The sequence below is a fragment of the Pseudomonas sp. 10C3 genome, from assembly GCF_036346185.1.
GTDB lineage: Bacteria > Pseudomonadota > Gammaproteobacteria > Pseudomonadales > Pseudomonadaceae > Aquipseudomonas.
This window is the reverse complement of record NZ_JASJVE010000002.1, coordinates 284,203-341,873: the sequence shown is the minus strand read 5'-3', so window position 1 is coordinate 341,873 and position 57,671 is coordinate 284,203. Positions and strand designations below refer to the sequence as shown.

Genomic DNA, 57,671 nt, shown 5'->3' with positions numbered 1-57,671 from the left:
CGCCTGTGATCAGCGCGTTGCGCAGTTTGGAGTAAACGTTGCTGCCCAGATAAGTGTGAGTGATAGCGTCGAAGGGGTAAGACATGAATCACCGAATGCATGGAGCTGTTTGGCCAAAGACTATACAACATGATGCATTAAGCCTTTTGCGGAAATTGGCGTAGCGATAACGGTGCGCAACTGGCTGGGTAACATCGACTCGATTTCGTCCTTGGTCACCCACGCGATCGATTCAGACCCACAGAACGCGAAGCCCCCTGAACCGTCCGAAAAGATACTGTGGGCTATTTCTTTTGGCGCGCGACGTCTCTGTAGGTTTTGGGCAACTCCCCGGTCCATTGCCGAAACGCTCGGGTGAACGCGGACGGCTCAGAAAAACCCAGCATTTGGGAGATGAGGCTGATCGACATCGACGTCTGGCTCAAGTAGTGGATCGCCATGTCGCGACGCACTCCGTCCTTGAGTCGTTGAAATTGGCTGCCTTCGGCTGCGAGTTTTCGCCTCAGCGTTCTCTCCGTGAGGTGCAACTCAAGGGCGGCACTCTGAGTGGTTGCCTCAGCCAGGTCTTCGGAACGCTCCAGATGATCCAACACCCGCCGTGTATAAACCGGGTAGTAGGCCGGGCGAGTGAACCAGTCGACCGGTGCCCGTTTCAAGTGATGGCCGAGGGTCTCGGGCGTTTGCACCAACGGTGCCGTGAGTATCGCGGCATCGAATACCAGGCAGGTCACGGCCTGGTCGAACATTGCCGGACAAGGAAACATCAAGCGGTATTCGGTCAGGTGTTTGGGCGCAGGATGGTCAAACGCGACATATTTCAGGGGAATCCGCTGGCCAACCAACCAGCTGGGAAACCGATGCCACAGCAGCAACAGGAAACCTCTCAACAAGTAATCCGGGTCTTTAGCCGGGTCCTTGAGCGCCATCGAAAAAATCGCCTCATCGCCGACGATGTCGAGCGACAGATGCAGGGAGTCATTGACCACGTTGTAGAAGTGGCTGAGCTTGTAATACACCGAATGCAGGTTGTGCGAATGAACGACCTGCTTGGCCATGATGGCAAAGACACCCTGTGGACAGCGTTGCGAGCCCATGCCAAGAAACTCGTCGTCGGCCAGGCGCCAGACGGCCCGCATCAGGCGGCTGAATTGGTCAGGCGTGATCCGCAGATGGGCATTTTCCAGCATGCGCCGGTTAAGGCCCGCCTCCTTGAGCAGCACCGCTTCGTCGAGGTGAAGACGGTGGCCGGCATTCATCAACATTCGGGCGAAATGGATAGAGATTGAATAGCGTTCGATGCCCATCGGAGGCAGATTCCTGCAGCATGTGCGGTCAGTTTATCGCCTAAGCGCTGTCCGTTAATGTCTATTTTTAGACTGGTTTCGTTATTGTCGCCAAGGGGCCTCCCGATAGAAGCTAGCCGCCACCTGCAGACGCTTGTCTGACCCGGCCAGAACGCTGTTATTGCCTGACTCTCCAAGGAAGCCCGTCCGTGCACGTGCAAGTAGCAGACGCGGTTACCGTCCACCAGAACGTGACGGCACCCGGAACAGGCGCATCCCGCCTGAAAAACCGCACGCTAAACGAATGGGCGCGCCACCGTTGTAGGGCGTACGTACGCCCGCACGACGCACAGCCTTCCCGATACGCGCCAACCGCCGCACCGGTTCCCGGGCAAGTCCGGCACCGATGAGCGCAATTGCACCTGCGACGCAGTGGTCATTGCCAGCGCCACCTAGTGCGTAACGGTTGAAGCAAGAGGTCCGCGAATATGGCCAATTTAGTCGATTACCGGGTGCTGTTAGCCAAGGCCTGACGTGACTCAGGCCGATACCGAACATCGCCCGTTATGCCCCCCTGTGGCTGACACAGGCGGCCTGCCTAACGCATCGTTTTAGAGAGGAAACATAATGAGTGATTACGCCCACCCCTACCGCGACACCACGTTCGTCCTCAAAGAACTGGTCGAATTTGAAGCCTTGTGCGCGTCGGCTCATCTGGACGATATCAACGATGAGCTGGTGTCCGCGATTCTGGCCGAAGCCGGTCGTCTGGGCTCCGGGGTATTGGCACCACTCAATCGGATTGGCGACACCCAAGGCGCGCGCCTGAATGAGCAAGGCGTGCAGGAAGCTCCAGGGTTCGCCGACGCCTACCGCCAATTCCAGGCTGGCGGCTGGCCTTCATTGACTGCAGCCGAAGCCTGGGGCGGCCAAAACCTCCCCAACGTGATAGGCACCGCCGTCAGTGAAATCTGGCACTCGGCCAATATGGCCTTCGCCCTCTGTCCGATGCTGACCCAAGGCTCGATTGAAGCGATCGCGCACCATGGCTCGCCCGCCCTACGCGAGGCTTACCTGTCCAAACTGGTCAGCGGCGAATGGACCGGCACCATGAACCTCACCGAACCCGATGCAGGTTCGGATTTGGCCGCCATCAAGAGCCGAGCCATCCCTCAGGGTGATCACTACCTCATCAGCGGGCAAAAAATCTTTATCACCTGGGGCGACCACCAGATGACGGACAACGTTGTCCATCTGGTACTGGCCCGGCTGCCGGATGCACCGGCCGGTGTCAAAGGGATTTCCCTGTTCGTGGTGCCTAAATTCCTGCTGGATGCTCAAGGCAAGCCCGGCGCACGCAACGATGCCCGCTGCATTTCCCTGGAACATAAACTGGGCATCCACGGCAGCCCGACCTGCGTCATGAGCTTTGGCGACAACGGCGGGGCCATCGGTTATCTGGTGGGCGAACCGCACCAAGGGCTGGCCTGCATGTTCACCATGATGAACCACGCCCGGCAAAGCGTTGGCCTGCAAGGGCTGGCCATCTCGGAACGGGCTTACCAGCAGGCGCGTCAGTACGCAAAAGATCGCCTGCAAGGGACGCGTAAGGACGGCAGCCGCTTCTCGATCATCCATTTTCCCGATGTCCGTCGCATGTTGCTTCAGATGAAATCGTCCATCGAGGCGATGCGGGCCCTGGCGTTGGTGGCCGCTGCCGAAGTGGACCGCACTGCCCACGCGCATGACGCCGACGCCGCGCAGGTTCATCAAGGTCGCGTCGACCTGCTCACACCCATCGTTAAGGGGTGGCTGACAGAAATGGCGCAAGAGGTGACCTCGCTCGGTGTGCAAATTCACGGCGGCATGGGGTTTATCGAAGAAACCGGCGCAGCCCAGCACTACCGTGACGCCCGTATCCTGACCATTTATGAAGGCACCACTGGCATCCAGGCACTGGACCTGGTTGGGCGCAAAACTCTGCTCAATCAGGGCGAACTGCTCACCCGTTTGCTGGACGAAATCGGTGAAACCGTCGCCCTGCTGCAAGGCTCGGCCACTCTGGCCCACCAGGCCGAGGCACTGGACGATGCCTTGTGCGCTGGCCGCGCCGCTCTGCGCGTGCTCCTCGACAATGCCAAAAACGACGCCCACCTGGCGGGCAGCATCAGCGTCAATTTCATGATGCTGTTCGGCTACCTATGCGGGGGCTGGTTGATGGCCCGCTCGGCACTCAGAGCCCAAGCCCTGCTGGACTCGGGCAACGGCGACCCGCAGTTCCTGGACGCCAAGCGGATCACTGCCGACTTCTATGCCGAGCAACTGCTGCCTCGCGTGCACGCCCTGCTGGCGGCGATTAGCAGTGGCAGCAAAAGCATCATGGCGCTGGACGATGAGCAGTTTTGAGCCTGCGCGGGCCTGATTGACCCACGTGATGGCCCGCACCATGAGCCGTGGCGACAACGTTTAAACGTCGTCGTCCGCCTTGATCGTCTCGGCCTCTGCTTGTGCCCAGACTAACGAACAATCCGACGAGCAGTGCTTCTCAGAGGCACTGCCCGGTATGGGCGCGAGTACCGGTTGAACGGCAGATGTCCGGTGCCCCGCCTGCTATTCCCTACATTCGAGGTTTTTTCCATGCACGCTGCGCGTATCCGGCTGGCTTCCTTGCACGACAAAATCATGAGTGCAACACAGGCCGCCCTGCTCATTAAAGACGGCATGACCATCGGCATCAGTGGTTTTGGCGGTGCCGGAGACGCCAAGGCAGTCCCCCTGGCCTTGATCGAGCAGGCCAGGCACGACCCGCTGAAAATCAACCTGATCACCGGCGCCAGCCTTGGCCGTGGTCTGGACGGGATGATGGCCGAAGCGGGTCTGTTGGCCCGACGCATGCCGTTTCAGGGCGACGCTGTGCTGCGCAAGGCCATCAACGAAGGCAAGGTGATGTTTATCGACCAGCACCTCTCGGAAGTGGTCGAGCAGTTGCGCGATGGCTACCTGCCGACCCCGGATATCGCAGTTATCGAGGCGGTGTGCATCACCGAACAGGGGCATATCGTGCCCACCTCGTCAGTGGGCAACTCGGCCACCCTGGCACTGGCCGCCAAACAGATCATCATCGAACTCAACCTGGCGAGCAGCCCTCATTTCGAAGGGCTGCATGATATCTACCAACCCCAGAATCGCCCTCACCGTGGCCCGATCCCCGTCCTCCAATCAAACAACCGCATTGGCAGCCATGCCATCGAGATCGACCCGTCACGCATCGCCGCCATCGTCATCTGCAACACACCCGAGGCGGCCGTTCCCATGTTGCCGCCTGACAACGACACACAGGCCATTGCCAATCATTTGGTGCGGTTTTTCGAGATCGAGGTGGAAATGGGGCGTCTGACGAGAAACCTGGCACCGCTGCAAGTGGGGGTGGGTTCCATCGCCAACGCGGTGATGTGCGGCTTGATCGACGCCCCGTTCAACGACCTGGTGCAGTACTCCGAGGTGTTGCAGGATTCCACCTTTGACCTGCTGGATGCCGGCAAGCTGAAATTCGCCTCGGGGTGCTCCATCACCCTCTCTGGCGCCTGTGGCGAGCGGGTCTTCAAGAACCTGGAAAAATACGCCGAGCGCCTGGTCTTGCGCCCACAGGAAATCACCAACCACCCGGAAGTAATCCGGCGCCTGGGGATCATTGCAATCAACACCGCGCTGGAGTTCGACCTGTATGGCAACGTCAACTCCACCCACGTCGGCGGTACACACATGATGAACGGTATTGGCGGCTCGGGGGATTTTGCCCGCAACGCCCACCTATCGATATTCGTGACTAAATCAATTGCCAAGGACGGGAACATCTCGCGCGTAGTGCCCATGGTCAGCCACGTCGACCACACAGAGCATGACATCGACATTCTTGTAACCGAACAAGGGCTAGCTGACTTACGGGGCCTTGCGCCTCGGGAGCGAGCGCGAATCATCATCGATCACTGTGTACACCCGGACTACCGCGAGGCACTCAATGATTACTTCACCGCCGCCTGTCGTCTAGGCGGGCATACCCCTCACGACCTCAATCAAGCATTGAGCTGGCATATCCGCTTGAACGAAACGGGCAGCATGCTGGCGGCCCACTAGCGAGCCGAAGTCTGCGTCTCGAACAACCACCCGTTCAAGGTCCTCGCCGGCCCCTGAGCGAGTGGTTTTTGAGCATGGTTTGGATCTGCTGAGCCGACTCCCAAGTGCGCATCGCCAGGTTGCGCACTTCGTCGGTCACCACGGAAAATTCATGTCCCTGCTCGCCGCGCACGTCTTCGGGTGGATAGGCATTGGCGACGTCCACGCAACACGAACCTGCCCTGGACACCAAATCTTTCAGGCACTCAAGCCTTCAGGCCGTGCATCTCGCAATACTCCGCCCACTCCATGCCCGCCATCTCGGCAACTTCCTTGTGCACCTCAATCCGTTGCGCCTCAAATTCCTCAGGGGACGCCGCCGTCAATTGCAGGGTCAGTTCCCAGGCAAAGAAGCCCAAGCGCTCAGCCTCGGCCTCAAACGCCTGGTGCAGTCGCTCATCGCGGTATTGTGCCAACGGCACGCCGGAGGCCTGGGCCTCGAGCGGATTCAGGTTGTCCAACTCTTCGCGGAGGGCAGGGTGCTCCGCAAGAAATTTATCCAGTGCTATTTGGTGCGGCTGTTCAGTTTGGATCATGCAAAGTCCTTAAACGGCTGTGGGTATCGTTGTGGTCGATCAACTCATCCTCTATGCCGCCCTGGTCTGGTCGGGCGGCATGTCTTGCGTTGCCGTGTTGGATGACATGAAGACCTTTAATCGTCCGATCTTCGTCCGAGCCTTCCGGTTTTTAAACTGTCCGTGTACCTGCGAAGCATGCATTCATCTTCTTGAAGCGACAGAATTACCTTCCCGATCAACTGAGAGGCTTGTTCATTGCCGCCTTCGATCAGTTGCTCCGAACAATCTGAAAGCTGACTCATCGTCTGCTTTAGATTGTCAGCTACATCACCAAGATCGCTTTCCATCGAGCTATTTTTTTGTAGTTTTCTCATAAAGCCGCCTTGGCAGAAAAGTGTGTTGTAACCATTGGCCATCGTCTGTATTGAAGTGCTCGGCCCCTTTTATTTTAGTCGCTGCTTTTCCTTGCCGTGGTTTTCCGTTATCAAATCAGTGCGCTAGCCGGCTGCATGAAGAGCGTAAGGGCCGCTGGCCATTTGTTCGAGAGCAGTGCCCGGATGGGGAGGAGTACTGGCAGGCCATGGTCGATGGTTGTTTGCGTACGCTGAACTTCAGGGGCCCGTCTTCCTGCGCGGATGCTGGTAGCACTGCAGTCGTGTCAGGCACTCGCGCGCATCGAGTCACCGTCGAAACAAGCGACTTGGTTGCGTCCACGCGCTTTTGCTTCGTACAGTGCCAAATCCGCTTGTTTGAACCATTCATTGAACAACATTGGATTGTCGAATGCGGTTAGACCGATGCTTAAGGTCGCAATGGCCGTCTGTTTTTGACCGAACACAGCGTCAGCGATCTCTACCCTCACCCTGTCAAGCACCTGAAAGGCGGTCGCCCTGTCGGTATCAGGCAGGAACACACAAAACTCATCCCCACCGAATCTCGCGACAATATCAGTTGAACGCAGGTTAGACCTGAGCGCGGAAGCTACGTGTCGCAGGACTTCATCCCCAACAAGGTGGCCATGCGTGTCGTTAATCTGCTTGAAATGATCCAGGTCTACGAGTGCTAGACAGCCATTCGAGACGCCATATCCGCAGCGTTTATATTCGTTTTCGAGCAGCGCGTTCCAGTAACGACGGTTATAGAGACCTGTCAGGCTGTCGGTCTCACTCAGCTCACGCAACACTTTACGGTTCTGCCCTAGCCGAAGCGCCAGCCGGTATAACGTCCAACCGATGACCAGTGGCTGGATGATGATCATCGGCATCGACGAATAGACGACTAAGGGACTGCTATAAAGTGAAAAACTTAAGCCGAACATTGCGACGGAGACGGCGATTCCCGCCATTTTGGCCAGCCAGCCGCGTAATACAAAGGCCATTCCGCCTGTAGCGACGTTGTTCATTGCCAGCATCGAGAGCATCACCACGCTGGGGAGCAAGTTGAACCCTATGGCGGCGACCCAAAACGCGGAAAAAGCTGAGTCAAGCAGGACACTGCGCCGTTCGATATCCGCGGGATGCTCGGCGGATCGTGCCAGTACGAAGGCTATCCACGGCCAAACGAAGCAAAAAGTGATGAGCAGTGCCCATATGAAAGGCGGACGACCTTGCTCCCAAAAGACCCCGGCGACGCAGAAAAAACCAGCGGCCAGCCCTATCGCACGAGGCATCAATGCGCGTTTTGCGAAGGCCTGGCTCCTGTTCCTTGCTCCGAATGAACTCGTCATTACTGTATCCATACATCGAGATTATGCAGCTACGACCTCGCTCAAGCGCTGGCCAAATCGAGCATGAAAATTTATGCACGTTCGATAACTTAACAGACTTGTCGAGTTGTATATCAAAATGCCATTGTTTGCGGCGGGAGTGCTTCTGGTGGCCCATAAGCAGTACGGATTACAGCCTACGGGTTGTAAACTCCAAAACAGGCCCGAAACAGCACCTCAAGCACTGACAGGTTGCCCTTGACGCTGCTGATCTTTGTCGGTACTTCGCCTTTTGGATAGCGCCTGACGGTCGGTAGCTCGACACAGCGATAACCCAGTTTCGGTGCGCGGTAGGAGAGGTAAGCGAGTAGTTCGTAGGTCATGAACACATCGCGGAATATCGCCACCTTCGGGTCCAACAGCAGTTTGCGGCTGTAGGCACGGAAACCCTGGGTGGTGTCTGTCCATTTAAAACCGGAAGACAGACTCAGCATTGGCGCATGGATAAAGCGGATCGCGAAGTCTCGCGATTTAGGGGTGTTCTCTGCGACGCCTCCCGAGACAAAACGGGACGCTTGGACGAAGTCCACGCCTTGCTTGAGCGCGTCGATGAAGCGAGGTATGGCTTCAGGATCGTCCTTGTCGTTACCGTCAATCGTGACGATGCCCTCATAGCCCTGATCGAGTGCAAAGGCGTAAGCGCAACGCAGTTGAGCGCTTAACTTTCCCGGAGCGGTTTTGAGCAGCAGCCCTCGCACCCCTACCTGCTGTAGCGCGTGCAGCTCAAGCGAGCCATCTGTGGTTCCGCCATCAACGATTATGATGTCGGCAGTGTCTTGAATGTTGAGGGCCGCCATCCTGGCCAACAGGCTCTTGATCCGTTCACCTTCATTGATGACCGGAATCACCACGCACCAAGGGTGCTGGCGGCCGAGCCATAGCGGGGTTTGAAAGGAGGGCACTTGCCAGGTCTTACGCCCGTCAGGCGTTATATCGGTTGGCATCATTGTGTTTACCATCAAGCAACGCGCGCTGTAATCAGCGCTACGCCAGCAATTACCAGTACGATCCCAGCCCCTGTCGTCCAGTGGAAGGGTTCACGAAAAATCAGCACCGAAGACAACGCCACGGTCGCTACTGCCCCAGCGGTCAGCACCGGGTGCGCCACATTTAAAGGGAGGCGCGCCAACGCTGCGGCATACAGTAAAAAGGCGCCGCCATACAGCCCGAGACCTAGCCAGAATGGCCAATTACTCAGCGCGCCCAGAGGGTCGCCGAGGGACGGAAACTTGCGCGGCGGCATCATGGCCATCTTCACCAGAACACTGGCGGAAGCATTGGAGAGAATCCCGACAAGCAGGATGAGCCACTTCATACGCTGCCCTCCACGCGATGTTTGCGGTAATGCTGGATCGCCACGTTCAGTGCTCGCTCAATCGACACAGCATGCGGTTCATCCTTGGTCGCAAGCATCTCGATGGTCACAACAGGGTTGGGCAGATAGCGCTCCAGGGCCCTCACCATCAGCCCATGATCAGTGCTGCCATCCCCCAGAGGTAGCAGATCGGGCTCGCTGGCATGCACATGCCCGATAAGAGATGCGCAGTTTTGCAGCACCAGACAAGGATCTTCGCCATTGATGGCCAGCGCGCCGGTGTCCAGTTGCATCTTGATGGCGGGATGATCGACCTGCGTCACCACCAAGGCCGTTTCAGCGCTGGTGGTCATGAAGTTGGCGCCATAACAGGTGGGATTGGGTTCAAGGCAGATTGTTACACCATGGGCCTGAGCGATGTCCCCCAGTTTTCTGAAGAACGGCACCGCCACATCCAGTGTTTCCTGGTCATCGAGCCCGGTGCGATCACGATTCTTTGGTGAGCCAAAAACCAGCCGTGTGGCGCCCAGACCCGAGCCGATGCGGCACACGGCGTCCAAGTGTTTCAACAGTGCGGACTGGCTTTGGGCTGACCCAAATACATTGAGCCCCGTAGTACCGAACAACAGCGCCTGCATCCCGGTGATGTCGATGCCACGCTCGGCCCACCAGCCTTTGACCTGAGTAATCTGCTCATCCGTAGCGTTGGCGGGAACAGGAAAATACTTGCCGGGTGCAACATCGATCGCATCAATAGCAAAGCGCTGAAGGAGCGTGGCGATGGCTTCATCTTCCGCGGCATCCCAAGCAATATTGGAAATAGCCAACCTCATATTTTCGCTCCCTCATCGACTTTTATAGTGAGCGGCTCGGACTGAGCGTAGGCCCTGACCGCCTGTACCGTTTCACGGGCGCTGTACTGATAGCGCCCGGCGGCTCCAAATACATGAGCGTGTTTGGTCTGCATGTCGTAGGTCGCTGCCGGGTTAGCCAGAGCGTTGGTGAACTGCCTGCCGAAACCCAGTTGCGAAACATCCGCTACGCTGATCGGCTCTGCAGTGAGGTGAACCAACTTCAAGCCGGCGTTCAGCGCGGTTTGGATGTCATACCAGAGATTGACCATTGGGTAAAACTGGAAGACACCGCGACTATCGATGGCTTGAAGATTGTTGTCATTCAAAAAATCGAAGATGACATTTTTGCGCAAGCCGGGTCCAACTAGCCCAGGCAGACGGACGATTAAATGATTGGGGAAGTGGCTTTCGACAAACGTCTCCAGCAGCCGGCGATGCAGGCCATAGGCGTGCAGGCCTGACTCATCGACAGGGGTATCCTCATCGACACCCATGACGGTACTGAAGACATCGACCGTGCTGATCAAAATGAAGGTGTTGCACTGAATGGTTTTCAGGTGGGCGATCAGCCCCTCGATTTTCTGCCGATCCGCTTCAGGTTCACGGTTGGCAATCCACTTTTGAGCGGGGGCGCCTGCGCAGACAACGGTATTAAACGAGTGGCCTTCAATGTGACCTATAGTGGTTGATCGATAAACTGACTCAAAGGCAGTCTGCTTTGCAATCGTAGACCCTACAAACCCACTAAACCCAATCAAACAATTATTCATGTTATTCATGATCCACCCGGCAATGCATACGGAGCAACTCGGCATTGTGAACATGCAGAACTGAGGTGTACTGACAGTCAGATTTTTTGATTTCAGTTTCAATCACTGCGGTAATTCCCTTGTCGTCGTCCTGGCGATCAAGGTGCGACAGTAATAAGTAAAACTCACCGGCGGGCCTGAGTTCAAATAACGTCCGGATCATTGAGAAGAACGTTGGCATTTCCATGGCCGGGTCTCGGGTCTGAGTCGTTTCATCCAGTACACGGGTATAGTGGTGTTTTTTTAGCCGGTCATCCAACTGTAAATAATATTCAAGAGACGGTTGAGCATCCGGGTAAACTAGAATATTGCTGGGCTCCATTTTCGCAAGGTACTCGTACAGGCTATTGTTGGCCGTGTATTCATAATTCTCCCCTGTGAGATTCTTGTAACACGCTTTGCCTGCCTGGAGTGCCAGGACAACGAACAGAATCCAACCCAATACTTTGAAAGTTTTGGCTTGGCTTGATGTGAACTCAAGAATCGCGCAGCTGGAAATAACCAGACTAAAGGGGACCAGCCAAATCACATGTCGGGGGTAGGTGGCGGGATAAAAACCAAAAACTCTGCCTGCCACGACAACACACACCAGCGCAAAAAAAAATAAATTCAACCTGAAAATAAACCCTCTGTTATTGAAGGCGAACAGTGCGATGCTCGACAGGCAGGACGTGATTAACAGGGCTTTTCCGTAGGCCCCCAGTATCGCGCCACCCAACGATTTCATTGACACTAAAAGAGATTTACCTCCCCCGTACTCAGCGTAGTTACTCAACTGATAGATGGTAAGGTGTTTCATGTAGAGGTATGAGAAAGCCACGCACGCGGCCGCGCACAAAAAGGCAACTATTGTTGCGCTGCGTCGGGGGAATTCTCTGTTCGCCAGGCACCAGAGAAACGCATAGCCTAGAAGTCCCCCTGAAACGATAAGCGTGGAAAACCCGATGAGGCTGATGATTGCCGCAATTAAGAGAGTCCAAAAAATATTTTTATTTTCTTCAGCCTCCCATATCGCAAAGATGGCCAGAAAACTCCCGCTGACTTCAAGGAAGTAATATTTTAGCTCTGTCACGTGAAAGCCGGAAGAAAACGTATTTCCGATGATCGCCACCAGGAAAACAAAAAGACCCCACTTATATTTCTTGAACAGGAGACAGACGGGCAAGATCATTAATACCGACGCGGCCAGTACCGACAGCCTGAGGGGTTTGATGTCATAGTGGAAAATTGCCATCGCCGCCTTAAAGAAAAATGAAGCCGGTACCGGTTCTGCTTGATCGTAATAGGGCAGTGGTCTAATAAAGCCACTCAGTGTATTGACCTCTATGATGTTTTTCAGAAGCATGGCTTCATCAATCCATACCGAGCGGGACGCTAACGATAAAAATATGCTCACCAAAAAAAGTAAGGCAATGCCCGTGCACAGTGTGGGTAGATCAAAATACTTCTTCATTCATCTTCTCCAGCACATCATAAATATTGTCAATCTTTCCCCCCAGCACGGAATAACAGCCGGGCAACGCGGCGTGCTTCTCAAAAAGAATGGGTCTCCCGTCATCGCCTTCATTTTTCACAAGCACCGTTTTGACTTCGAACAATGAGTCGACATGCTTAGCCTTGAGTACAGCCGGGACATACCGGCCCACGTCCCTGACCATACGATCCACACGAGTTGCACGTTCGTGGTGCTCGAGTTTTTTGTAGGGATCGATCCCTTGCTGATCGGTCCAGTGCAGGTGCGGGGTGAAGCGGACGTGGGAGAGCGTATGCAGCCCGCGGGCGGGAAATGGCATCATCGAAAAGAAAGGGCCGTCCATCACGGTAATCCCCAAACCATCGAGAGGTGCAGGCATCTGCATCAGGGCCATTTCGGTGATCTCTTGTTTCAGACCCGTTTGCACTCCTGGGAAATCACCCCTGAATTGATTGGTGCCGCTGTAGGTGCAATTGAATACATAACGGCAGGAGATTGAAGCTTGGGCGCTGTCCTCGGTTTCTGTGATGACTTGCAGTGTTGCATCTGGTCCTTTCGAAATCTCCGTTGCTCGGGTCTTGTAGCAGATCTGCACACCGCACTCTGCTAGCTCGCGTTCAGCCCAACGTGCCAGTTTGGTGGAGTTGAAAGCATACTCTTCGACCAGGAACACATTTTCAATGAGGCGTGGTTCAAACAAGGCTCGCAACGCAGGGGCTGCCGGCTGAACCTTGGCTCCAATGTCACGGCAAAATCGCTCAAACTGTTTTGCCGTGACCTTCGAGTTGTGGCGGGCAATGGCGTAGAGTTTGATGAAATCCTGTGTTACCGCTTCGGGCCAGTCGCGTACGAACTTGGGCAGGTTTATCCGGCTGCGATACGCTGTCGTGAAACAGCGAGGGTAGTGATAGCCATTGTGCACGCGGGCCTGATTGTTATACGAGGCGCGCATCATTAGCGCGGGCTCACGCTCTATCAGCATGATGCGCTTGAGGCCTCGCTGCTTCGCTAGGTAGACCGCGATGGCCGAGCCATAAAACCCACCGCCAATAATAACCGCATCGTAGTTAGGGTCGACACTTGGCATCAGGACATTTCCCCCCGGGCCAAGTTTGTCGTATTGGCGGGGGGGGACGACACCTCTTCGATATTCAGTTTGTCGAGTCGCGTCATGCGAGCGCTGGTGAACTCTTGGGCCACATGGTATAGCGGACCTTCATTCGAGAAGCTGGCCATGTTCAGGATGTATTCGCCGAGCACCAGAAGCACGAGTGATATCAGAAAGAACATGCCCGACTGTTGCAGCGAAAGGCTGATCCAGCCAGGCGCGACGTCGGTTTTAAAAAAACCGATGCCGACCACATAGCCGCAGTAAATAAGGTTGACGATAGCGCCAAACAAGGAGAGTGCTGTCACAAGGCGCATCGGCGCGCGCGTGGTCGACACCAGCAGGCGTATGCCACGGTCGATACTGTCTCCCAGACGTTTGCGGCGCTGGAATGTGGGTGACGCGCTATAGCTGTAGCTGAGGTGTGCGCGCGCAAACCCACCCGTAGCGGGCAGATGGCGATAGGTCATCGCTGGCTTGGGATGCTGAAGAATGAAGTTGATCACTCTTTTGCTAAGGATGCGGTACTGCGGCGCTTCTTTGGCGAGATGGATGCCATTGAACCAGTGGTAGAGCATGTGGAATACGGCAAAAGCAACCCGATAGGCAAGGCTTTGCACAGGCTTTTGCTCGTTACTGACAAAAACCACATCAGCGCCGCCAATGGCTTTTTTGAGCATTTCCGGTAAAAAATTGATGTCGTCTATCATCGGATCAATGACGGCTACAAAGTCACCCAGTGCATTCTCCAGCCCGACCCATGAAGCGGTGTCGACATCCACCTCCTTGGTCAGTGCATAGACCTGCAGATTGGCAAATCCATCTTCGCCCGTCAGGCGCTTCATGACGGAAATGCTGTCATCGTTCGACGCATTGTCAACAATGATCAACTCATAATCACTGACGATGGAGGCAATCACCGAGGTTGCCTCAAACAGAATGCTTTCAATGCGCTCAGACTCGTTGCGGACAACGAAAACCACCGACAAAAAACAGGGGAAAAATGCCATTTTAAATCCCCTTTAAAACGTCAAGAACCCTTGAGCGCTGCTTGAAACGACGTACGCAGCACTTAAACGGGATCGAATCAATGTCGTTGGGCGGGGCACTCTCTATGCCGGCACATTGGCCAGTCTTGAAAGTTAGAGTTACCGCAAGGGCTGACGGCAGACGAAGGTTATGCCAGATGTCTGGAATGAGTCGAAGCACAGCAGGAGATTGTCGAGATGAAGTGCTTAATATGAAGGGGGGCCGGAAGGTCAAAATAGTCATAAAAAAGTACCCCTGACTGCTTGCTAGATGTTGTCCAATCCAGAAAACAAAAAGGTACCAACGCGTGAGCGCTGCACTTTTTCATGGCGTTATGCTACTGAGGCAGGCTAGACCAGAGACCGGCACTTCGCTAGGCGAACGCTGAAAAAAGGCTTGAAATGTTGAAACCAGGCTCGCGTGGCGGTGGGTAGGCGGCAATGGCACAATTACCCTCTCGCTGAGCCGCGACTGACGGTTTTTTGTGTATACATTTTGCCAGTTTTACCTCCGGGCTCTCTGTCCGGGGCCGCAGCCAAACCCGCATAATGTCCCTTCAGTTTGGGCCCGACCTGCCGATAATCAGGTCAGTCCAGGATTCAGGAGCGGAAACCGTGAATTTGTATATCAACCAGCTTCAGAAGAAGAATGATTTCAGGAACGCGATCTATGCAGGCGATATTTTCCTGAATACTGATCTGAATGCTCCTAAGGACCTCTGCGCGTTTGCCCGGGAAAGTATCACTGCGGCGTTCGACGGCGAGACCCGTCACCAAGCGTTGCACACGATGATGCCGGTGCAAGAGTTCATCGGGTTGGTGACGAAGCTCAAGGGCCAGTTCACTAACTGTATTGAAGTTAAAGAAATGATCCGCAATTTCGTCCTGGAAATTGGTGCAAACCCTGGTGAGTTTCTTTTTGACGTTCCGCGAATTCGGGTCGTCCCTCACTATGACTATCTGCATGCTGGCGTCAGTTATGCCTACAAACCGCATCGTGATAAGTGGTATGGCAGTGTCGACTGTCAGATCAATACCTGGATGCCGGTTTACACGATTCAACCGGACCAGACGATGATGATCAATCCAGCCTATTTTTCAGTGCCGGTGAAAAACTCCTCTGCGGACTGGAGTCTGTCTGACTGGATCAACGTGCAGCGTCCTTTGGCTCAGAAAAACGTGATTGAAGAGTTACGCGTTCACCCCATTCCGCTTGAAGACATTTCAACGGCTTCGGAAATCCGGATTGCCGCCAATGCTGGCGAGATTCTGACTTTTTCGGGATCGCACCTGCACGGCACGGTGCCTAATTACACTGAACAGACCCGTTTCAGCATTGATTTTCGCCTGGTGCACATCGCTGATCTTCTTAGCCAGCGTGGTGCTGTCAACGTCGACAGCGGTGTCGCAGACACAGAAGCCGGGTATAAAGATTTTTTCCATGTCAGCGACTTTTCGCATTTCCAAGGAACCAACCAATGACCAAGCGTCGCCTTACCGCAGCTGAAACCGAGTACAACGAAAAACGCGCGGGCGTACTCAGCCGTGTTGACGCCAAATACGTCGCTGATGCGCCATTCGTGTTTGCAGATCGGATTACGGTCACGGCGGCGTTGTCACGCATCGAGTTGTTCAAAATGGTTCAGGATGTGCCCGGCGCCATTATCGAATGCGGTGTCTACAAGGGTAATTCCTTGATGCTGTACATGCAGTTGTCGATGATTCTCGAACCTTATGCGATCAACCGCTCGATCATCGGCTTCGATACGTTCTCTGGCTTCACCGGTATCGACGCTAAAGAAGATCCCACTGATATCAACGATGCTATGTTCTCGGATACTGACGAGACCCTGATTCAGGACATGATCGATGCCAACGATCTGGTGCGTCCGGTCAATCGGATTCCGCGTTGCGAGATTGTCAAAGGTGACATCCTTGACACCGTGCCAGCTTTCGTCAAAACACGCCCGGATCTGGTGGTGGCGATGCTGATTCTTGATACCGATCTCTATTCGTCGACCAAAGTCGCGCTGCAAACCTTTTTGCCTTACATGCCTAAAGGCGCGATCGTCGTTCTGGATGAAGTTGCTTACCGCAACTTCCCTGGCGAAACCAGCGCGTTGCGTGAGTGCGTGGACCTGAACAAAATTGAACTCAAGCGCTTGCCGTTCGATTCGACGGTAGGTTATTTCCGCGTCTGACCGGCGTCAACACTGCGAGTGAACTCGCGTCATCGGTGATTCTGTACGTTATAGGGGCATGATGAAGCTACGAACCATGGCGTTAGCCACCCAATACTGTGTAGGCACTGGCGTCGAGTTGGGGGCAGCATCACATAACCCTTTCGATCTGCCAGACTGCCTGAAGGTGGCTCCCTGCGATGGCAGGTTGTTTTTGTATCCTCAGGATATGGACGATTTCAATGCCTATCATCACGAGCAGATGCGTACATCCGGCGAAGTGGAGAGCGTTGATCTATTGGGCGATTTTCAGTCGATAGCCGCTGGTGATGGGACCTTTGACTACCTCATCAGTTCTCATGTCATTGAGCATGTTCCTAACGTCTTTGCGGCTTATATAGAGTCCTCGCGGGTTTTAAAGAACGGCGGTGTTTTTTTCTGCATTTTTCCTAAGCGTACGGCAACCCTTTACGACTCAACGAGGCCATTGATAACGGTCGAGCAGATGGTCGATGACTACGAGAAGGGGCTCGACATGGCGATCATGCCAAAGGAGAACTGGCGAGGGCATTACCAGGTTTTTTCCTTGCAGAGCATGATTCGGGCGATCAATTTCCTGAACAGGAATGAATTAGGAAGCTGGCTCATCGAATGTGTCGAGGAGACAGACTCGAAGGTCGGTAACGGGCACACGGTTGTGCTGAGAAAGTTCGACGGACTTATCGGTGCGGTGTGGCAAGACGGCGCAGCCTTCAGTGAGTCATTTAATCAGTTGGTGAATGAAGGCAAACTGGCCGATGCACTCCGCGCGATCAAGGTTTCGTTGTCCTTCAATTTTTTTGATTCGGAAAAGCTCTATCTGGCTTCGCTTCTAAGCTGCGAGTTGGGTTACACCCATGAGGGCATCGAGTTTTTGCGTCAGGCCCTGACGTTGGATCCGGAAAACGAGGGTTACAGGAAAGACTTCCTGTCGCTGACCAAAGCGCCGTACGTCAATACGGTGCTCTGATTGCGTCTGCACGCGCTGCGGTTTCTAACGATTTTGATGGGAAAAGGATTTTTGTCGTCGCGCTTGAAATTTTGAACGGGTGATGCGTATTTTGTACAGGTTGCCGGTGGACGGCTTGTACAGCAATAAAGGATTTAGAATCATGACAATTAATGACCACCGTTCCCTTGCGGAGCGATTGACGGGCATTGATGAGATTGAGTGCGTAACGCCGGATTTGAAAGGTGTGTCACGTGGCAGGGTGATGACCGCTGAGGGTTTCCTCGAAGGGCGGCGTTTGCAGCTTGCGCGTGGCGTGTTGTTGCAATGCATCATAGGCGGCTATCCGCCGGCGCGATTCTACGGTAGCGATGACGGCGATCTGGCGCTGATTGCCGATCCGACCCAGATTCACCGTTTGCCCTGGAGTGAGCACCCGCGTGCGCTGACAATTTGCGATGCGGATGAGCTGGCGGGGGAGGGTTTTCGTCTCTCGACGCGTGGTTAGCTCAAGGCGATCATCGCCCAATAATGCCTGCTGGTCTTACGACAACCGCGCTGCTGGCTTGCGTATTCCGGCGAGTGCGCCGGTCGCCAGAAGGGTGGAGAATCGGCTGCCTGGTGCGGACGCCAACCCTTATCTTGCCATCGCCGCGAGCCTTGCCACCGGTCTTTATGGTATTGAACATGAGTTGGAGCCAGCGGCGCCGATTCAGGGTGAGATTCAAGTGCCGGATGAATTGTCATTGCCGTGTACCTTGCATGCCGCTCTGGAGCGTCTGAGGCGTAGCCAATTGGCGAAGGAGCTGTTTGGTAAAGAGTTCATCGAAGGCTACATCGCTTCGAAGAGTATGGAACTGACCAGCTTTTTTGATGAAATTACTCCCTGGGAAAGGCGCGTGCTGGCTGCTCAGGCTTAGAAACGTTGGTTTTGGACTCTTCCGTCTGGATGACTCCATTCTTTTGCTCTTCTTCTTTTATGTGGAAAGCCTGGAACGTCGATGCGTCAAATTTGGAAGTCCTTTCGAGCGCTTTATTTTGCCTCGCTGATGATGCTCATCGGCTCGGGTCTGTTAAGTACCTATCTTGCTTTGCGCCTGGCGGCCGACCAAGTCGATAGTCTGTGGGTCGGCGCTTTAATGGCGGCCAACTACTTCGGTCTGGTACTGGGCGGCAAGATCGGTCACCGGCTGATTAGCAGGGTCGGGCACATTCGCGCCTACGCCACGTGCGCAGGTATTGTTGGTGCTGCGGTGTTGGGGCACGGTCTGGTCGACTGGTTGCCTGCGTGGCTGTTCCTGCGGGTCATCGTGGGCCTGGGGATGATGTGTCAGTACATGGTCATCGAAAGCTGGCTGAACGAGCAGGCACACGCCAAGCAACGCGGCATTGTGTTTAGCGGTTACATGATCGCGTCTTACCTTGGCTTGGTGCTGGGTCAGCTGATTCTGGTTATTCACCCGTCTTTGGGCCCCGAGTTGCTGATGCTGGTCGCGCTGTGCTTTGCCCTTTGCCTTGTGCCGGTGGCGATGACCCGCAGTATTCACCCGGCGCCCATGCACCCGGCGCCGCTGGAACCCCGTTTTTTCCTTAAGCGGGTGCCGCAATCGTTGAGCACCGTATTGGGGGCAGGGCTGATCATCGGCTCGTTCTATGGTCTGGCGCCGCTGTATGCCTCCCAGCAGGGTTTGTCTACCGAGGCGGTGGGTTTGTTCATGGGTAGCTGCATTCTTGCGGGGCTGTTAGTGCAATGGCCGCTCGGCGCCTTATCGGATCGCTATGACCGTGCCTTGTTGATTCGGATTTTTGCCGGCGCGCTGGCCTTGTTGGCTTTTCCCTTGGCGGTCATGCCGCAGGTGCCTGTGGAAGTGTTGTTCGGGGTCGGCTTCTTCGCATCTTTGATGCAGTTTTGTCTTTATCCGTTGGCCGTGGCCTTTTCCAATGACCACGTTGAAGGTGAGCGCCGTGTGTCGCTGACCGCCATGTTGCTGATGACCTACGGTATTGGTGCCAGCATCGGCCCGTTGGCTGCGGGCGTACTGATGAAGATGTTCGGCAGCAACATGCTCTACGCTTTCGTCTGTTTTGCTGCCGTGATTCTGGTCTGGCGCATCCGGCCTAAGGCGGTGACCAATCTGCACCAGGTCGAGGACGCGCCGTTGCAACACGTTGCGATGCCGGACAGCATGTCCAGCTCACCGTTGGTGGTCGCGTTGGACCCACGTGTCGATGAACAGGTGGTTCAGGAGCAGATGCAGACAGCAGTCGAACCGCAAGAAGGGGCTGAAACCGAAGGCGAGCGGCAAGCGGAATCGCAGTCGACGGCTTCTACAGACGAGAGCGCTGACAAGCCTGTTTGATAGCGGAGATTGCGCAATTGAGTGATTGAGCTGCGGGGGGAGAAGCGGTATTCGGATAGCGCGATTGCGGCGGTTATTCACCGCAATCGCTGATACTGCAAATACTGATCAGAAGTCGTCGTCTTTATCGAAGCGCCGCGCTTCTCGCTGCAGCTGGTAAACGAATCGCTCAACCTGGCGCTGTACCAGGCCGCTCATGTTGTGGAAGCGCACACCGGCGAACGTGATGTTGATTCTTTCTTCGAAATGCAGGTAACGCAACTCGACAGGCGTGCTCATGTTGCCAAAAGGCAGGCCTGCAACAAAGCGTTCGTACACTTGGCCCAGTTGCAGTTGCTCGGAAATATCACCTTCAAACCGCAATTTGCAGCCCGTGGCAGAGATATCCAGGAGCTTGCCGTTCAGCGCCGACTTGATTTTGTCGCCATTGATTTCAACGTTGACCAGTTGAGCCAATTTCAGTGCTGCGCGAAAGGCGTTGCGGCGCTGGTGATAAACCACTTCTGTCGGCATGGAGCCACGATAGCAGCGATGACCGTCATGATCGTCAATGGTCAGCGTCTCTTCGCATTCCCACGCAATCCGAACACCGTCATGAAAGCCTTCGATGCGAAACGGTTCGCCGCTGGTCAAGAAACGCTCGCCGTCGCGAGGGATCATTTCGTCGAGGGCAATCCCATTGCCGTCGCGATTGACCTCGATCAGGTAGCTTTGAAAGCGCTGACTGCGCTCATGAAAGGTAATGATCAGGGGGTCATGGCTGTCTAGCAGTAACCGCAGATTTGCGGCAATTTCCAAAGGTGTGGTGAGTACCTTTGGTGGCTGCGGATCATCTTCCGCGCTTAAGGCATTGAACACGGTTCATCCATCTCCAGGCAAAATACGACAGCACGTAATCGAGGGGCATTTTGCCAGCATGTTGGGTGCCTTGATACAGTAAAATTACGCTTGGCTCAGCGGGCGTGGCTTATGGACGCTGGATGTCGACCCACGGCTGTCATATAACATTGGCGTTTCACCGCCGGTAATAATTCTCATCTGATGGGCCGTGGAGGCCTGCTGAAGCTTGATCGAGTGACCATTGAGCTCGTTGCTGGCCCGACAGTCGCTCATCAGGGCGCTGAGTACGTCACCTTGGCTGAGCAACTCTTCACCGATCGATGAATGACTCGCCAGTTCCTCAAGGCCTTGACGATCGGGCCTCAGATTCAGGCTGGCAAGAATCTGGCTGCGTTTGCGGCCATGCTGCTCAAGCATGATTACCAGCGACTGTTTCTGCGCAAGAATATTTTCGAGTAAGAACATATCCCGACCATGCAGCGCCAAGGATTCGGCTTGCAATAGTTCCAACAGCTGTTGGGCCGGTGCAATATCGTCGGTAATCAGTTGCAATAGAGTCGTATCGTGCATTGCATGCTCTGGGTTTTAGGCGTCCAAAAGCCCTGGCGCAGGCCTTCGGCTAGCGCTGGGCTTCGAAATTAAGCAGCTTGCTGGCTACGCGACCGCTGTCGACCGTATAGCTGCCATCGGCAACGGCCTGTTTCAACTCGGCCACACGGGCACTGTTGACAACGGGCTGACCGCGCAGCTTGTCGCTAATAGTCTGCAACTGTTGAGCCTCGTTACTAAGATGCACGGCTTCCCCACTCGACGTGGTGACCGCTTCGGTGGTGGCTTTCGCGCTGGCGGAGGTTGCGGCATTGCCGGTCTCCTTGACATTGCCGGTACGCGAACTCGTCGACACGGAGGGGGAGCTGTTTAAACGACTAAAGTCGATGACCATGGTTGAGAACCTCTAGGTGTTTGGACGCTTGCCATGTTTTCGGCCAAACACAAGAAAACTTTAGGTGCGTTATTGAAGTCGATAAAAACGCTCACTGACACAGACTGTCAGTCTAGGAAACTCCGCGCCATCCCGCCAGCGATCACAAGGTCACTTCAACTTGCCCTGGTGCTGTTACACGCGCTTTGATCACCCGTTTCGAGTTCAGGTTCCGTACCCTGATCTGTTCACCCAGGCCTCCATCGGACAATGCCTCGCCAGGCATGCGGACCAGCAGTGTACCGCTCTTGGCAATGATCACAACTTGATCGCCCTTGCGTATCACTTCTGCCTGTTCCATCTGCAGCGGGGTAATGATCTGCCCATTGACCATTTGTCGGGTCATTTTCTGCCCGATCGCCTCGTCAAGCGACGTGATATATCCCTGAGGCATCTGGCTGATATCGCGCTCGCTCAGGGATACGTCGTCTTCGCCTATGATGCCGCCACGCTTGAGCGGGCGTTTGACGATCACGACTTGACGAAATAAATGTACCTGGGCCGGTACGTATACCGTCCAGGGTAATGATCCTTCGCAACGAACCTTGACGGTCACACGTCCTAGAGGCTGAGCAGGACTTTCGAGGCTCGCTGTCAATTCCTTGTCGCACTGTGTCAGTGTCATGCGCGGATCGAGCTGGTTGACCTGAATTTGGTAGCGGCCTTCGGTTTGGGTCGTTGCCAGATAATCCTCTATGGAGAATTCAAGAAACCCTTGGGTCACGCCGATAAGTTGATCAGAAAGGCTCAAAGGCTCGCTCTGTGCGAATTGGCCGCCACTAAAAAGCCACAAAACGGCCACAGTGCAGCGTAAGCTGCCGTAGCCAGATGCCATGCGTCGGAAAAATGTCGTTTTTGCATTCATAACAGTTAAAAAGCAAGGCCCGTGCCGCTTAGTCATTTTGGCAATTATGGGTTCGAAGCTTTGATTCAGGAGTAAGGGCATGGCTGGAGTAATGGATTCGGTGAACCAGCGCACGCAGCTGGTGGGGCAGAACCGTCTTGAGTTGTTGTTGTTCCGTCTCAACGGCCAGCAGCTCTACGGGATTAATGTGTTCAAGGTCAGGGAGGTGCTGCAATGCCCTAAACTGACCGTGATGCCCAAGTCCAACCCAGTGGTGCGTGGCGTTGCAAATATTCGTGGGGCGACCATTCCGATCATCGATCTGGGGATGGCAACAGGCGCGAAGGCATTGGAGCGGGGTGTGAATGACACCTTCGTTATCATTACCGAGTACAACACCAAAATTCAGGGTTTTCTGGTGCATTCGGTGGAGCGCATCGTCAACATGAACTGGGAGGAGATCCATCCGCCGCCCAAGGGAACGGGACGCGATCATTATCTGACCGCAGTGACCCGAGTCGATAACCAGTTGGTCGAAATCATTGATGTGGAGAAAATCCTCGCGGAAGTAGCGCCGACTTCGGAAAGTATTTCGGTCGGTGTTGTCGATGAAGAAACACAGGCCAAAGCGCTGACCCTTCGAGTGCTGACCGTCGACGATTCGTCGGTTGCGCGTAAGCAGGTGACACGCTGTCTGCAGACAGTCGGGGTCGAGGTGGTAGCCTTGAATGACGGTCGTCAGGCGCTGGATTACCTGCTACGCATGGTCGAAGAGGGCAAGAAGCCTGAAGAGGAATTTTTGATGATGATTTCAGACATCGAAATGCCCGAGATGGATGGGTATACCTTGACTTCGGCAATCCGCAACGATCCGCGCATGCAAAAAATACACATCATCCTGCATACTTCCTTGTCGGGAGTGTTCAACCAGGCGATGGTCAAGAAAGTCGGTGCCGATGATTTTCTTGCCAAGTTCCGGCCTGATGAGCTTGCCGCTCGGGTAGTTGATCGGATCAACGCGGTGAAATAATCGCCAAAGGGCGCCGCCCTTTGGCTGGACGCAAGATTGTAAGAGGCGGTTTCTTTGTCTACAGGTAATTTGGATTTCGAACAGTTCCGGGTCTTCCTGGAAAAAGCCTGTGGCATTTTGCTCGGAGAGAATAAACAGTATCTGGTCTCAAGCCGTCTCAACAAACTCATGGACCAGCAAGGCATCAAGTCGCTGGGGGAGTTGATTCAGCGAATCCAGGCTCAGCCTCGCAGTGGTCTGCGCGAGCAGGTCGTGGATGCAATGACCACCAACGAAACGCTCTGGTTTCGCGACACCTATCCGTTCGAAGTCATGAAGAACAAAGTGCTTCCAGAGGCGATCAAGGCCAGCCCGAACCAGCGCCTGCGTATCTGGTCGGCGGCGTGTTCTTCAGGCCAGGAACCGTACTCGTTATCGATGACGATCGACGAGTTCGAGCGTAGCAACCTCGGTCAGCTAAAACAGGGCGTGCAGATCATCGCTACCGATCTTTCGGGGTTGATGTTGAACAACTGCAAGACGGGCGAATACGACAGTCTGGCGTTGGGTCGAGGGCTATCCCAAGAGCGTCTGCAGCGTTTTTTCGATCCCAAAGAAGCGGGGCGTTGGGCAATCAAGGCGCCCATCAAGAGCCGGGTCGAGTTTCGCTCTTTCAACCTGCTCGACAGTTATGCAAGCCTGGGGAAATTCGACATCGTTTTTTGCCGCAACGTGCTGATCTATTTCTCGGCGGAGGTGAAGAAGGACATTCTGTTGCGTATCCACAGTACGCTTAAGCCCGGTGGCTACCTGTTTCTCGGGGCATCGGAAGCGCTGAATGGTTTGCCTGAGCATTATCAGATGGTTCAGTGCAGTCCTGGGATCATTTACCAGGCGAAGTGATCGCTGCGCTAAAAAAGAGACCTTAGGGTCTCTTTTTTTACATCAGCTAAACCGTTGCGGCTCTTCTGGGAGGAAGCGGCAATGGCAAGAAAACGGCGCTGTGCTTGCCGCTTTATCCCTTTATAGCGGAAATGCCTTGCCGCTTTTCTGTCGTTGCCGCCCCAGAATAGCTCGCAAACCCTTGATTTATGGCGCTGGCGAAGCTGGCACGCTGATTGCTTTGTGACTGATACGAAATTCAGGTCAGCCGCTAAAGGTTTCCCGACATGAGCATCAGCTTCGATAAAGCGCTAGGCATCCATGAGCAAACCCTTGGCTTTCGCGCTCAGCGTGCAGAGGTCTTGGCCAACAACATCGCCAACGCCGACACGCCGAACTATAAGGCGCGAGATCTTGAGTTCTCGGCCGTGCTCGCAGCGCAAAGCGATAAAACCAAGAATGGCGCGTTTGGCCTTAAAACGACCAACAGTCGGCACATCGACGCCGAGGGTCTGAGCGGTGGCGACGGCGCGCTGCTGTATCGCACACCTAGCCAACCTTCGCTTGACCAGAATACCGTCGATACGCAGGTTGAACAGGCCAGCTACGCACAGAACGCCGTAGGCTTCCAGGCCAGTTTCACCCTGCTCAACAGCAAATTCAAAGGGCTGGTGTCAGCCCTTCGTGGAGAGTAATTCATGTCCCTTGCAAGTGTTTTTAACATTGCCGGCAGTGGCATGAGTGCTCAGACCACGCGCCTGAACACCGTGGCCAGTAACATTGCCAACGCCGAAACAGTCTCGTCGAGCATGGATCAAACCTACCGCACCCGTCACCCCGTGTTTGCGACCGTGCTTCAGGGGCAGGGCAGCGGCGACAGTGGTTCGCTGTTCGGCAGTCAGGACGAAGCGGGTCAGGGTGTTCAGGTCAGCGGGATCATCGAAGATCCGAGCAACCTCGAGGCACGTTATGAGCCAACGCATCCGTCGGCTGACAAGAACGGTTATGTCTACTACCCCAACGTCAATGTTGTTTCGGAGATGGCCGACATGATCTCGGCCAGCCGCTCGTTTCAGACCAATGCGGACATTATGAATACCGCCAAAACCATGATGCAGAAGGTCCTGACCCTGGGTCAGTGATAAGAGGCGCAGTCGATGACAACTACTAGCAGCGTCGGTCAGTCGGTTCTGGATCAGCTTCAGAAAACGGCAAGCTCAAGCAACACAGGCACCACCAACAAAACGGGGACTGCCTCACTGGGCAAAGATGCATTCCTGCAACTGCTGGTTACGCAGATGAAGAACCAAGACCCTCTCAGTCCGCAGGACAACACGCAGTTCGTTTCTCAGTTGGCTCAGTTCAGCAGCCTTGAGAGCATGCAGAACCTGAGCAGTACGGTTGATACGATTGCCAGTACTTATCAGTCGTCCCAAGCCTTGCAGGCGTCCTCTCTGGTTGGGCGTTCGGTGATCGTCAGCAGCGGTTCGGCAGTGGTCGATACCACGAAGGGCCTGACCGGTTCAGTGGTCGTCCCGGCGTCGAACTCGTCGACCACGGTCAAAATCTCCGACGCGAGTGGGAACCTGGTCGACACCATCGATCTTGGTGCGCAGGCGGCGGGTACTACCAGCTTTACCTGGAACGGTCAGAACAGCGATGGCACGACTGCGGCGTCAGGTACTTACAGCGTCGTCGCCACAGGTACTGCCAATGGTACGGCTACTGCCTTGAGCACCTATCTGCCAGCCACCGTCAACAGTGTGACGATGGGTGTCAGTGGTGCGGAAATGACGCTCAACCTGGCAGGCGGCAGCAGTGTTGGTTTGTCCAAAGTGCAAACAATCGGAATATAGAGCCGACTAGACGGCAAAGGAGTTGAGCATGTCATTCAATATCGGCCTCAGTGGGCTCTATGCGGCAAACAAAAGTCTCGACGTTACCGGCAACAACATTGCCAACGTTGCGACCACGGGTTTTAAATCGTCCCGTACCGAGTTCCAGGACCAGTACGCTGCTTCGATTCGCGGTACTTCCGGTGGTACCACTGCGGGTAGCGGTGTCACCACGGCCGCCGTGTCCCAGCAATTCACGCAAGGTACTTTGACCACCGGCACCGGCCGCAGCCTTGATTTGGCTATTAACGGCAACGGCTTCTTCATGGTCAGCAATCACGGCGAAAAACTCTATACCCGTGCCGGTGCGTTCTACCCGGACAAGAGTGGTAATGTCGTCGACGCTTCCGGCAACAAGCTGCAGGGCTACGGTGTTAATGCGGCAGGCAATGTCGTGAACGGTGTATTGACCGATCTTAAAATCGACTCGTCGAATCTGGCACCTAGCCCGACAGGTACCGTCACCATTGCGTCCAATCTGAATTCTTCATCGAAACTTCCGACTGTCACGCCGTTCGACCCAAATGACGTGAACAGCTACACCAACACGTTCAGTACGCCGCTCTACGACAGTCAGGGCAACGAGCACTCCATGAGTCAGTACTTCGCCAAGACGGGTACCAATGCCTGGACGATGTACACGCTGGTCGACGGTCGCAATGCATCGAGCCCGGCGACCACGCCGGTAGTGGCTGACTCGATGAACCTGACCTTCAAATCTGACGGCTCGCTGGATACTACTGCGCTGGCTACAACGGGTAACCTGGCTGTCAATGCTGACGGCACTTTTACCCTGAACAACTGGGTGCCGGCTGCGCAAGTGGGTACCACAGGCGTCTGGGCAGGCAACGGCGCTTCGGCCAAGACTGGCGGTGTCAAGCTGGACATGCTCGCGACCACTCAGACCAACTCGGTCTCGGGCGCGATCACCAAGACTCAGGACGGCTATGCAACCGGTCAGTTGTCGGCCATGTCGGTAGACCCTACCGGCAACCTGTTCGCCACCTACACCAACGGTCAGTCCAAGGTCATTGGACAAGTGTCGTTGACCAACTTCGCCAACGTTCAGGGTTTGTCTCCGGCAGGCGGTACTAGCTGGCGTGAAACCTATGCGTCTGGGGTTCCGGTCACGGGAGTGCCGGAGTCAGGCACACTTGGCAGTCTCACGGGTGAAGCGCTGGAAGACTCTAACGTCAATCTGACCAGTGAATTGGTCGACTTGATCAAGGCGCAAAGCAACTATCAGGCAAACGCGAAAACCATTTCGACTCAAAGCACCATCATGCAGACCATCATCCAGATGGCGTGATAAATATGCAGTGATGCAGTGTCGAACGAAGCCCCTTCTTGAAGGGGCTTTTTGTTGGGCGCGATTTGGTATTTCTGTCATTGGTTATCCAGAAGATATAGAAGTTTGCCGTCACGCCTTGAGCGCGATTCAAGTAGATAGTTGCGCCAAGGTTAAGAAGTAAAAGTTATAGCTGATTCCTACTGCATATGTAGAAAATTCCTACTTTCGATAATGCGAGAATAAAAACGCAGAAAGAAACGGGTGGTACTGAAGTTTAAGTATTGCAAAGTTTTACTGCGAAAAAATGCATTAACGAGAGCGTCGTTCAATACGGCACAGGAGTGTTTATGTCATTCAATGTTTCCCTGAGTGGGCTGCACGCTGCCCATAAAAGACTTGAGGTCGCCGGCAACAACATCGCTAACGTTGGGACTCATGGTTTCAAATCATCCCGTGCGGAATTTGCGGCACTGTATTTGAGCGCGCAACTGGGTAATGGTCACAACGCAGTCGGTGACGGTGTTCGTCTGGCTAATGTCTCGCAAAATTTCAGTCAGGGTGGTGTTGATGCCAGTTCGGGCGGGGTTCTGGACATGCGTATACAGGGTAAAGGCTTTTTCGTGGTAAGCGATAACGGAGCGCTGAGCTATACCCGCGCTGGCGCGTTCAAAATGGACAAGAACGATTATATCGTTGATAACGAAGGCAACCGCTTGCAAGGCTATGGTGTAAACGCTAAAGGTGATGCCGTTAATGGGGGGCGGACCGACCTGAAGATCGATACCTCTAATATGGTGCCCAAGGCCACCACTGAAGTTCTCGAAACAATGAACTTGGACTCATCTCAATCCGCACTCTCGGCACTTCCGGTTTTTAATCCGGATGATCCAGGTACCTATTCGAAAGTGATCAGCAGAATGGTTAAGGATAAAGGGGTAGACGCGGTTGCGGAGGTCAGGGTCAAGGATGCGCAGGGGAATGAGACAGTGCTTATTCAGGCCCGGCCAGCCATTCCTCCAGTGGAGCATGAACTTAAGCAATACTTCGTTAAAACCGATGCGGATCAATGGGCTATGTACACGCTAATAGATGGGCGTAATCCGGTGGATCACACAGCGACCACACCGCTGAAGGTAATGATTACAAAAAAACCGGATGGCAGCCTGTCATCGGCGGGCGAGGGTGAGCATATCAAAAAAACATCCGACACAGAGTTCACCCTGAACGGCTGGAAGCCCGCTCAGCAACTCAATGGTATTTGGGCTGCCAGTCCAGCCTCTAACGACGGATCGATTGTGCTTTCGTTAGACGACGGTGCAATCAATGGAATTGACGAGGGCGACGTCGTGATGGCGCGGCGTGTTCCAATGTTCGACCCTAACGATGTCACGACGTTTAACAAGTCGTTTGCGACCTCGGTTTACGACAGCCTGGGTAACAAGCATGAGATGACTCAATACTTCGTCAAGGATGATACGAACAGCTGGAAAATGCATGTTCTCGTCAACGGTCGAAACCCGGCGAACCCGGAGAAAGCCGATCCAGTCTCGGCACAGATAATCTTCGATTCCTACGGGTCGGTTCAGTCAATGACCGGCAGTCAAGGTCTTGCGGTGGCAAACCGGACATTGACCCTTGAGGGGTGGGTGCCTGCCAAGGTGATTGATGGGGGAACCCGTAACGAAAAATGGGTATCCAACGGTGCCCGGAGCAGTTCGGGTGGCATTGCCATTGACTTGAACAGACTCAGCCAGCATAACGCAGAGTCTGCGCGCGTTTCAGCTCAGCAGGACGGGCATGCTGCAGGCAATATCAACAACATCAGCATCGATATGAATGGCGTTCTGAGTGCGGGCTTCACGAACGGGCTGCATAAGAAAATCGGCCAGGTCACGCTCGCCAGCTTTGCCAATGAGCAAGGTTTGCAGCCGGACAGTCACACCCACTGGCGGGAAACGAACGCCTCAGGCATTGCTAATCTCGATGCGCCCAAAGCTGGTACGTTGGGCAGCATTGTCTCGGGTGCGCTTGAGGGCTCCAACGTCGAATTGACCAACGAGCTTGTGGAACTGATCCAGGCGCAGGTTGCCTATCAGGCCAATTCAAAAGCCTTGTCTACAGAAGCGACGCTGATGCAAACGCTGATTCAGGCGACATGATTCCAGGCATGTCTGCTAGCGCGGTGTCCCTTGGTGCCTTTAGCCAGGGCGTCCTGGGTATCGGCAACTCGCATCTCTGTAGGGGCCGCCAATCAGCTTGAATGCCGATTTGGGATTGACCCACTGCTTGCAAATAATCCGTGTCGCGCCTTGCCATTTGTACCAGGGCGCGGTGGCGGCTTGGGCCTGGATCGGGATGAGGATCAGGCTGGTCACAAGTAAAAGAATCAAGCGGGTTTGAAGGGGCATATAAACCTCGTTGGGTACCAATCAAATGGTATCGCGACGAACACATTTTTTATCCCGCTTTTGTTGTTTTCTCCCTCGGTGAGGGTTTTCTGACGGCAATATCCCCATCATTTGGCCAAATGCGGCAGTCCGCCGCCGCGTATGCCCGAGCGGCGCTCTCTGTTTTCGAGTTTTCCCCCGTTAACGCTGGAAAATCAAGATGTTGTGTGGTGAAAGATTAGTTGGTTCGAATATTGCTACAACGTTTTTAGAACAGCTACAGGCGGCAAACGTCTGTCAGGGGAGGAAAGACTGTGGACAAGTTGCTTTACGTGGCAATGAGCGGTGCGTCCGAGAACGCTATCGCACAGAAGGCTCATGCGAACAACCTGGCGAACGTCTCGACCAACGGTTTTCAGCGTGACCTTGAACAGGCGCGCTCAATCCCCGTGTTTGGGGAGGTCATGCCTTCGCGTGCCTATGCCATGAGTGAGCGTCCGGGGACTGATTTTTCGGGCGGTGCCATGGTCGACACGGGGCGGGATCTGGATGTTGCCGTGAAAGGGGATGGCTGGATCGCTGTACAGACCGCAGACGGTGGTGAGGCTTACACGCGCTCCGCCAGTCTGAATGTCGATGCTCTTGGTATTTTGCGGGCTGGCAATGGTTTGCCGGTCATGGGCAATGGTGGGCCGATTGCCGTGCCACCCCAGCAACAAATTGAGGTCGGTGCCGATGGCACCATCAGCGTTCGTTCAATGGGTGAAGGTCCAAAGGTGATGGCGCAGGTGGACCGAATCAAACTGGTTAAGCCTGACATGAAAAACATGGAGAAAGGTGCCGATGGCCTGATCCACACCAAGGACGGCAAGGCTGCCGGTGCTGACGGCACCGTCCAGGTCGAGTCGGGATTTCTGCAAGCGAGCAACGTCAATGCCGTTGAGGAAATGACATCGGTGCTGACGCTGTCCCGTCAATTTGAATTACACATCAAAATGATGAAGACCGCTGAAACAAACGACGAGTCGATGGCTCGGGTCTTGCAGATTAGCTAAACATTGACAGCTTGCGCCGATAATCAGGCGCTCGAGGAGAGAAAGAATGCTTCCGGCACTTTATGTAAGCAAGACCGGTCTGGCCGCTCAGGACATAAACCTGACGACGATCTCCAACAACCTGGCGAACGTATCGACCACAGGTTTCAAGCGTGATCGTGCCGAGTTCCAGGACTTGCTCTATCAGATCAAACGTCAACCAGGCGCTCAGTCGACCCAGGACAGCGAACTGCCATCTGGTCTGCAGTTGGGTACCGGTGTGCGTATTGTCGGGACGCAGAAAAACTTTTCGGCTGGTAGCTTGCAAACGACTGATCAGCCGCTCGATCTGGCAGTTAATGGTCGCGGCTTTTTCCAGATCATGCAGCCCGATGGCACGGTGGCCTACAGCCGTGATGGTACGTTCCACCTGAACAGCAACGGCCAGATCGTGACCGCCAATGGTTACGCCCTGGAGCCAGCGATTGTCGTCCCGGCCCAGGCCCAGACGTTCACCGTGGGCCAGGACGGCACGGTGTCTGTGACCCTGGCAGGCGCCAATGCCACCTCCCAGGTGATTGGTAACTTGCAAACCGCTGACTTCGTCAACCCGTCAGGTCTGCAATCAGTGGGTAGCAACCTGTTCCTGGAAACGGCTTCAAGCGGCGCTCCACAGGTGGGTACGCCGGGGCTGAACGGTTTTGGTACGACACAGCAGAACACCCTGGAAGCCTCCAACGTGAGCACCGTCGAGGAAATGGTCAACATGATCACCACTCAGCGCGCTTACGAGATGAACTCCAAAGTGATCTCCACCGCTGACCAGATGCTGCAGTACGTGACGCAAAATCTGTAAGGCTCTGATAGGCCTGTTCGACCTGTCGATACACCTGATCAATTGGACGGGGTGCCCGGTCGGCACCTGCTACACCGCGAGGTTTTAAGTGTCATGAAACGGCTTCTTGTTCTGCGGCTTTCCGCGCTGATCGCTTCGCTCTGCGGAATCGCTCTTCTGGCGGGCTGCGTCGCGCCCGTGGCCAAGCCCAATGACCCTTATTACGCGCCGGTGTTGCCGCGCACGCCGCTGGCTGCTGCCGCGAACAACGGTTCGATTTATCAGGCTGGGTTTGAGCAAAACCTGTATGACGATCGCAAGGCTTATCGGGTCGGCGACATCATCACCATCACGCTTTCCGAGAAAACTGCAGCGAGCAAGGCGGCCAGTTCCGGTCTGACCAAAAACAGCACTAACAGCATTGGTCTGACGTCGTTGTTCGGTGGCGGGATGACCACCAATAACCCGATGGGCAGCGGCGATCTGAGCATCAACGCTGGCTATAACGGCGCACGCACCACCAAGGGTGATGGCAAGGCAGCCCAAAGCAATAGCCTGACCGGTTCGGTGACGGTGACGGTGGCTGACGTCCTGCCCAACGGTATCCTCGCGGTTCGCGGCGAGAAATGGTTGACCCTTAACACGGGGGATGAACTGGTGCGCATCGCTGGCTTGATTCGTGCTGACGATATCGCCACCGATAACACGGTGTCGTCGACTCGAGTGGCCGATGCACGCATTACATATTCGGGTACCGGTTCGTTCGCCGATACCAGTCAACCGGGGTGGTTCGATCGGTTCTTCCTCAGCCCGTTGTTCCCTTTCTGATCGCGGGATAGACATGCATACGTTCAAGCAACTGATGGCTGCGGTACTGCTGTTATCCACGACACTCGGTGTTCATGCCGAGCGTTTGAAGGACATTGCCAGCATTTCCGGCGTTCGGACCAACCAATTGATTGGCTACGGCCTGGTGGTCGGTCTCAACGGTACCGGCGACCAGACCACGCAGACCCCGTTCACGCTGCAGACGTTCAACAACATGCTGGCCCAGTTCGGTATCAAGGTGCCGAGTGGCTCGGGCACCGTACAGCTGAAAAACGTCGCAGCAGTGGCGATATATGCTGATCTGCCGCCATTCGCCAAGCCAGGTCAGATGGTCGACATCACCGTATCGTCCATCGGTAACTCGAAAAGCTTGCGCGGCGGCAGCCTGTTGATGACCCCCATGAAAGGTATCGATGGCAACGTCTACGCTATCGCCCAAGGCAATTTGGTGGTCGGCGGTTTCGACGCCGAGGGCCGCGACGGCTCGAAGATTACGGTCAATGTTCCTTCGTCCGGGCGTATTCCGGGCGGTGCTTCAGTCGAGCGTTCGGTGCCGAGTGGATTCAACCAGGGCAACAGCCTGACCTTGAACCTCAACCGATCCGACTTCACTACTGCCAAGCGCGTAGTCGACAAAATCAACGACATGCTCGGCCCTGGCGTGGCTAAAGCGCTGGATGGTGGATCGGTGCGGGTGACTGCGCCACTGGATCCGAGTCAGCGGGTCGACTACTTGTCGATTCTCGAGAACCTGGAGATTGATCCGGGTCAGGCAGCGGCCAAGGTCATCATCAACTCGCGTACTGGCACCATCGTGATTGGCCAGAACGTCAAGGTTTCACCGGCAGCCGTGACTCACGGCAGCCTGACCGTGACTATCACCGAAGACCCGATTGTCAGCCAGCCGGGTGCGTTGTCTGGCGGGCAAACGGCTGTGGTCCCGCGTTCGCGGATCAACGCGGCGCAAGAGCTGCACCCGATGTTCAAGTTCGGCCCAGGCACCACGCTGGATGAGATCGTGCGAGCGGTCAATCAGGTCGGCGCAGCGCCAGGTGACTTGATGGCGATTCTCGAAGCCCTGAAGCAGGCCGGCGCGCTGCAAGCCGACCTGATCGTCATCTGAGGAGCTGAGTATGGACATGCCGAAAAGCGGAGTGTCGTCAGCTAGCGACTCAGGCGTTTATACCGACCTGAATCGTCTGAACGCCCTGAAAACGGGGGACAAGAATAGCGACACGAACCTGAAAAAGGTTGCCCAGGAGTTCGAGTCGTTGTTCGTCAGTCAGATGCTCAAGTCCATGCGCTCGGCCAACGAGGTGATGGCCAAGGACAACCCGATGAATACGGCGGCTACTCGGCATTACCAGGACATGTATGACCAGCAGTTGTCAGTGAGCTTGTCCAAGCAGGGTCGCGGTATCGGCTTGCAGGATGTGTTGATGCGACAGCTGTCTAAAACCAAGGGCGCTCATCCCTCTGAACCTGCGGCTGGCAATCTGACAGCTACTACGTCGCTCAACAGGAGCCCGGCTTCGACGGGGTCGGATCAGAACAGTACCGCCTTGGCGACCAATATCGCTCAGCGACCGCTGTGGGCCACGCGGTCGGTTGCGGTGGATCGGTCGCATGCGGCGACTGCCGCTGCTGCTTCGGTCAGCGGTGTCGAGCGCAATGATATGGCAAAGCTCAACCAGCGCCGACTGTCGTTGCCAAGCAAGCTCGCTGACCGTTTACTCGCTGGCATTGTCCCGGCCACCACGGCTGCAAGCGAAAGCAGTGTGAAAAATCGAATTACGGCACCGGGTGCTGCTGGCGACAGCGCTACATTCGCCGGGAACGGCGATTGGACTCAGGACCCGAACCTTTCCCTGGCGGCCCGCGCGCAGGGTCGCACAATAGCTCAGCCACCGCTGGCGCCGGGGGGTAAAGCGTTCAGTAACGCTGACGACTTTGTTGCGACCATGTTGCCGCTGGCCAAGGATGCTGCTGCTCGCATTGGTGTCGACCCAACTGTGTTGGTGGCTCAGGCGGCCCTGGAAACCGGTTGGGGCAAATCGGTCATGCGTCAGCAGGACGGCAGCAGCAGTCACAACCTGTTTGGCATCAAAGCGCAAGGTAACTGGCAGGGCCCGGAAGCGCGGGCCATCACCAGTGAGTTTCGTGATGGGAAGATGGTCAAGGAGACGGCGGACTTCCGTTCTTACGACTCCTACTCCGACAGCTTCCATGACTTGGTCACCCTGCTGCAGAGCAACAATCGCTATCAAGGTGTGCTGAAGTCTGCCGATAACCCGGAACAGTTTGTGAAAGAGCTGCAAAAGGCCGGTTACGCCACGGACCCGGACTACGCCAGCAAGATTTCGCAAATTGCCAAGCAGATGAAGAGCTACCAAAACTACGCGGTAGTGAGCTCTTCCACGACTTTATAAGGCTTGAATCATGTCACTGATTTCAATTGGGCTCTCAGGGCTGACTGCTAGTAGTGCGGCGATCAACACGATCGGTAACAACACTGCCAACGTCGATACCGCAGGTTATTCTCGTCAGCAGACGATGACCGTTGCTTCGGCCTCGCAGAACGTCGGTGTTGGTTTTATCGGTACCGGGACGACGCTGTCCGATGTGCGCCGCATCTACAACAGTTACCTCGACAGCCAGTTGCAATCCAGTACCGCGCTCAACTCAGACGCTACGGCTTTCCTGGGGCAGGCCAGTTCGACTGATACGTTGCTGTCTGACAGTAGCACCGGGATCTCGACCGTGCTGTCCACTTTTTTCACTCAGTTGCAGGGCGTCTCGACGACCGCAACCGACTCCAGTGCACGAGCACAGTTTTTAACTACAGCCACCGCGCTCAGTGCCCGGTTCAATTCGATTTCTACGCAATTGGCCGCACAAAACTCATCGATCAATAGCCAGCTGACCAGTCTGGCGGGTCAGGTCAATACGCTTTCGTCGTCGATTGCGCACTTGAACCAGCAGATCACTCAGGCCTCAGCCAGCGGGGCAACACCCAATAGCCTGCTTGATGCTCGCAACGAGTCAGTACGTCAGCTGAACGTGCTGGTTGGCGCGAAAGTGGTGAGTAATAACGGCAGTTACGATGTGTACATCGGTACTGGCCAGTCGCTGGTCAGTGGCACGACCGCCAATACCTTGTCTGCAGGGCCCGGCACGAGCGACGCTACGCAATACACGTTGAAAGTGAACTACTCACAGACCAGTTCTGACGTGACGTCGGTCGTGACCGGCGGCACCATCGGTGGTCTGCTGCGTTACCGTAGCGATGTGCTGACACCGGCGGCCAACGAGTTGGGGCGTGTGGCGTTGGTCGTTTCAGACCAGGTCAACAGTCAGCTGAACCAGGGTATCGACAGCAACGGCGAGTTTGGTTCCAATCTGTTCAACAGCATCAATGGTGCTGATCAGATCAATCAGCGCAGCCTTGCCTCGTCAGGCAACAGCGCCGGGTCGGGCAACCTCGACGTGACCATTGCCAATACTGGCAAACTGACGGCGAACGACTACCAAGTCACCTTCACCAGCAGCACCGGCTACAACGTCAAGCGCCTGCCTGATGGTTCAAGTGTGGGGTCCTATGACCTCAGCACTACTCCGCCTCCGGTCATCGACGGCTTTTCGCTGTCGCTCAATGGCGGTGGCGTGAGCGCGGGTGATAGCTTCAAACTCACCCCGACTCGTAATGCGGCGGCAGGTATCGCGACCGTGATGAGTGATGCCAAGACCATTGCCGCTGCTGCGCCGCTGACCGCGACAGCCAGCGCCAGCAATATGGGTTCAGGCACGATCACCCAGCCCGTGCTGACAACCAGTCTGGATATCTACAATTCAACCACCAGCTCGGACCTGCGCACGGCCTTGAAGGATTCGACGCCGGTCAAACTGGTTTTCGGGGCAGTCAGCGGCGGCGCTCAAAGCTATCGGTTACTCGACGCCAAGGGGCAGCCGGTGCTTGATGCCTCGGGCACTGCCGTTACTGGCTCCATCGTGCCTGGACAGAGTAATACGCTGAGTTTGTCAGTGGGGTATACCGATTCCTCCGGCGCAGCTCAGGCCTACAAATTCGAGATGACAGTGGCGGGCTCGCCGAGCTCGAACGATGCTTATAGCATCAGCCTTACAGGTGCTGGTTCTGCGGATAACCGCAACGCCCTGGCAGCGTTAGCGTTGCAGACCAAGCAGACGGTGGATGTTTCTTCAGCCAATAACGGAATGAGCCTGTCCGGGGCCTATGGCAAGCTCATTGAGAATGTGGGGGCGCAAGCCAGTCAGGCCAAAAGCGATAGCTCTGCGACCACGGCAATCCTGACTCAGGCCAAAAGCGCACGAGATGGAGTTTCTGGGGTGAACCTTGATGAGGAGGCTGCCAACCTGGTCAAGTATCAGCAGTACTACACCGCCTCTTCGCAGATTATCAAAGCTGCGCAGACCATTTTCAGCACGCTGATCAACAGTCTTTAAGGAGTCGTAATCCATGCGTATTTCCACTGCCCAGTTTTACGAAGCCAGCGCTACGAACTACCAGCGTACTTACAACAACGTGATCACGACCGGTAATGAGGTTTCCAGTCAGGTCAAGCTCAATACCGCTGGCGATGATCCTGTCGGTGCGGCACGTGTGCTTCAGCTCGCGCAGCAAAGCTCGATGCTCGACCAGTACAAGACCAACATTAGCACCGTAAATTCCAATATGACCCAGGCCGAAACGGCGCTGAGCAGCATCACTGATGCGTTGCAGACTGCCAAGGAATTGGTGATCAAGGCGGGTAACGGGACGTTTACAGATGCCGACCGTAAAGCCAACGCTGCTGAACTGACTCAGCTCAAGGCTCAGATAGTGGGGTTGATGGGCAGTCAGGACGCCAACGGCCAGTATTTGTTCTCCGGCTCCAAGTCCACGACGCCACCGTATGCGTTGAACAGTGACGGTACCTACAGCTATAGCGGTGATCAGACCTCGGTAAACCTGGCCATCGGCGACGGGCTCTCTATGGCGAGCAATACCACGGGCTGGGATGCTTTCGAGCAGGCGATCAATACCACGCGCACGTCGAGCAGTCTGACGTCGCCTGCTGTGAACGATGGCAAGGTTGCTTTGTCGGGTGGCATTGTGGGGTCCAATACAACCTACAATTCCAAGTTTGTGGGTGGTCAGCCCTACACCGTGTCGTTTCTCAGTAGCTCGCAGCTGAAAATCATTGATGGAGCAGGCAATGATGTGACGACTGAAGCCAGTCAGGCGGGTGCATTCAGTTCGGCCAATGCTTCGGATCAGACTGTCAGTTTTCGCGGCGTCAATTTGAATTTGAACATCAACCTGACGGATGCTGAACGGGCAACCACCGCCACCGCAGATGCTGCTGTTGCGGGGCACAGCTTCCAGTTGGCTTCTACGCCGAGCAGTATCAGTACGTCGCGTAGCGCTGGTAATCCTTCTGCCGCAACAATTACTGCTGCATCAGTGGGTACTACAGCCTCGGACATGACTGCGTATAACAACAGTTTTCCAGCGGGCGGGGCGATTCTCAAGTTCAGCAGCGCTACTAACTATGATCTCTATGCATCACCCATTACCGCCAGCAGTACGCCGGTTTCCAGCGGTAGTTTGAGCGGCTCTACTGCAAATGCGTCCGGCGTCAACTTCACGCTGAGTGGCACGCCAGCGGCAGGCGATCAATTCGTGGTCCAGGCCAATACCCATCAGACTCAGAATATTCTGAACACGCTGACGTCAGTGATTACCGCGCTGAACACGCCAGCCGACGGCAACCCGGCTGCCATGCAGAAATTGAGCGGTGCACTGGATTCTGCGTTGGGCAACCTGACCAGTGGCACCGAGCAGATAAGTACTGCGATTAGCTCCGGTGGCGCGCGTCAAAACGCGGCGACTAGTCAAGGCGTCACGAATGACAGCCTGCAGGCATCCAATTCCACGAATCAGTCGGCGATCACTGCTTCCGACCCGGTAGACGCTATCGCCCGTCTGACGATGCAGAAAACCATGTTGCAGGCTTTGCAATTGGTCTTTACCCAGGTCTCCCAATTGAACCTGTTCAGCAAAATTTAAACGTCTGCCCGGAAGGTAGCGAATCCGTCGCTACAACCACCGAGCGATAACCGTTCTTTAGCGGTTCATGGGGCTCACTCGACTGAGTGGGCGCCCGCCGCTCGTGAGTCTGCGCCGTGAATCCAGTTCCTCTCGTCAGTATTGTCATCCCTGCTTTCAACCCGCGTTTTTTTAAAAAAGCATTAGTCAGCGCTTTGAACCAAAGCTACGGCAACCTGGAAATCATTGTCTGTGACGACAGCTGCGGTGATGAGATCGAGGGTATCGTCGAGTCATTGGAGGGAAGCCCTACCGTCTCTTTGCGCTACGTGCGAAATCCGCAGCATTTGGGGTTTGTCGGCAACCTACAGGCTGGCGTGGGAGAGGCGCGCGGCGAGTTCATCAAGTTTCTGTGTGACGATGATCAGCTGTTTCCAGCGAGCATTGAACGTCAGGCGCAAGTGTTCATCGAACACGCGGATGTCAACTTGGTGTTGGCCCAGCGGTTGTTCTGGGATGCCGACGATATTCAACTGCCTCCACGCCTGGAGAACTCACCGCTGGCGCCCACCGATGGGTTGTTCAAGGGGGAGGATTTACTGTCGATTTTCGAGACATTCCCCCTCAACTTTCTGGGTGGCTTCAGCAGTGCCCTTCTGCGTCGTCTTGATGTTTTGGAGTTTTTGCCGGCCTTGACTCAGTCCGGCCATGGTTTTGCCGCTATGCTCGATTTCGCGTTGTACATTTGCCTGTTGCGTCGCGGAAACATGGTTTCGCTGAACCTGATTTTGAGTGTCGAGCGCCTATACCCGGGCCGTCTGAGTCGGCAGCAGCCGATGAGAGATGCGGCTGCGACCGAAATGCAGTGGCTGGTACAAATGCTTGAGGCGCGTAGCGGTGAGCCAGCACCGGCCAAGGGTTGGGTTCGTTATGTGCCGTTGAAGCAAGCGGGCGACTTGTCGCGAGACTGGGAAGAATTGGCGCTGAACCGGATGTTGGGCAGCAAACAATCCACCTTGTCGTGGAAGGTGGGCGTCGCCAGCGAGAGCTTTGCCGAGCTTTACGCGCAATGGCTGGTGTGCCGTACGCTTTCTGAACCACAGCGCAAATTACTGCCGGACACCCTTGCCGCCTGGCCGCAGCAGCCGAAAATTGTTGCGGTTGTTATCGATGAGCAGGCCAGCAGTGCCGGCCTTGACGTCACCCTGGAGAGCCTTGCCGGGCAGCTCTATCCTCCGGAGCAGGTGTTGGTGTTGTCCAGCGCTCGTACTGAGGCCTCGCTTGATGAGCGGGTCTTCAGTTTGCCACTGCAGGACAACTGGCAGCAGCAACTCAATGAGCTCCTGCCGCAACTCGAAGGCGCGCACTGGTTCTATTTGCTGCGTGCCGGGGATCGTCTGGTAGAGCCGGCGTTGCTGGTGCTGGCCGAACGCATTGCCATGTCCCCAGGCGCGCTGTGCGTCTATAGCGACGAGGGTGCCTTGCGTGAGGGCGAGTCAGCCGAGCCGGTGTTCAAACCTGATTTCAACCTGGACTTGCTGCGCAGCTACCCCTACGTGGGGCGGAATTTAGCCTTCCAGCGCCAGCGCTTTCTCGAGTTGGGTGGCTTCAATCCGCTCTATGGCGAACTTGGTGTACACGATCTGCTCTGGCGTCTGATTGAGAATGACGGTACTCAGGCCATAGAGCATATCGCCGAAATTATGCTGGAATCGCCGTTCGCCCTTTCCCAGTGGCTGTCTTTGCCTGAAGTGGTCGAGCAAAACCCTCTGGTGCTGGCGGCGCATCTGCAGCGTATGGGCATTGCTCACGAAGTTCGGCCTGGCAGTCTGCCATTGCTCAATCGGGTCGATTACCTTCACGCCAGACGGCCGCTGGTGTCGATCATCATCTCTAGCAAGGATCAGCTGGCGGTGCTGCAGCGCTGTGTGGAAAGTCTGCTGGAAAAAACGGCCTACAGCGAATACGAGCTGTTGATCGTTGATAATGCCAGTGACGGTGCCGAGGCCCGCGCCTGGCTGGCTAGCATGGCGCAGTTGGGCAGCGACAGGTTGCGTGTCTTGGACTATCCGCTGGAGGCCAACGTAGCGGCGATCCGTAACTTTGCAGCGCAGCAGGCACGCGGTGAATACCTGCTGATGCTCAGCCCTTATGCGGTGATCACTAATGCGGACTGGCTGGATGCTTTGCTCAACCATGCGCAGCGTCCGGAAGTCGGGGTGGTGGGTGCCAAGCTATTCAATCCTGATGGCTGTGTGGTGCATGCGGGTCTGATTCTCGGCCTTCAAGGTCCGGCCGGGGTCCCGTTCTTCGGGGAGCCCCTGCATGCTGCTGGCTACATGCAACGCTTGCAAGTCGCTCACGATTTGAGCGCTGTCGATGGCGATTGTCTGATGGTGCGTAAGCAGGTATTCGACGCCGTGGGCGGGCTGGATGAGGTGAGCTTCGCGCAAACTTTCAGTGCGGTGGATCTGTGCTTGCGGGTGCGCCAAAAGGACTATTTAGTCGTTTGGACGCCCCATGCCCAGCTGGCGTTGGGCGCGCGTCCTGTTGCGGCGGGGGATGTCACTATCGAGGAGCGACGGGCCAAGGAACAGGAGAAGTTCTACCTGCGCTGGCTACCGATTATTGCCAAGGATCCGGCGTATAACCCGAACCTGGCCCTCAATAATTCAAGCTTTAGCCTGGAGCCCGGTTTGAATACGGGGTGGAACCCTTTTTCCAATCGCCAGTTACCCAATGTCCTTGCCTTGCCAATCAATGCTTCGGCAATTGGGCATTATCGTGTGACCCAGCCACTTATCGAGTTGCAGGCGGCGGGCAGGGCGGTCGGGCGGATCAGCTATGACATGCCATCAATCGTAGAGGTAGAACGCCAGTCGCCTGACGTTATCATTTTGCAAGGGCGCTACAGCGAAGGGCCGATCAGCGAAATCATCAGCCTTAAAACTTACTCCCGTGCGCTACGTATTTTCGAACTGGATGACTATGTCATCAGCGTTCCGCATAAAAATTCGCACATTCGTAATATGCCTGGCGGTGCGGATATGGAGCGTCTGGTTCGGCGCGGTATCGGCCTGTGTGATCGGGTCGTGGTCTCGACCCAGCCTCTGGCCAATGCCCTGTCGGACATGCACCACGACATTCGGGTCGTGCCGAATATGCTGGCGCCGGATTTGTGGGCCGGGTTGTCCAGCCAGCGCCGGACGTCAAAAAAACCTCGGGTAGGCTGGGGGGGTGGCACCAGTCACTCGGGGGATCTGGAGATCATTGCCGAGGTTGTTCGCGAGCTGGCCAATGAAGTGGATTGGGTGTTTTTCGGTATGTGCCCGGAAGCGTTGCGGCCTTATCTGCACGAATTCCATGGGGTGATCGATATGCGTGTCTACCCGGCCAAGCTGGCCAGCCTGAATCTGGACCTGGCCCTGGCGCCTCTGGAATTCCATATTTTCAACGACTGCAAAAGCAACCTGCGCTTGCTGGAGTATGGCGCTTGCGGTTATCCGGTGGTGTGCACCGACACCGCCGCCTATCGAGGTTACCTGCCGTGTACTCGGGTCATCGGCAACAGCACAGAGGAATGGCTGCAGGCCATTCGCATGCACCTGGCCGACCCTGATGCCAGCTACCGTATGGGTGATGAGCTGCGTGAGACGGTACTGCGCGATTACATGCTGCGCGGGGACAACTTGCGGTATTGGGAAAATGGTTGGTTGGCGGATTAAACTCCAGGGATTTAAGTGCTGTTTTGAGTCAGTAAACTGCCAGCTCGGGCAATCCGAGCTGGCGCGTTTCCTGCAGGTCCCCCGTATATCGTCATAAAACATGCATTTCCGGCGTTGCCAGAAGAGCCATGAGCGGCGTTGAAGGTTTTATACAGAAGGCCTGCAAAGCCCGTAAAAGCTTGGCTGAGCCCTGTGACGAATAAAAGGGGACAAGATGAAGGCAGTTATTTTGGCGGGTGGCCTGGGCACGCGCATTAGCGAAGAGTCGCACCTGAAGCCCAAACCGATGATTGAGATCGGCGGCAAGCCAATTCTCTGGCACATCATGAAGCAGTATTCCGCTCACGGAATTCACGACTTCGTGATCTGTCTCGGCTACAAGGGCTACGCGATCAAGGACTTTTTCGCCAACTACTTCCTGCATACTTCCGACGTTACCTTCGACATGTGTAACAACCGCATGGACGTTCATCAGAACTATAGCGAACCCTGGCGGGTGACACTGATCGACACCGGTGAGGACACCATGACCGGCGGCCGTTTGCTGCGGGCCAGCCGTTACGTGGAAAATGAAGAGGCGTTCTGCTTCACCTATGGCGATGGTGTTTCCGATCTGAATATTGGCGAACTGGTGGACTTCCATCTTTCCCACGGCAAATTGGCCACCGTCACGGCAGTGCAGCCGCCGGGTCGTTATGGCGCGCTGGAGCGCGAGGGCAATCTGGTCAGCGGGTTCACCGAAAAACCCCGTGGCGACGGTGGTTGGATCAATGGCGGCTTCTTTGTGTTGTCGCCCAAGGTTTTATCCCTGATTAACAGCGATGAGACGGTCTGGGAATCAGAGCCCTTGATTGGTCTGGCCGAGCGAGGGCAATTGACGGCGTTCCAGCACGATGGTTTCTGGCACCCGATGGATACCCTGCGCGACAAGAATTATCTTGAAAGTCTGTGGCAAAGTGGGGAGGCCCCATGGAAGCAATGGGACTGAACCTGGAATTCTGGCGCGGCAAGCGGGTTCTGCTGACGGGTCACACCGGTTTCAAGGGCAGTTGGTTGACGCTGTGGTTGAAAAGCCTCGGTGCCGAGGTCAGTGGTTTTGCCCTTGATCCTTCGACCGAGCCGAGCTTGTTCGAACTGGCTCGGGTCACTGAAGGCATCAATGATCAGCGCGGTGACTTGCGCGATCTCGGCGCCCTACTTGAACTGATCGCAGAGGTCCAGCCCGAGATTGTCCTGCATCTTGCGGCGCAACCGCTGGTGCGTGAAGGCTATCGCGACCCGCTTGGCACCTATTCAAGCAATGTCATGGGCACCCTCAACCTGCTGGAAGCGATTCGCCAGATCGGTGGGGTGCGTGCTTGCGTACTGGTGACGACCGACAAGGTCTACGCCAACCAGGAATGGCTGTGGCCGTATCGTGAAAACGAGCCCCTCGGCGGACATGATCCCTACAGCAGTAGCAAGGCCTGCTGCGAGTTGCTCGCACAATCGTATGCGGTCTCGTTCTTTCCGGCCGAACGTTATGCCGAACACGGTTTGGCACTGGCCACGGCGCGCGCCGGTAACGTACTCGGTGGTGGCGATTTCGCTCCCGAGCGTTTGATCCCTGATGTGCTCAAGGCCTGGTCGGCTGGTGAACCGGTGACTCTGCGCTATCCACAGGCTGTTCGCCCCTGGCAGCATGCGCTGGAGCCATTGGCGGGCTACCTGCAATTGGCCGCTGGCCTGTACGAACAAGGCCCGCAGTTCTCCGGTGCATGGAACTTCGGACCCGGTGAAAGCGATATGTGCAGTGTCGGCGAGGTGGTTGAGCTGCTTGCCAAGCGCTGGCCGCAAGCGCCGGGGCTGCGTATTGAACCAAGCGATTTTCACGAGGCCGGCTTGTTACGTCTGGACAGCAGTCGCGCCCGTCAGTTGTTGGCGTGGCAGCCGCGCTGGTCATTGCAGCAATGCCTGGAGCAGACGCTGGATTGGCACTTGGCCTGGAAGAATGGCGAGGACATGCGTGAAGTAACGCTCGCTCAGCTGAACCTGTATCGGGGGCAGTTGTGAGTGAGTTTTTGTTAACCCCGCTACCGTTGACCGGACTGTTCAACGTGCAGCACAAGCGCCATGAGGATCAGCGTGGGCACTTCGCCCGGCTGTTCTGTGAAGGTGGTTTGAGTGCCTTCGGTCAGTCGTTTCATATTCGTCAAATCAACCATTCTTGCACCCGCGAGCGGGGCAGTGTGCGCGGCCTGCATTATCAAAAAGCCGAACAGCCGGAAGCCAAACTGATTACCTGCCTGCGGGGCGAAGTCTGGGATGTAGCGGTGGATCTGCGGCCGGATTCCGAGACGTTCCTGAACTGGCATGCCGAGCATTTGTGCGCAGGGGATGGTCGTAGCCTGCTGATTCCGGCAGGTTTTGCCCATGGTTTTCAGACCCTGACCGACGATGCCGAGCTGCTCTATCTGCACAGTGCCGACTATGCCCCGGATCACGAGGGCGGTCTTTCAGTACTAGACCCCCGGCTGGCGATAGCCTGGCCGTTGGTTGTCAAAAATCTGTCAGCACGGGATGCCTCGCATCCCTTGCTCGATCCTCAGTTCGTTGGAGTGCGTCTATGAACTGCCGAGGTTGCGGCACCCCATTGACCTTGTCGCTGATTGATCTCGGCACGTCGCCGCCCTCCAATGCGTACTTGCGGGCCGAGCAACTGGAGCAGTCCGAGCAATGGGTGCCGTTGAAGGTGCAGGTGTGTCAGGAGTGCTGGCTGGTCCAGACCGAGGACTACACCCGCGCCGACAGCCTGTTCGACGCCGACTATGCCTACTTCAGTTCCTATTCCAGCACCTGGCTGGCTCATGCCGAGCGCTATGTCGCGGAGATGGTCGAGCGCTTTGGCCTGACGACTGACAGTCGGGTGGTGGAAATCGCCGCCAACGACGGTTACCTGCTGCAATACGTGGCCAAACGCGGCATCGCCTGCCTCGGCGTCGAGCCGACCCACAGCACGGCTCAGGCAGCGCGGGAAAAGGGGCTGGAGATTCGCGAGCTGTTCTTTGGTCGAGAGACCGCCTTGCATTTGCTTGAAGAGGGCTGGGCGGCGGACCTGATGGCGGCCAACAATGTGTTGGCGCATGTCCCGGACATCAATGACTTCCTGAGCGGCTTTGCTACGTTGTTGAAGTCCACCGGTGTCGCAACCTTCGAGTTCCCGCACCTGCTGACGCTGATGGCGGGGGCTCAGTTCGATACCCTCTACCACGAGCATTATTCTTATCTGTCGCTGACGGCCGTGCAGCGTTTGTGCGAACGCAATGGCCTGGAAGTCTTCGATGTCAGCGAACTGCCGACCCATGGCGGCTCGCTGCGGGTCTTCGTCCAGCGCGCTGATGGCGTGCGCCGTGCGCTGCAACCGGCCGTGCAGCATGTGCTGGATGTCGAGCTGATCTCCGGGGTGAAAACCCCCGGGTTCTACGCAACGCTGGCTCCGGCCGCCGAACGCATCAAGCATGAACTGCTGCGCTTCCTGTTGCAGGCCAAAGCCGAAGGCAAGCGCGTGGTCGGCTATGGTGCCGCTGCCAAAGGCAATACCTTGCTCAACTATGCCGGGGTCAAACCTGATCTGCTGGCCTGGGTCGCGGATGCCAACCCGCATAAGCAGGGCAAGTTCTTGCCGGGCAGTCGCATTCCTGTGGTCTCTCCCGATCATATCGAGAAAGAAAAACCGGATTACGTATTGGTGTTGCCATGGAATCTGCTGGATGAAATCACTCAGCAGTACGCCTGCGTTAGCACGTGGGGTGGTCGTTTTGTCGTTGCGGTTCCGGAGTTGAGCTACCGATGAGCAGAATTCATTACACCAAACCGAGTGTGGGTGAGCTGGAAGCATCCTATGTACTGGATGCAGTACAGAACGGCTGGGGCGAGCGCTGCTATGAATACATCACCCGTTTCGAGAAGGCCTTTGCCGAGCATATGGGCGTGCCTTACGCCATAGCAACTTCAAGCTGCACCGGTGCCTTGCACATGGGGATGGCGGCACTCGAGATCGGGTCGGGCGATGAAGTGATTCTGGGCAACACCAACTGGATCGCTTCTGCGGCGCCGATTACCTACCTTGGCGCTACCCCAGTGTTTGTCGACGTATCGCCGGACAGTTGGTGCCTGGATCCGGAAAAAGTCCGGCAAGCCATCACCCCTCGTACCAAAGCCATTGTCGCGGTGCATCTCTACGGCAATCTGTGCGACATGGACGCGTTACTGGCGATCGGCCGCGAGTTCGGCATTGCAGTGATCGAAGATGCCGCCGAAGCTATCGGTTCCCAGTGGCGCGCCAAGCCTGCCGGTTCGCTGGGGACTTTTGGGGCGTTCTCCTTTCACGGCACCAAGACCCTCACCACCGGTGAAGGCGGTATGTTTGTGACGTCGGACAGATCCGTGTACGAGCGGGTTCTGACCTTGTCCAATCATGGTCGGGTGAACGGCAGTACGCGTCAGTTCTGGCCAGATTTCATTGGATTTAAATACAAGATGAGCAACCTGCAGGCCGCCATCGGCTGTGCTCAGATTGAACGGGTCAACGATCTGATTGAGCGCAAGCGCGCCATATTCGCCAACTACGCCAGTGCTCTGCTGGAGATTCCGGGTATTTCAATGAACCCGCAGCCGGATCACTCACGCAACGGCTACTGGATGCCGACGTTGGTGTTTGAAGAGAGCACCGGGATTACTCGCGACACCTTGATCGAGGCTTTCAAAACCGCTGATATCGACGCGCGAGTGTTCTTCTGGCCATTGTCGTCGCTGCCGATGTTCAGCGCGATGGATGTCGATACGCCGGTGGCTTTTTCACTGTCGGAGCGTGCGATCAATCTGCCGAGTTATCACGATATGACTGACTCGGATCAGCAGCGGGTCATTGCGGTGGTTCGCGCTGTCTGCGCAAGCAGGGGGCTGGGGCTGCTGTGAATATTTACTTGTTGGGTGCGGCGAATCCTGAGGCCGTACGCATGATTCGTTCGGTGCAGCGCGCGAACCCGAACGTCGAGTTTTTGTTTCTGGACAATAATCCGGCCAAACAGGGCGCTGATTTTTTTGGTGTTCCAGTGGTTGGTGGTACTGATCGTGTGGCCGATCTGAAGGGGCCGGACACCCTGTTCGTCAACCTGATTACCGGCTCTACCGAGCTTCGCTACGAGACAACCTGCCAGATCGTCGAGGCCGGCGGAACATTGGGTAACTTTGTGCATCCTGGCATTGATCTGACGATGGTCCGAATGGGCGTTGGCTGTTATCTGCAGGAGGGCGTGATCATGCAGGCCGACGTCGCGTTGGGTGACAACACCAGTATCAGTGCAGGAAGCGTGATTGGGCATGAAGGCCGGATTGGTCATTCAGTGTTCATGGCGCCTGGGGTCTGTATCGCCGGCTGTGTCGAGATCGGAGACGGTGCCTTCATCGGTATCAATGCGACCATTTTGCCCCGTTTGCGCATTGGTCGTTGGGTCACTATTGGCGCCGGGGCGGTCGTCACCCAAGACGTTCCTGACTATGCAGTGGTGGTGGGTAATCCCGCCAGAATCATCAGGTCGAATGCTGTTTCCTATCAGGATGGCCGGGTTTTCAAGTAAAGCCGCCCCTATTTTTCGGAGAGTTTCCTATGAATCCTCATGAGTTGTTTCGTGAAGAAGTAAAACAAAATATCGAAGGACTGGAGCAGGACAAAGAGCTTCAAGCCACTTCTCTGGGCTGGGTAGGTACGACGGCAAAACACAAGTACACCTACAACTTCAGCTGGATGGGGCGGCCGATCATTCAATTTCCCCAGGATATGATCGCCATGCAGGAAATCATTTGGTCGCAGCGGCCTGATGTAATTATTGAAACCGGAATCGCCCACGGCGGCTCCCTGGTGTTTTATGCATCGATGCTTGAATTGATCGGACACGGTGAAGTGGTGGGTGTCGATATCGATATCCGCCAGCACAACCGTGAGGCGATTGAAGCGCATCCGATGAGCCATCGGATTCATATGATCCAGGGGTCTAGTATCGATCCGGCGATTGTCGATCAAGTGCGGGCGCGCATCGCCGGTAAGAAAGTCTTGGTAGTGCTCGACTCCAACCACACCCACGAACATGTTCTTGAGGAACTGCGTCTATACGCGCCGCTGGTTTCGGTCGGCAGCTATTGCGTGGTCATGGACACTGTGGTCGAAGATATGCCCGAAGACGCCTTTCCAGATCGTCCGTGGGGCAAAGGCGATAACCCGAAAACTGCAGTCTGGGCTTATTTGAAAGAAAATCGCGATTTCGAGATCGATTCCGCGATCCACAGCAAATTGCTGATCACCGTCGCGCCGGATGGTTATCTGCGACGGGTTGGTTAAGCCGCAACATCATCGTTGAGTATTTTTTTGCGATTCGCCGGGTGTGGGGAAAGTTATGCAAGGCAAGTATGGTTCTGAACACGCGTTACCTCTGAGTGAGCTGCTGACAGTGGTGCTGATTACCCACAACCGGCCGGCCTTTTTGCGCAGAGCTGTGCAGTTTTACAGCTCGCTGCCTTGCAAGATTCTGGTACTGGACTCGTCAATCCAGCCATCCGAGGGGATAGCAGGGCATTTAGCGTCGGTCGACTATCGGCATCTTCCACAGTTCGGCTACTGGGGGATTCAGACCAAACTGGCCTACGGCGTCGAGCAAGTGACCACGCCTTACATGGTGTTCGCTGCGGACGATGATTTCATCGTGCATGACGCGCTCTGCGATTCGGTAGCGTTTCTGGAGGCGAACCAGGACTATGGGATGTGTCACGGCTATTGCCTGATGTACCTGACCCTGGCCAATAGCGTGAGCTATTACCGACGTGACAAAAAGGTCTGTGAAGACTACTCGTCCGAACGCGCTCAGGACCGTGTGCTTGACTACATGGGCCAGTACATCCCGCCTTTCTATGCCGTTCACCGCACTGCACTGTTGCGCGACTGGTATGCCGTCATGCCGGAAGGCACTATCTTTCAGTGGCAGGAAGTCGGCCACGTGTACTACATGCTGGCACGCGCCAAGGCGCGGATTCTGCCGATTCCGTATGTTGTGCGTGAGATCAATTACATTCATTCCGACCATAACACTGAGGTGTATACCTCACTCTGTTATACCGACTCCAAATCAGTGGCCGAGCGCGAGGCGTTTGCTGAATTCCTAGCATCGCTGCCCACGGGCATCAAAGACCTCGACCATGAGCAGGCGAAGCAGTTTGCGCTCGAGAGTTTTGCGGCGATGACCGCCAGTTTGCGTACGGGCAATGCGTTGGCGGCCGAGCTGATTTTCGAGTCCACATGGACAGCCGCTCATGCGGAGCCGGTGCGACGTTTCGGGCCCAAGCAATATGTGGAAATGCCGTTCTACAACCAGGCGTTTTTCGATCAGTTGACCCGGTTCGAGTTTTTGCTCCACGCCATGCCGGCTGGCCGTGTACAGCTTCAGGCGCTTGAAGGCGTATGGACTCGGCAAGAAGATTTGCTGCGACCTCACAACAATGATATCGCCGAGAGCATTGTCGATCGTCTGTGGCAGGCGCAGGACTGCAATCCGTTCAATATGCGAGTGGTCAAGCAGCTGGCGCAACAGCTTGAAAATATTGGTGAGCAGGATGAGGCCCAACTGATGCTCGACTGGGCTCAGCGCCTGGATGCAGTATCGCCTTCTGACTACCGTCAAACATTCGACAATATGCTCTCGGGTCGCTTGCTCAAGTGGTTGGAAGCGCGACGTCCGAATGCCGAAGAACTGGAGTCGATTACAGGGCATCTGGCGGTCCATGAAGGAGGTCCGCAGTTCGGTATTTTGTTACTGGACCTCGATAATAACGTCGAAAAACTGCAAGTTACCCTCGACAGTCTGTTAGAGGGATACTGCAAAAAATTCAAGATTGTGGTGTTCACCACCGGTGAGCCGCAGTCTGCTACCACTGCGCAAAACGTCCTGCACTTTGTCAAGGTCACCGCAGGCAACTACATAGACAAGCTGAATCAAGTGGCTCGCCAATCGTCCTGCGACTGGATGCTTCTGGCTGAGGCAGGAGACCAGTTCACTGCCAGCGGTTTGTTGCGCGCCAGCCTGGAACTGCTGGCGGCCCCCGAATGCCGCGCGGTGGCTGCGGATGAAATTCACCGACAGCCCAACGGCGCACTGATCGATGTGTTCCGCCCAGGCTTCAACCTCGACTTGTTGCAAAGCCTGCCGACGCTGATGGCACGACACTGGCTGATCCGTCGCGATGTACTGGTGGAAGCGGGTGGTTACTCAGCGGACTTCAGTAAGGCACTTGAATTTGATTTGCTGCTGCGGATGATTGAGCAAGGCGGTATGGCCTGGCTGGCTCATCTGGATGAGCCGTTACTCATCTGCCAGGCGCCGGTTCTAGAGGAAAATCCCCATGAGCGCCTGGCGTTGATTCGGCATCTTGCGAACCGTGGTTATAAGGCGCAAATCAGTTCGGCGACGCCCGGTACCTGGCAGATTGATTATCGCCACACTGAGCGTCCGCTGGTGTCGATCATCGTGCCGAGTCAGGACAACCTCCCACTGCTGGAACGTTGTCTGGACAGCGTCCTGCAAAGAACACGCTACCTGCGCTATGAAGTGCTGATCGCCGACAACCACAGTCAATCCTCGGCGGTTTCGGCCTGGCTTGACGCCCAGGAGCAAAAAACCGGCAAGGTGCGGGTGTTGCGATCCAAGCAAAGCCTCAGTACGTCCGCGCTTTACAATGCAGCCTGTCAGCAGGCGCAGGGTGAATACCTGATCTTGCTGGCGGTCGACAGCGAGGTGGTCAACCCGAACTGGATCGAGACGTTGCTCAATCAGGCGCAGCGTCCGGAAGTCGGCGTGGTAGGGCCAAAGCTGGTTGATCGTGAGGGTAATGTGACTCAGGCCGGGCTTATTCTTGGCATGCATGACGCGGCCGGCTCGGCGTTTGTCGGCGAACCTGTGAAAGCCAATGGTTATTTGCATCGTCTGGTGCTTGAGCAAAACTACTCGGCGGTCTCCGCTGCGTGCCTGATGGTCCGTAAAGAACTGTATGAAACCGTTGGCGGTCTGGACGAAGAGCGCTTCTCCGAGGCCTTCAGTGATGTCGATCTGTGCTTGAAAATCGCCCAGGCCGGCTACCTGACGGTCTGGACGCCGCAGGTGCAAGTAATTCACCCAGGCACCCTGCCAACGTTGCCAGTCGCCCTTGAGGCTCTGCGCGACAAGTGGGCAGGACCGTTCCAGCACGATTTGGCGTACAACAAGAACCTCGCTTTGACCGGCAAGGGCTTTACCCTTGGCAGCCCGACCAGTGTGAACTGGGCGCAGTTGCTTGCTTAAGTCTGGTCGACAGGAAAAGGACTCACGGCATGTTTAACGGCAAATCAATTTTTATCTCGGGTGGCACCGGCTCGTTCGGTCGCAACTTTATCCGCCGTTTGCTTGAGCAGTATCAGCCCAAGCGTGTCGTGGTGTTCTCCCGCGACGAGCTCAAGCAATACGAGATGCAACAGACGTTCAACGCGCCGTGTATGCGTTATTTTCTGGGGGATGTGCGCGATGCCGAGCGGCTGCGTCTGGCCATGCGCGGGATCGATTATGTGGTGCATGCGGCAGCCTTGAAGCAGGTGCCGGCCGCCGAGTACAACCCGACCGAATGCATCCGCACCAACGTCAACGGCGCGGAAAATATTATTGCTGCGGCCATCGACAATGGGGTGAAAAAGGTTATCGCCTTGTCCACCGACAAGGCGGCTAGCCCGATCAACTTGTATGGCGCAACCAAGCTGCTGTCGGACAAGTTGTTCGTTGCGGCGAATAACATTGCCGGTGACCAGCCAACGCGTTTCGCTGTGGTGCGGTATGGCAATGTGGCGGGTTCTCGAGGTTCGGTAGTGCCGTTCTTCAGTAAATTGATTAGCGACGGTGCGCGGGAGTTGCCGATCACTGACGTGCGCATGACGCGGTTCTGGATCACCCTGGATCATGGTGTGCAGTTCGTGCTCGACAGCTTTGCGCGCATGCACGGCGGCGAGGTGTTTGTGCCGAAGATTCCGTCGATCCGGATTATCGATCTGGCCGTGGGCATGGCCGAGCATCTACCGCACAAAAATGTCGGGATTCGTCCCGGTGAAAAACTCCATGAGTTGATGGTGCCGCTCGACGATGCGCGAATGACCCTGGAGTTCTCCGATCACTACACCATCCAGCCCTCGATCCGGTTTACCAACGTCGACGTCGACTATGCCGTCAATGGCCTCGGTGAGTGTGGTGCTCAAGTAGACGAAACCTTTGAGTATCGTTCCGATACCAATCCAGAGTTTTTGAGCGTGGGTCAGATCGCGGATCTGCACGCTGAGCTGCATTCATGATTCCATACTCGATTCCATACGGGCGACAGAGCATCGACCAGGCGGATATCGACGCGGTGGTTGAGGTTCTCAAGTCCCCGTGGCTGACCCAGGGCCCAACCATCGAGCGCTTTGAATCGGCAATGGCTGAGCGCTGTCAGGCGGATTTCGCGGTTGCGGTGTGCAATGCCACGGCAGCGTTGCATATCGCCTGTCTGGCGGCAGGATTGGGCCCCGGTGATCGGCTGTGGACCACGCCTAATACTTTCGTTGCCTCCGCCAACTGCGGACGCTACTGCGGCGCCGATGTGGACTTCGTTGACATCGATCCGCATACCTGGAACCTCGACGCCGGCTTGCTGGCGCAAAAACTCGAAGCCGCCGAGCGCGTCGGAAAACTGCCGAAGGTGGTGGTGGCGGTGGCATTCTCTGGTCAGAGCTGCGACATGCAAGCCATTGCCGGGCTCGCCGAACGTTACGCATTCACCTTGATCGAAGACGCGGCGCACGCGGTCGGGGCGTCCTATGACGGACGTCCAGTGGGTTGTGGCGCGCATGCAACGATGACGGTCTTCAGTTTTCATCCGGTGAAAATTATTACCTCGGGTGAAGGCGGTATGGTCCTGACCAATAGGCCAGAGCTTGCCGAACGTTTGCGTCGGTTGCGCAGCCATGGCATTACCAGCGATCCGTCGCAGATGTCGCTACCCAGCCAGGGGCTTTGGTACTACCAGCAACTGGAGTTGGGCTTCAATTATCGAATGACCGACCTGCACGCTGCATTGGGCCTTTCGCAGTTGGCCAGGCTCGACGGTTTTATCGCGAGGCGGCGCCAATTGGCCGCGCGTTATGAGCGACTGTTGGCTGAACTTCCGTTGGTGTTACCGACTGCACAGGCAGGCGCCGAATCTGCTTGGCATCTGTATGTGGTGCGTGTGCGGTTTGATCAAGTAAAACTTAGCCAACGAGACCTTTTCGATGCGTTGAGAACTGCAGGGATCGGTGTGAACCTGCACTATATTCCGGTGCATCTACAGCCTTACTACCGCGAGTCAGGATTCACAGATGGCGATTATCCAGAGGCCGAGCGTTATTTCGACGAGGCGGTCACCTTGCCGCTGTTCCCGGACCTGACAGACGAGCAACAAGACTATGTGATCGAGCAGTTGCGTAGCCTGCTTGGCTAAGTGCCTTCTTGCCGCGATCCGTTGATGAGAGTAGTGCATGCGTGAATTAAGTGAGCAAGAGCAGTTCTGGCGGGGCGAGTTCGGTGACCAATACGCGGGACGCAATCAGGGGCAGCCGCTGATCGCAGCCAACCTGGCGTTGTTTGCCAAAGCGCTGGCGCGAACCTCACGGCTAGAGAGTCTGTTGGAGTTGGGCACCAACACGGGCAATAACCTGCAAGCTTTGCATCAGCTATTGCCAACATGTGTGCTTCAGGGGGTCGAGATCAATGCTCAGGCTCAGGCCTATGCGCAAGCGCTGGGGGTTGCGGACGTCTGGCATGGTTCGTTGTTCGACTATCCACATGATCGGACTTTCCAGTTGACCCTGAGCAAAGGCGTACTGATTCACCTCGCGCCTGAACTGCTGCCTGCGGCTTACGCTCAGCTGTACCAACTGAGTCAACGCTATATCCTGATTTGCGAGTACTACAACCCGGTGCCGGTAGAGGTGTCCTATCGCGGTAACAGCGGCAAGTTGTTCAAGCGTGATTTTGCCGGGGAAATGCTCGATCGCTACAGTGATCTGCACCTGCTCGACTATGGGTTCAGCTATCACCGCGATCCGCAGTTCCCGACCGACGATATCAACTGGTTTCTATTGGAAAAGCGCCTGTGACAGCGGTAGCAATCATCCCGGCGCGGGGTGGCAGTAAACGGATCCCGCGCAAGAATCTCAAGCTGTTCAACGGCCAGCCGATGATTGTCTGGTCGATTCTGGCTGCGCTACGGAGCGGCCTGTTCGATCAGGTTGTGGTCAGTACCGACGATGAAGAAATCGCTGCGATCGCCAGGGCCCACGGTGCATGGGTACCCTTCATGCGCCCGGCGCAACTGGCCGATGACTTCACCGGTACGGCGGCGGTGATCATGCATGGGCTGGCGACACTGCAGGAGCAGGGGCACTGCTTCGATTACGCTTGTTGTATCTATGCCACAGCACCTTTGCTGCAAGGGCGCTACCTGCGCGAAGGCTTGACGGCCCTCGAGCAGAACCCGGGGAAATCCTTTGCCTTTTCCGTGTGCGGTTTTGGCTTTGCCGTGCAGCGTGCGCTGAGTCTGAATGAGCAGGGCGCCCTGCAACCGCTGTATCCGCAGTACCGGGAAACCCGATCCCAGGACCTGCCCGTGGCCTATCAGGACGCCGGACAGTTCTATTGGGGGCGCACCGAGGCATGGTTGCGGGGTGATGTATTGTTTTCGGATCAGAGTTTGCCGGTGATCTTGCCCCGGCATCTGGTCCAGGATATCGACAGCGAAGAGGACTGGACCCGCGCCGAGTACCTCTACGCAGCGTTGCTGGCGGGTGGAGAGCTGGAGTCGTGAGAGTGCTGATCCGGGCGGATGCCTCGCACGCTATAGGCAGCGGCCATATTGCGCGGTGCCTGACCTTGGCCAAGGTATTGCGCGACGGCGGACATGACGTGGCTTTTGCCTGTCGCTTATTGCCTGGGCATTTGCTCGAGCATCTCGCGACTCAGGGATGGCGCGCTTATGGGTTACCTGCGACGTACGCTGAGCAAGCCAATGCAGGGCAAGACATCGAAGCTGCGTTGCCTTGGCAGGCGGACATTGCGGCACTGCAGCAGTTGCTGACGGTAGAGGATGCGTTCGACTGGATCATCGTCGATCACTATGGCCTCGATCATCATTGGCAGACCGCCGCCCGACAATGGGCACCACGGATCGCAGCAATCGATGATCTGGCCAACCGCCGTCACGCTGTTGATCTGTTGCTCGACCAGAACTTCAGCGGCACGCCGAGCGCTTATGCACCGTGGGTGGGACCCGAGTGCCGAACGTTGTTCGGCCCACGTTTTGCCATGATTCGGGATGAGTTCAAGCGCGACCCGGTGCCGATTCAGGCCCTGGCGCGTCGGGTTCTGGTGAATTTCGGCGGCTTCGATGCCGCCGGGGAAACCTGGAAGGCGATGTTGGCGTTGAGTGAACTAGACGGGTTGGAAGTCGACTTTATCGCGGGCACCGGTAACCCCGAGTGGACGCGGATGCAGGCACTGGCCTCAGGGCGTTCCACCTGGCGATTGCAAACCCACACGGACCAGTTCGCTGAGCTGATGGCGCATGCCGATCTGTTTGTCGGCGCGGGCGGCGGCACCAGTTGGGAGCGTGCCGCCTTGGGACTGCCAACGATCTGTATCGCGGTGGCGGCCAATCAACAGGCCAACGCTGAACGTTTGGCTGAAGTCGGTGCGCACCTGTACCTGGGGCCGCGTGACCAGGTTTCTGTTGAGTCATTGCGTCAATCGATCAGTGTGTTGTTGGCCAATCAGGGGTTGCGTCGGAGTTTTGCCAAGCGCTCTCGCCAGCTGGTCGATGGCTGTGGCGCACGCCGTGTGGCAGCGGCCCTGGCCGGTGAGGTGCTGCAATTGCGCCCGGCGACGATAGACGACGCACGTCTGCTGTTCGATGGGCGCAACGCTGAAGAGGTCCGGCGCTGGTCGGTGGAATCGCACGCCATTGATTGGGCCGGTCATCTGACCTGGTTGGCTGCCACCCTCGTGAATGACCAACGCCTGCTGTTGGTTGCAGAAACGGTCGACGGCCCGGTGGGCGTGCTGCGCTATGACAGGCTGGATACAAGGACTGAAGTATCGATTTACCTATTCGAAGGGCGATTCGGTCTGGGCTGGGGCAGGGCGCTACTGGCCGGAGGGGAGCGATTCATCACGCGTCACTGGCCGCAACTACGAGTGATCGATGCTCAGGTGCTGCCGGCCAACCAGGCGTCGATCAACCTGTTTCGCGATGCGGGCTACCAGCAGAGTGCCTGCCGTTTCGAGCGCGTTTTAAAGGATCATGCCAATGACTAGTTTCAAGATAGGCTCGCGTTCGATTGGTGCCGATACCGCGCCGTTCATCATCGCCGAAATGAGCGGCAACCATAACCAGTCGCTTGAGGTCGCGCTACAGATTGTCGAGGCGGCGGCCAAGGCCGGTGCTCACGCCTTGAAACTGCAAACCTACACCGCCGATACCATGACCCTGGACCTTGAGCACGGCGAGTTTTTTATCAAGGACCCCAATAGTCTGTGGGCGGGGTCGTCCCTCTACGCGTTGTACGAGAAAGCCCACACACCCTGGGAGTGGCACGCGCCGATTTTTGCCCGGGCCAAAGCGCTGGGGATGCTGGCATTTTCGACGCCATTCGATGACAGTTCGGTGGATTTTCTTGAAAGCCTGGATGTGCCGGCTTACAAAATCGCCAGTTTCGAAAATACCGATTTACCGTTGATTCGCCGGGTCGCGTCGACCGGCAAGCCGTTGATTATCTCGACCGGCATGGCGAGTATCGCCGAACTGGACGAGACGGTTCGCGCTGCTCGTGCTGCCGGGTGCAAGGACTTGGTGTTGCTCAAGTGCACCAGTACTTACCCGGCCTCGCCAGAAAACAGCCATGTGCGCACCATCCCGCATTTGCGCGATTTGTTTGGTTGCGAGGTGGGATTGTCCGATCATTCCATGGGCGTTGGCGTTTCCGTGGCAGCCGTAGCGCTCGGGGCGACAGTGATCGAAAAACATTTCACTCTGGATCGAGCCGCTGGCGGGGTAGATGCGAGCTTTTCCCTGGAACCGGCTGA

General features: G+C 56.0%; 52 protein-coding genes and 2 pseudogenes (2 of these 54 only partly in view). 36 read left to right on the top strand and 18 right to left on the bottom strand.

The annotated features are described in order from the left end of the window. Window positions 1–85, bottom strand: partial view of a GntR family transcriptional regulator gene (locus tag QN399_RS03405; RefSeq protein WP_322180156.1) — the start only. It extends 593 nt beyond the left edge of the window; only the first 85 of its 678 coding nucleotides appear in the window; the start codon lies at window positions 83–85; the stop codon falls past the left edge of the window. Window positions 86–284: 199 nt separating this feature from the next. After that, the gene (locus QN399_RS03400; protein WP_322180154.1) at window positions 285–1,304 is read right to left on the bottom strand and encodes an AraC family transcriptional regulator; all 1,020 of its coding nucleotides are present in this window, start codon (window positions 1,302–1,304) and stop codon (window positions 285–287) included. Between the two features lie 606 nt (window positions 1,305–1,910). On the opposite strand from QN399_RS03400, the gene QN399_RS03395 reads away from it, so the two are divergent. After that, window positions 1,911–3,689 (top strand): acyl-CoA dehydrogenase, encoded by a 1,779-nt coding sequence (locus QN399_RS03395; protein WP_322180151.1) that lies wholly within the window; start codon window positions 1,911–1,913, stop codon window positions 3,687–3,689. A gap of 231 nt (window positions 3,690–3,920) precedes the next feature. Next, on the top strand, window positions 3,921–5,417 hold the full coding sequence (locus tag QN399_RS03390) for a succinate CoA transferase (protein ID WP_322180149.1): 1,497 nt from the start codon (window positions 3,921–3,923) through the stop codon (window positions 5,415–5,417). 67 nt (window positions 5,418–5,484) lie between these two features. Here QN399_RS03390 and QN399_RS03385 read toward each other — a convergent pair. The 11 genes and pseudogenes from QN399_RS03385 to QN399_RS03335 all read right to left on the bottom strand — a co-directional run. After that, window positions 5,485–5,583: pseudogene (locus QN399_RS03385) on the bottom strand (methyl-accepting chemotaxis protein); the annotation flags it as partial. A 79-nt stretch (window positions 5,584–5,662) separates the two neighbouring features. After that, entirely contained in the window at window positions 5,663–5,992 is a 330-nt protein-coding gene (locus tag QN399_RS03380; protein WP_322180147.1) for a DUF6388 family protein, read from the bottom strand. 116 nt (window positions 5,993–6,108) lie between these two features. Then, entirely contained in the window at window positions 6,109–6,348 is a 240-nt protein-coding gene (locus QN399_RS03375) for a hypothetical protein (protein WP_330200557.1), read from the bottom strand. A 284-nt stretch (window positions 6,349–6,632) separates the two neighbouring features. Further along, entirely contained in the window at window positions 6,633–7,700 is a 1,068-nt protein-coding gene (locus QN399_RS03370; RefSeq protein WP_322180143.1) for a diguanylate cyclase, read from the bottom strand. A 176-nt stretch (window positions 7,701–7,876) separates the two neighbouring features. Continuing rightward, a complete protein-coding gene (locus QN399_RS03365; protein WP_322180141.1) occupies window positions 7,877–8,683 on the bottom strand; it encodes a glycosyltransferase family 2 protein in 807 nt (268 codons plus the stop codon). A gap of 14 nt (window positions 8,684–8,697) precedes the next feature. After that, window positions 8,698–9,054: an EamA family transporter gene (locus tag QN399_RS03360; protein ID WP_322180139.1), complete on the bottom strand. Its 357-nt coding sequence runs from the start codon at window positions 9,052–9,054 to the stop codon at window positions 8,698–8,700. Continuing rightward, window positions 9,051–9,887, bottom strand: a complete 837-nt coding sequence (locus QN399_RS03355) for a TIM barrel protein (RefSeq protein WP_330200556.1) — start codon at window positions 9,885–9,887, stop codon at window positions 9,051–9,053. Before QN399_RS03355 ends, QN399_RS03360 begins: the two co-directional genes overlap by 4 nt. After that, window positions 9,884–10,780 (bottom strand): pyridine nucleotide transhydrogenase, encoded by an 897-nt coding sequence (locus QN399_RS03350; protein ID WP_330200555.1) that lies wholly within the window; start codon window positions 10,778–10,780, stop codon window positions 9,884–9,886. Before QN399_RS03350 ends, QN399_RS03355 begins: the two co-directional genes overlap by 4 nt. Then, window positions 10,680–12,170 (bottom strand): hypothetical protein, encoded by a 1,491-nt coding sequence (locus tag QN399_RS03345; protein ID WP_330200554.1) that lies wholly within the window; start codon window positions 12,168–12,170, stop codon window positions 10,680–10,682. The genes QN399_RS03350 and QN399_RS03345 overlap by 101 nt, the downstream gene beginning before the upstream one ends. Beyond that, window positions 12,154–13,278, bottom strand: a complete 1,125-nt coding sequence (locus QN399_RS03340) for an FAD-dependent oxidoreductase (protein WP_330200553.1) — start codon at window positions 13,276–13,278, stop codon at window positions 12,154–12,156. The genes QN399_RS03345 and QN399_RS03340 overlap by 17 nt, the downstream gene beginning before the upstream one ends. Beyond that, a complete protein-coding gene (locus QN399_RS03335) occupies window positions 13,278–14,309 on the bottom strand; it encodes a glycosyltransferase (RefSeq protein ID WP_330200552.1) in 1,032 nt (343 codons plus the stop codon). The genes QN399_RS03340 and QN399_RS03335 overlap by 1 nt, the downstream gene beginning before the upstream one ends. A gap of 633 nt (window positions 14,310–14,942) precedes the next feature. Here QN399_RS03335 and QN399_RS03330 point away from each other — a divergent pair. The 5 genes and pseudogenes from QN399_RS03330 to QN399_RS03310 all read left to right on the top strand — a co-directional run bounded on the left by QN399_RS03330 (window position 14,943) and on the right by QN399_RS03310 (window position 19,855). Next, entirely contained in the window at window positions 14,943–15,809 is an 867-nt protein-coding gene (locus tag QN399_RS03330) for a hypothetical protein (RefSeq protein ID WP_330200551.1), read from the top strand. Then, the gene (locus tag QN399_RS03325) at window positions 15,806–16,528 is read left to right on the top strand and encodes a TylF/MycF/NovP-related O-methyltransferase (protein WP_330200550.1); all 723 of its coding nucleotides are present in this window, start codon (window positions 15,806–15,808) and stop codon (window positions 16,526–16,528) included. Before QN399_RS03330 ends, QN399_RS03325 begins: the two co-directional genes overlap by 4 nt. 76 nt (window positions 16,529–16,604) lie before the next feature. Further along, window positions 16,605–17,516 (top strand): methyltransferase domain-containing protein, encoded by a 912-nt coding sequence (locus QN399_RS03320; RefSeq protein ID WP_322180122.1) that lies wholly within the window; start codon window positions 16,605–16,607, stop codon window positions 17,514–17,516. A 244-nt stretch (window positions 17,517–17,760) separates the two neighbouring features. Beyond that, window positions 17,761–18,415 (top strand): annotated as a pseudogene (locus tag QN399_RS03315) (hypothetical protein). Window positions 18,416–18,496: 81 nt separating this feature from the next. Continuing rightward, window positions 18,497–19,855 carry an MFS transporter gene (locus tag QN399_RS03310; protein ID WP_330200549.1) on the top strand — a complete coding sequence of 453 codons (1,359 nt, stop codon included), beginning with the start codon at window positions 18,497–18,499 and terminating at the stop codon, window positions 19,853–19,855. 108 nt (window positions 19,856–19,963) lie between these two features. Here QN399_RS03310 and QN399_RS03305 read toward each other — a convergent pair whose 3' ends face one another. From QN399_RS03305 to flgA, 4 genes are all read right to left on the bottom strand, one after another. Beyond that, entirely contained in the window at window positions 19,964–20,713 is a 750-nt protein-coding gene (locus QN399_RS03305; RefSeq protein ID WP_322180116.1) for a flagellar regulator YcgR PilZN domain-containing protein, read from the bottom strand. 84 nt (window positions 20,714–20,797) lie between these two features. Beyond that, window positions 20,798–21,265: a flagellar protein FlgN gene (locus tag QN399_RS03300; RefSeq protein ID WP_322180114.1), complete on the bottom strand. Its 468-nt coding sequence runs from the start codon at window positions 21,263–21,265 to the stop codon at window positions 20,798–20,800. 49 nt (window positions 21,266–21,314) lie between these two features. Beyond that, entirely contained in the window at window positions 21,315–21,638 is a 324-nt protein-coding gene (gene flgM / locus QN399_RS03295; RefSeq protein ID WP_322180112.1) for a flagellar biosynthesis anti-sigma factor FlgM, read from the bottom strand. A 142-nt stretch (window positions 21,639–21,780) separates the two neighbouring features. Then, complete coding sequence (gene flgA / locus QN399_RS03290; protein WP_330200561.1) at window positions 21,781–22,542, bottom strand: flagellar basal body P-ring formation chaperone FlgA; 762 nt, start codon at window positions 22,540–22,542, stop codon at window positions 21,781–21,783. A 79-nt stretch (window positions 22,543–22,621) separates the two neighbouring features. Here flgA and QN399_RS03285 point away from each other — a divergent pair, with 79 nt between their 5' ends. The 7 genes from QN399_RS03285 (at window position 22,622) to QN399_RS03255 (ending at window position 29,757) form a co-directional block, all read left to right on the top strand. Next, a complete protein-coding gene (locus tag QN399_RS03285) occupies window positions 22,622–23,551 on the top strand; it encodes a chemotaxis protein CheV (RefSeq protein WP_322180110.1) in 930 nt (309 codons plus the stop codon). A 54-nt stretch (window positions 23,552–23,605) separates the two neighbouring features. Continuing rightward, window positions 23,606–24,433: a protein-glutamate O-methyltransferase CheR gene (gene cheR / locus QN399_RS03280; protein WP_322180108.1), complete on the top strand. Its 828-nt coding sequence runs from the start codon at window positions 23,606–23,608 to the stop codon at window positions 24,431–24,433. A gap of 266 nt (window positions 24,434–24,699) precedes the next feature. After that, a complete protein-coding gene (gene flgB, locus QN399_RS03275) occupies window positions 24,700–25,107 on the top strand; it encodes a flagellar basal body rod protein FlgB (RefSeq protein WP_330200548.1) in 408 nt (135 codons plus the stop codon). Between the two features lie 3 nt (window positions 25,108–25,110). Beyond that, a complete protein-coding gene (gene flgC / locus QN399_RS03270) occupies window positions 25,111–25,554 on the top strand; it encodes a flagellar basal body rod protein FlgC (RefSeq protein ID WP_322180104.1) in 444 nt (147 codons plus the stop codon). A gap of 15 nt (window positions 25,555–25,569) precedes the next feature. Next, window positions 25,570–26,268: a flagellar hook assembly protein FlgD gene (locus QN399_RS03265; protein WP_322180102.1), complete on the top strand. Its 699-nt coding sequence runs from the start codon at window positions 25,570–25,572 to the stop codon at window positions 26,266–26,268. A gap of 28 nt (window positions 26,269–26,296) precedes the next feature. Continuing rightward, complete coding sequence (gene flgE / locus QN399_RS03260; protein ID WP_322180100.1) at window positions 26,297–27,616, top strand: flagellar hook protein FlgE; 1,320 nt, start codon at window positions 26,297–26,299, stop codon at window positions 27,614–27,616. 329 nt (window positions 27,617–27,945) lie between these two features. Further along, entirely contained in the window at window positions 27,946–29,757 is a 1,812-nt protein-coding gene (locus QN399_RS03255) for a flagellar hook-basal body complex protein (RefSeq protein ID WP_330200547.1), read from the top strand. A 39-nt stretch (window positions 29,758–29,796) separates the two neighbouring features. Here the strand turns inward: QN399_RS03255 and QN399_RS03250 are convergent, their stop codons facing one another. Then, window positions 29,797–30,006, bottom strand: a complete 210-nt coding sequence (locus QN399_RS03250; protein ID WP_322180098.1) for a hypothetical protein — start codon at window positions 30,004–30,006, stop codon at window positions 29,797–29,799. Between the two features lie 293 nt (window positions 30,007–30,299). Here QN399_RS03250 and QN399_RS03245 point away from each other — a divergent pair, with 293 nt between their 5' ends. From QN399_RS03245 to pseI, 22 genes are all read left to right on the top strand, one after another. Beyond that, window positions 30,300–31,040: a flagellar basal body rod protein FlgF gene (locus tag QN399_RS03245; protein WP_322180096.1), complete on the top strand. Its 741-nt coding sequence runs from the start codon at window positions 30,300–30,302 to the stop codon at window positions 31,038–31,040. Window positions 31,041–31,086: 46 nt separating this feature from the next. Beyond that, entirely contained in the window at window positions 31,087–31,875 is a 789-nt protein-coding gene (gene flgG / locus QN399_RS03240) for a flagellar basal-body rod protein FlgG (protein ID WP_219060413.1), read from the top strand. A gap of 93 nt (window positions 31,876–31,968) precedes the next feature. Beyond that, a complete protein-coding gene (flgH, locus tag QN399_RS03235) occupies window positions 31,969–32,682 on the top strand; it encodes a flagellar basal body L-ring protein FlgH (RefSeq protein WP_322180094.1) in 714 nt (237 codons plus the stop codon). 34 nt (window positions 32,683–32,716) lie between these two features. Then, a complete protein-coding gene (locus QN399_RS03230; protein WP_257604263.1) occupies window positions 32,717–33,805 on the top strand; it encodes a flagellar basal body P-ring protein FlgI in 1,089 nt (362 codons plus the stop codon). 10 nt (window positions 33,806–33,815) lie between these two features. Next, window positions 33,816–35,111, top strand: coding sequence for a flagellar assembly peptidoglycan hydrolase FlgJ (gene flgJ, locus QN399_RS03225; RefSeq protein WP_330200546.1), 1,296 nt, complete (start codon window positions 33,816–33,818; stop codon window positions 35,109–35,111). Window positions 35,112–35,121: 10 nt separating this feature from the next. Continuing rightward, on the top strand, window positions 35,122–37,164 hold the full coding sequence (flgK, locus tag QN399_RS03220; protein ID WP_322215444.1) for a flagellar hook-associated protein FlgK: 2,043 nt from the start codon (window positions 35,122–35,124) through the stop codon (window positions 37,162–37,164). Between the two features lie 13 nt (window positions 37,165–37,177). Next, on the top strand, window positions 37,178–38,770 hold the full coding sequence (locus QN399_RS03215) for a flagellar hook-associated protein 3 (RefSeq protein ID WP_322215447.1): 1,593 nt from the start codon (window positions 37,178–37,180) through the stop codon (window positions 38,768–38,770). A 116-nt stretch (window positions 38,771–38,886) separates the two neighbouring features. After that, entirely contained in the window at window positions 38,887–42,474 is a 3,588-nt protein-coding gene (locus QN399_RS03210) for a glycosyltransferase (RefSeq protein WP_330200545.1), read from the top strand. A 214-nt stretch (window positions 42,475–42,688) separates the two neighbouring features. Continuing rightward, entirely contained in the window at window positions 42,689–43,462 is a 774-nt protein-coding gene (gene rfbF, locus QN399_RS03205) for a glucose-1-phosphate cytidylyltransferase (RefSeq protein ID WP_322180083.1), read from the top strand. Further along, window positions 43,444–44,526, top strand: coding sequence for a CDP-glucose 4,6-dehydratase (gene rfbG, locus QN399_RS03200; RefSeq protein WP_330200544.1), 1,083 nt, complete (start codon window positions 43,444–43,446; stop codon window positions 44,524–44,526). The genes rfbF and rfbG overlap by 19 nt, the downstream gene beginning before the upstream one ends. Next, window positions 44,523–45,083, top strand: a complete 561-nt coding sequence (locus QN399_RS03195) for a dTDP-4-dehydrorhamnose 3,5-epimerase (RefSeq protein ID WP_322180078.1) — start codon at window positions 44,523–44,525, stop codon at window positions 45,081–45,083. Before rfbG ends, QN399_RS03195 begins: the two co-directional genes overlap by 4 nt. Beyond that, on the top strand, window positions 45,080–46,306 hold the full coding sequence (locus QN399_RS03190; RefSeq protein WP_330200543.1) for a class I SAM-dependent methyltransferase: 1,227 nt from the start codon (window positions 45,080–45,082) through the stop codon (window positions 46,304–46,306). The genes QN399_RS03195 and QN399_RS03190 overlap by 4 nt, the downstream gene beginning before the upstream one ends. Then, on the top strand, window positions 46,303–47,430 hold the full coding sequence (locus QN399_RS03185; protein ID WP_322180074.1) for a DegT/DnrJ/EryC1/StrS family aminotransferase: 1,128 nt from the start codon (window positions 46,303–46,305) through the stop codon (window positions 47,428–47,430). The genes QN399_RS03190 and QN399_RS03185 overlap by 4 nt, the downstream gene beginning before the upstream one ends. Further along, window positions 47,427–48,092, top strand: coding sequence for an acetyltransferase (locus QN399_RS03180; protein WP_322180072.1), 666 nt, complete (start codon window positions 47,427–47,429; stop codon window positions 48,090–48,092). Before QN399_RS03185 ends, QN399_RS03180 begins: the two co-directional genes overlap by 4 nt. Window positions 48,093–48,121: 29 nt before the next feature. Further along, complete coding sequence (locus QN399_RS03175) at window positions 48,122–48,850, top strand: cephalosporin hydroxylase family protein (protein WP_330200542.1); 729 nt, start codon at window positions 48,122–48,124, stop codon at window positions 48,848–48,850. Window positions 48,851–48,905: 55 nt separating this feature from the next. Then, entirely contained in the window at window positions 48,906–51,836 is a 2,931-nt protein-coding gene (locus QN399_RS03170) for a TIGR00180 family glycosyltransferase (protein ID WP_330200541.1), read from the top strand. A 29-nt stretch (window positions 51,837–51,865) separates the two neighbouring features. Continuing rightward, the gene (gene pseB / locus QN399_RS03165; protein ID WP_322180066.1) at window positions 51,866–52,867 is read left to right on the top strand and encodes a UDP-N-acetylglucosamine 4,6-dehydratase (inverting); all 1,002 of its coding nucleotides are present in this window, start codon (window positions 51,866–51,868) and stop codon (window positions 52,865–52,867) included. Next, window positions 52,864–54,033, top strand: a complete 1,170-nt coding sequence (pseC, locus tag QN399_RS03160) for a UDP-4-amino-4,6-dideoxy-N-acetyl-beta-L-altrosamine transaminase (RefSeq protein ID WP_330200540.1) — start codon at window positions 52,864–52,866, stop codon at window positions 54,031–54,033. Before pseB ends, pseC begins: the two co-directional genes overlap by 4 nt. A 37-nt stretch (window positions 54,034–54,070) precedes the next feature. Next, window positions 54,071–54,691 (top strand): pseudaminic acid biosynthesis-associated methylase, encoded by a 621-nt coding sequence (locus QN399_RS03155; protein WP_322180061.1) that lies wholly within the window; start codon window positions 54,071–54,073, stop codon window positions 54,689–54,691. Then, a complete protein-coding gene (gene pseF / locus QN399_RS03150; protein ID WP_322180059.1) occupies window positions 54,688–55,398 on the top strand; it encodes a pseudaminic acid cytidylyltransferase in 711 nt (236 codons plus the stop codon). Before QN399_RS03155 ends, pseF begins: the two co-directional genes overlap by 4 nt. Beyond that, a complete protein-coding gene (gene pseG, locus QN399_RS03145; protein ID WP_330200539.1) occupies window positions 55,395–56,903 on the top strand; it encodes a UDP-2,4-diacetamido-2,4,6-trideoxy-beta-L-altropyranose hydrolase in 1,509 nt (502 codons plus the stop codon). Before pseF ends, pseG begins: the two co-directional genes overlap by 4 nt. Beyond that, window positions 56,896–57,671, top strand: the 5' portion of a protein-coding gene (gene pseI, locus QN399_RS03140; protein ID WP_322180054.1) for a pseudaminic acid synthase. Its footprint extends 277 nt past the window's final position; only the first 776 of its 1,053 coding nucleotides appear in the window; its start codon is at window positions 56,896–56,898; its stop codon lies beyond the right edge, outside the window. Before pseG ends, pseI begins: the two co-directional genes overlap by 8 nt.

Bases quoted from the DNA above. Each gene is read 5' to 3' on its own strand.
- QN399_RS03400 (WP_322180154.1), bottom strand. From the start codon at position 1,304: ATGGGCATCGAACGCTATTCAATCTCTATCCATTTCGCCCGAATGTTG.
- QN399_RS03395 (WP_322180151.1), top strand. From the start codon at position 1,911: ATGAGTGATTACGCCCACCCCTACCGCGACACCACGTTCGTCCTCAAA.
- QN399_RS03390 (WP_322180149.1), top strand. From the start codon at position 3,921: ATGCACGCTGCGCGTATCCGGCTGGCTTCCTTGCACGACAAAATCATG.
- QN399_RS03380 (WP_322180147.1), bottom strand. From the start codon at position 5,992: ATGATCCAAACTGAACAGCCGCACCAAATAGCACTGGATAAATTTCTT.
- QN399_RS03375 (WP_330200557.1), bottom strand. From the start codon at position 6,348: ATGAGAAAACTACAAAAAAATAGCTCGATGGAAAGCGATCTTGGTGAT.
- QN399_RS03370 (WP_322180143.1), bottom strand. From the start codon at position 7,700: ATGACGAGTTCATTCGGAGCAAGGAACAGGAGCCAGGCCTTCGCAAAA.
- QN399_RS03365 (WP_322180141.1), bottom strand. From the start codon at position 8,683: ATGCCAACCGATATAACGCCTGACGGGCGTAAGACCTGGCAAGTGCCC.
- QN399_RS03360 (WP_322180139.1), bottom strand. From the start codon at position 9,054: ATGAAGTGGCTCATCCTGCTTGTCGGGATTCTCTCCAATGCTTCCGCC.
- QN399_RS03355 (WP_330200556.1), bottom strand. From the start codon at position 9,887: ATGAGGTTGGCTATTTCCAATATTGCTTGGGATGCCGCGGAAGATGAA.
- QN399_RS03345 (WP_330200554.1), bottom strand. From the start codon at position 12,170: ATGAAGAAGTATTTTGATCTACCCACACTGTGCACGGGCATTGCCTTA.
- QN399_RS03340 (WP_330200553.1), bottom strand. From the start codon at position 13,278: ATGCCAAGTGTCGACCCTAACTACGATGCGGTTATTATTGGCGGTGGG.
- QN399_RS03335 (WP_330200552.1), bottom strand. From the start codon at position 14,309: ATGGCATTTTTCCCCTGTTTTTTGTCGGTGGTTTTCGTTGTCCGCAAC.
- QN399_RS03325 (WP_330200550.1), top strand. From the start codon at position 15,806: ATGACCAAGCGTCGCCTTACCGCAGCTGAAACCGAGTACAACGAAAAA.
- QN399_RS03320 (WP_322180122.1), top strand. From the start codon at position 16,605: ATGGCGTTAGCCACCCAATACTGTGTAGGCACTGGCGTCGAGTTGGGG.
- QN399_RS03310 (WP_330200549.1), top strand. From the start codon at position 18,497: ATGCGTCAAATTTGGAAGTCCTTTCGAGCGCTTTATTTTGCCTCGCTG.
- QN399_RS03300 (WP_322180114.1), bottom strand. From the start codon at position 21,265: ATGCACGATACGACTCTATTGCAACTGATTACCGACGATATTGCACCG.
- flgM (WP_322180112.1), bottom strand. From the start codon at position 21,638: ATGGTCATCGACTTTAGTCGTTTAAACAGCTCCCCCTCCGTGTCGACG.
- flgA (WP_330200561.1), bottom strand. From the start codon at position 22,542: ATGAATGCAAAAACGACATTTTTCCGACGCATGGCATCTGGCTACGGC.
- QN399_RS03285 (WP_322180110.1), top strand. From the start codon at position 22,622: ATGGCTGGAGTAATGGATTCGGTGAACCAGCGCACGCAGCTGGTGGGG.
- flgB (WP_330200548.1), top strand. From the start codon at position 24,700: ATGAGCATCAGCTTCGATAAAGCGCTAGGCATCCATGAGCAAACCCTT.
- flgC (WP_322180104.1), top strand. From the start codon at position 25,111: ATGTCCCTTGCAAGTGTTTTTAACATTGCCGGCAGTGGCATGAGTGCT.
- QN399_RS03265 (WP_322180102.1), top strand. From the start codon at position 25,570: ATGACAACTACTAGCAGCGTCGGTCAGTCGGTTCTGGATCAGCTTCAG.
- flgE (WP_322180100.1), top strand. From the start codon at position 26,297: ATGTCATTCAATATCGGCCTCAGTGGGCTCTATGCGGCAAACAAAAGT.
- QN399_RS03255 (WP_330200547.1), top strand. From the start codon at position 27,946: ATGTCATTCAATGTTTCCCTGAGTGGGCTGCACGCTGCCCATAAAAGA.
- QN399_RS03250 (WP_322180098.1), bottom strand. From the start codon at position 30,006: ATGCCCCTTCAAACCCGCTTGATTCTTTTACTTGTGACCAGCCTGATC.
- flgG (WP_219060413.1), top strand. From the start codon at position 31,087: ATGCTTCCGGCACTTTATGTAAGCAAGACCGGTCTGGCCGCTCAGGAC.
- flgH (WP_322180094.1), top strand. From the start codon at position 31,969: ATGAAACGGCTTCTTGTTCTGCGGCTTTCCGCGCTGATCGCTTCGCTC.
- QN399_RS03230 (WP_257604263.1), top strand. From the start codon at position 32,717: ATGGCTGCGGTACTGCTGTTATCCACGACACTCGGTGTTCATGCCGAG.
- flgJ (WP_330200546.1), top strand. From the start codon at position 33,816: ATGGACATGCCGAAAAGCGGAGTGTCGTCAGCTAGCGACTCAGGCGTT.
- flgK (WP_322215444.1), top strand. From the start codon at position 35,122: ATGTCACTGATTTCAATTGGGCTCTCAGGGCTGACTGCTAGTAGTGCG.
- QN399_RS03215 (WP_322215447.1), top strand. From the start codon at position 37,178: ATGCGTATTTCCACTGCCCAGTTTTACGAAGCCAGCGCTACGAACTAC.
- rfbF (WP_322180083.1), top strand. From the start codon at position 42,689: ATGAAGGCAGTTATTTTGGCGGGTGGCCTGGGCACGCGCATTAGCGAA.
- rfbG (WP_330200544.1), top strand. From the start codon at position 43,444: ATGGAAGCAATGGGACTGAACCTGGAATTCTGGCGCGGCAAGCGGGTT.
- QN399_RS03190 (WP_330200543.1), top strand. From the start codon at position 45,080: ATGAACTGCCGAGGTTGCGGCACCCCATTGACCTTGTCGCTGATTGAT.
- QN399_RS03185 (WP_322180074.1), top strand. From the start codon at position 46,303: ATGAGCAGAATTCATTACACCAAACCGAGTGTGGGTGAGCTGGAAGCA.
- QN399_RS03175 (WP_330200542.1), top strand. From the start codon at position 48,122: ATGAATCCTCATGAGTTGTTTCGTGAAGAAGTAAAACAAAATATCGAA.
- QN399_RS03170 (WP_330200541.1), top strand. From the start codon at position 48,906: ATGCAAGGCAAGTATGGTTCTGAACACGCGTTACCTCTGAGTGAGCTG.
- pseB (WP_322180066.1), top strand. From the start codon at position 51,866: ATGTTTAACGGCAAATCAATTTTTATCTCGGGTGGCACCGGCTCGTTC.
- pseC (WP_330200540.1), top strand. From the start codon at position 52,864: ATGATTCCATACTCGATTCCATACGGGCGACAGAGCATCGACCAGGCG.
- QN399_RS03155 (WP_322180061.1), top strand. From the start codon at position 54,071: ATGCGTGAATTAAGTGAGCAAGAGCAGTTCTGGCGGGGCGAGTTCGGT.